Origin of the sequence: Pseudomonas sp. C11, from assembly GCF_034683865.1 — a bacterium.
Classification (GTDB): Bacteria; Pseudomonadota; Gammaproteobacteria; order Pseudomonadales; family Pseudomonadaceae; genus Aquipseudomonas.
The window spans coordinates 1-44371 of sequence record NZ_JAWIIP010000024.1; the positions used below are offsets into that span (position 1 = coordinate 1).

A 44371-nucleotide genomic window follows, 5' to 3' on the forward strand; every position below is an offset into this window, starting at 1 on the left:
CCATCCTCAATGCGATGCTCCGTGATCAGGCTCATTTCAGGCCTCAAGTGACTTGACGCTGGACACGGTTGCTCGCCTGGGAAGGCGAAACCAAAACTTTCAACAAGAACGCGGCGATTCGGAACAGAAACCAGTACAACCAACACACAAACTTGCCAGTCCGGTATCAAGACCATTGGTCGCGGCTAAAGAAAGCGCCTCCCACAACTGTCATGCCGTGGGAGGCGCTAGGCGGCGATTACAGACGCGGGTAGTCGATATAGCCGACCGGGCCCGAGCCATAGAAGGTCTCCGGGTGCGGCTCGTTCAGCGCCGCGTCCTGTTCCAGGCGTGCCGGCAGATCCGGGTTGGCGATGAAGGGGATGCCGAACGCCACGGCATCGGCCTTGCCCTCAGCCAGCCAGGCGTTGGCCTGCTCCTTGGTGAAGCGCTCGTTGGCGATGAACACACCACCAAACTCCTTCTTCAGTTGCGGCGTCAGGCTGTCGTCACCGGCCTTCTCACGGGTGCAGATGAAGGCGATGCCGCGCTTGCCCAGCTCACGGGCGACGTAGCCGAAGGTTTCGGCACGGTTGGCGTCGCCCATGTCGTGGGCATCGGCACGCGGTGCCAGGTGCACGCCAACGCGGCCGGCGCCCCATACGGAGATGGCGGCATCGGTGACTTCCAGCAGCAGGCGGGCGCGGTTCTCGACGCTGCCGCCGTAGCGGTCTGTGCGCTGGTTGGTGCTGCTCTGCAGGAACTGGTCGAGCAGGTAACCGTTGGCGCCGTGGATTTCCACGCCGTCGAAACCGGCCGCCTTGGCGTTCTCGGCACCTTGACGGTAGGCCTCGACGATATCGGCGATCTCCTCGGTTTCCAGGGCGCGCGGGGTGACGAATTCCTTCATCGGGCGCACCAGGCTGACGTGACCGGCCGGCTGAATGGCGCTCGGTGCCACCGGCAGTTCACCGTTGAGGTAGATCGGGTCGGAAATACGCCCGACGTGCCACAGCTGCAGCACGATCTTGCCGCCGTTGGCGTGTACGGCCTGGGTGACGTTGCTCCAGCCACGGATCTGCTCGTCCGACCAGATGCCGGGGGTGTCGGGGTAGCCGACGCCCATCGGCGTGACGGCGGTGGCTTCGCTGATGATCAGGCCGGCCGAGGCGCGCTGCACGTAATACTCGGCCATCAACGCGTTGGGCACGCGGCCTTCGTCGGCGCGGCAGCGGGTCAGCGGCGCCATGATGATGCGGTTGTTCAGTTGCAGATCGCCGATCTGAATAGGGTCGAACAGGGTAGGCATGGTGAATCCTCCGGTTGTAGCTTCAGGTTCAGAGTTGCTGGCCGAGACGCTCGACGAAGGCCTGGATCAAGTCGTCGTTGCGTTTGAAGAAGTGCCACTGGCCAACCTTGCGGCTGGTCACCAGACCGGCGCGCTGCAGGCTGGTGAGGTGGGCGGAAACGGTGGATTGCGACAGCCCGGTGCGCTGATAGATCTTGCCGGCGCACACGCCGATCTCAAGCGGATGATCCTGTTCGGCGAAGTGCCGTTCGGGCGCCTTCAGCCAATCGAGGATGTCGCGGCGAACCGGGTGGACGAGGGCCTTGATGATGGCGTCGAGATCGATATCCATGGTGTGCGGGCCGTGTTTCGTCATGCGGCGAACCTTATATCGTCTCTGAGCGATATACAGATCGTTTGTTCCGATAGTCTCCATCAACCGCTTCGATTGTCCCGCTCGCGGCGGTAAGCTCAGCGGATGAACTACCTGGCCCACCTGCATCTTGGCGGCGACGCCCCGGCACAACTGCTCGGCAGCCTCTATGGCGACTTCGTCAAAGGCCCGCTGGACGGACGCTGGCCGGCGGACATCGAAGCAGCTATCCGCCTGCATCGGCGCATCGATGCCTTCACCGACAGCCATCCGCTGCAGGCGCGCGCACGCTCGCGCTTTCCCGCTGAACGGCGGCGCATGGCCGGCATGCTGCTGGATCTGTTCTTCGACCATTGCCTGGCCCGCGACTGGGCCGACTACGCCGCACAGCCGCTGCAGCATTTCACCGGGCGGGTGTATCGGGTGTTGGCCGCCGAGCCTGAGTTGCCCGGGCGCCTGGCGCTGATGGCACCACGCATGGCCGAGCAGGACTGGCTCGGTAGCTATCGAGAATTCATGGTGTTGGAACAGGTGATCGCCGGCATGCAACGGCGCCTGTCCAAGCCGCAATTGCTCGATGGCAGCCTGGTCGAGCTGGAGCGCCTGTACGAGCCGCTCAGCAAGGACTTCCGCGCCTTCTATCCGGAACTGATGGCCTTTGCCGAGGCCGAGCTGGGTAGGAGCAAACCGTAGCCCGGAGGCAATTCGGGGAGCGCGGCCATAGTCGCCGCTGAAGCGCCTCCCACAGAGCTCCGTGGGAGGGGCTTCAGCCGCGACGCTCAGCGCAGATGCCTTGCACCGTCATATCTTGCTACCCCGCTCACCGAGCATTTTTTGTGCAGTCAATCCGTTCCATGCGTGGTCACTCTCTTTAGAGGGAGCCGCACAGGGATGTCTGTTCCGCACTCGACCTGGCTGCCTCGCAGCGCTTTGTGGCGCCCGGCCTGACCTGCATCAAGGAGTGAACCGGCAGGAGCGGCTTGAATGTGACTCGGTATGAATCCCATGGAGGAAACGAGATGATCAAGATACTGGTGGCGACCGACCTGTCCGAGCGTTCGGCACATGCGGTGCAGCGTGCCGTGCAACTGATCCGTCGCCAGGGTGGCGGCGAGTGGTGCCTGTTGCATGTGATCGATGATGATGCCCCCGGCGAGCTGGTGCAGCGCCAGGTACAGCAGGCCGAAACTCTGTTGCAGGCCCAGGCCGAGCGTCTGCTCGAACAGGCCGGCAGCCGCCCGCGCGTGGTGGTGGCCGTGGGCGAGGTGGCTGAGGTGGTGGTCGAAAGTGCCAAGGGCATGGGCGCCGATCTGCTGGTGGTGGGCGCGCATCGCAAGTCGGCGCTGCGCGACTTCTTCGTCGGCACCACGCTGGAGCGGGTGGTGCGCAGCAGCCATCTGCCGGTGCTGCGGGTCAACGGGCCGGTGACACACGATTATCGCCATGCCTTGCTGGCGGCCGACCTGTCACGTACCTCGATGCAGGCTTGGCACCGTGCGCGCGAACTGGGGCTGATCGAAGAAGGGCAGGTGGAAATTGCCAGCGCGGTGGAACCCCTGGCCGCCGGGGCGATGATGGACGCCGGCATCAGCGCCGAGGTGCTGGAGAACCAGCGCGACCTGATGCGTCAGCAGCTGCTTGAACGCCTCGGTAAAGCCGGCGTCAACGTGGCTGATGCGCACCTGCATGTGCAGATCGGGTCGCCGGAAGGGGTGATCGGCGATGCGCTGCGCAAGTCCGGCGCCGACCTGCTGGTGCTGGGTACTCACGCACGCGAAGGGGCATCGCGTTTCTTCCTGGGTAGCGTGGCCAGCCGTTTGTTGGCGTCGCTCGACGGTGATGCGTTGATCGTGCCGCCGGCCGCTTAGGCGGCTGCGGCCTGTTCCTGCGGCATGTCCGGCTGCAGCACGTTGGCGATCATTGCCTGGCAGTGCCGCGCCAGTTCGTTGCGGCTACGGCTCTCGCTGGACACCGGCGCCAGCAGGCGGATCTCCACCTCGCAGGCCGGGCTGGCCAGCAGGCGCAGCAGGTGCGAAAGCATGTCGTCGTCGCCGATGAAGGGCGCCACCGGGCAGGGCTGGCCAGCGCGCAGGTAACGGATGGCTACCGGCTGCAGGGCGACGCCGCTGTCGATGGCGCTGCTCAGCAGGCGGCCATGGAAGGTGCGCACGCCAAGGCCGTCGGTTGTGGTGCCTTCGGGGAAGATCACCAGCGGGCGCTTCTGCTGCAGGTGGCGCGTGAGCTGCTGGCTGATCTGGCTGCTGTCGCCCGAGCCACGGCGGATGAACAGGGTGCCGGCCTTGTGCGCCAGCCAGCCGGCCACCGGCCAGTCGCGCACCTCCGCCTTGGACAGGAAGGACATCGGCTGCAGGGCGCCGAGCAGCGGGATATCCGTCCACGACACATGATTGGCGACCCACAGCATCGGCTGATCGGGCAGCTCGCCTGCGACCTTCACGCGAAAGGGCAGGGCGCCGCCCAGGCGGGCCAGGAACCAGCGCGTCAGGCGTTGCCGCAGGGGCATCAGATCATGCTGGACGATGCGTTCGCAGAGGCTGACGACGCCCGCCAGCAGCGTGCCGAAGAGGATCACCAGGGCCAGGTGAACGAGGCGCAGGGACAGACGCAGTTTGGCCATCGAGGCCTCCGGTTGAAAGCGGGTGCCGGCATTATCCATAGCTAGGCTCGCTTGGCGAGGCTTGGGAGCATGTGGGCGTGTAGGAGCGAGCTTTGCTCGCGAATGCAGAACACTCCTGTTCGCGAGCAGAGCTCGCTCCTACGGTCAGGCCTCAGACTGCTGCCTTGAAGTGGCGGGCGTAGCGCGGGCACAGCTCGTCGCGCTTGAGCAGGATGAACACGTCGGCCACCTGGAAGTCCTTGTCCCAGCACGGCTCGCCGCAGATCTTCGCGCCCAGGCGCATGTAGGCCTTGAGCAGCGGCGGCATTTCGGCGATGACGTTGCCCGGCAGATCCAGCTGAGGCAGTGGGTGCTTGGGTTCGGCGCGCAGGTGCTCGGTGCACAGGTAGCGCTCGCGCAGGCGCTGCATGATGGCCTGGGCCTGGATGCCTCCGTCCTGCATGGAGATGCTGGCGCAGCCCATCAGGTAGCGGTAGCCGCCTTCGTTGAGCACCTCGGCCAGCTCGCCCCAGAGCACGGCGATGGTGGCACCGTTGCGGTAAGCGGTGTCGACGCAGGTGCGGCCAATCTCCAGCACCGGGCCTTCCAGCTTGGCCAGGCCGTGCAGGGCGAATTCCTCTTCGCTGTAGTAGCGGCCTAGGCCGGCGGCGGCCTGATGGTCGAGCAGACGGGTGGTGGCTACCAGTTGGCCGCTCTCCAGGTCACGTACGCCGATATGGCGGCAGTGAATGTCGTAGTCGTCCATGTCCAGACCCAGTTCTGCGCCGTTGAGCTTGGCGTCGAACTCCGCGCTGAACACGCGGTAGCGCAAGGCCTGGGCTTCTTGCAGGGCGGCGGGGCCTTGCAGGCGTTCGGCCTGCAGTCGGCGAGCGTTTTGAGTCATGCCAGATCCTCCGTGTGCCGGCTGGCTGCTTGCAGCCGGTCGATCTTGTTGGGCAAGCTCAGGCTAGATTCACGTGGTGTCACCACCGTGACGGTTTTTTGATGCTTATGTGACGGCGCCCGCGCGCTGCTGCGAGGAGGTCTGCGATGCCCTGGTCGAGCCTGTTTCAGCCCATCGAACGCCAGTCCGCCGAACAGGGTCTGGAAGACTGGTACGCACGTCTGCTGAACAACCTGGGTGGCCGCCCGCAGCCCTTCGACCTGGCGCTATTGGGCGGCCTGCAGGCGGCGACGCCGGGGCTGGCCTTTCTCGCCGGTTACCAGGCGGCGTTGCGTATGTTGTGGCCGGCGGCGCCATGGACGGCTGGCGCCCTCTGCGTGACGGAGAACCGCAGCACCCGGCCGGCTGACATGAGCACGCGCATCTATGGCCTGTACATCAGCGGGCGCAAGGATTTCGTCACCGCCGCCGAATGCGCCGACTGGCTGCTGGTGGCGGCGCGCGAGGAACAGGCCGAGGAAACGCCGCGGCTGGCCCTGGGCGTGGTACGCCAAGGCGCGCCGGGCGTGCGCATCGAAGCGCTGCCGGCATTGCCGCTGATGCCGGATATCGGCCATGCCCGTCTGCACCTGGATCAGGCCCAGAGCGAACGTCTGGCCGGCGATGGCTGGGATGACTACGTGAAACCCTTCCGCACCCTGGAGGACGTGCACGTGCTCACGGCGGTGAGTGCCTGGCTATTCGGTATCGGTCGTGAAAGCGGCTGGCCGGATGCGTTGCTGCTGCGCCTGCAGGGGCTGCTCGCTGGCTGTGCCGAGGTGGCGCGGCAGGCACCCAATGCGCCCACCACGCATCTGCTGTTGGCCGGGTTGTTCGCCCAGCAGCAGGCCATGGCCGATGAGGTGGAGGCCGCTTTGGCGAGCGGGCCGGCACACTGGGCCGAGTTGTGGCAGCGCGACAAGGGCCTGCTGCGCATTGCCGAGGCGGCGCGCAGCAAACGCCTGGAGAAAGCGCGGCAGATTGTCGCCGCGCGTTGACCCATATCAGTACCGGCTGGCTCGCCTGCGCATAAGGTGATCTCGCGATTCATCAACGAGGTTTCCATGCGCCGCGAGCCCATCGTGCTGTTCGATAACGGCAGCCACCAATGCCTGATGTTCGATGACCTGGTCAGCGGCGAAGGCGTGCAATCCAACCAGTTCCTGATCACCGATAACGAGCAATATCTGCTGCTCGATCCTGGCGGCGACCTGACCTATACGCCTCTGTCTCTGGAGTTGTCCAAGCATATTCCGGTGCAGGATCTGACCTACATCTTCGCTTCGCACCAGGATCCGGACATCATCGCCTCGCTGGACAAGTGGCTGCTCCACACCCGCGCGCGGGTGATCTGCTCCAAGCTGTGGGCGCGCTTCCTGCCGCACCTGACCGCCAACTACCTGGCTTTGAGCCGTGGCATCAACACCTACGACCGCATCATCGCGTTGCCGGATCGTGGTCAGAGCATCCCCTTGGGCAAGAGCATCCTCAAGGCCGTGCCGGCGCACTTCCTGCACTCGGTTGGCAACTTCCAGGTGTACGACCCGGTGAGCAAGATCCTCTTCTCCGGCGACATGGGCGCCTCGATGGTCGACGATGCCACGCCGGTGCGCGACTTCGTCAACCACGTGCCGAACATGGAGGGCTTCCATCGCCGCTACATGGCCGGCAACAAGGCCTGTCGTCTGTGGGCGGCGATGGTGCGTAAGATGGACGTGGCAATGATCGTGCCGCAGCACGGCCGGCCTTTCGTCGGCCCGGAGATGATCAGCGCCTTCCTGCACTGGATCGAGAACCTTGAATGCGGCCTCGACCTGATGGGGCCTGAGGATTACCAACTGCCCAAGTGAATGTAGAGGCCGACGCTTCAAGGCGTCACCGTCGGCATGCTAGGGTGCGCCTCGATTTCTTGTCGAGGCCACCCATGCCCACCTTTTCCCTTCGTCGCCTGAGCCTGGTGCTCGGCTTCAGCTTGCTGAGCGCTGTCGCCCACGCAGAAAACTGGCCGCAACCCGACTGGCATAGCCAGCCCGCACCCGCGTCCGCCGCCATTACCGAGCTGGAGGCCTACGCCTTCGCCCCGCGCGACGATGCCGAGCGCAAGGGCGTTCGCACCGACGCGCTGCTGGTGATCCGCGACGGGCAGATCGTCTACGAACGCTATGCCGAACCGAACACGGCGCAGACGCCACATCTGAGCTGGTCGATGGCCAAGAGCCTGTTCGCCACCGTACTCGGCGTGGCCTATGGCGAAGGGCGCTTCAAGCTCGATGCGCCGGTGGCGCAGTACTACCTGCCGATGGCCGACCACCCGCAGATCAAGATCGGCCACCTGCTCAACTGGGCCTCGGGCCTGGACTGGCAGGAAGACTACGAATACGCCCCGCTGAAATCCTCGGTGGTGGCCATGCTCTACACCCGTGGCCGCGGCGACATGGCCGCGTTCACCGCCGCGCATGAGGCCGGTGCTGCGCCGGGCACGCGCTTTCGCTATTCCAGCGGTGACAGCAACCTGCTGGCGGCCGCGCTGCGTGGCATGGTTGGTGAGCAGGCCTACGCCGACTACCCCTGGACCGCGCTGTTCGAGCCACTGGGCATCACCCATGCGGTATGGGAGCGCGATGCCAGCGGCACCTTCATCGCTTCGTCCTACGCCTACCTGAGTGCGCGCGACCTGGCCCGTGTCGGCCTGCTGATGCAGCGCGGCGGACGCTGGGGCGAACGGCAGTTGCTGCCGGCGGCCTGGGTCGATTTCGTCTCCACGCCGTTCGCCGCCTACCAGCCGCAGGGCTTCGCACCGGGCGATGCGGTGCCGGGCGGGCAGTGGTGGCTCAATGCCGAACTACCCGGCAGCTCGCGCCCCTGGCCGGATGCGCCGGCTGATACCATCGCCGCGCTGGGCCACTGGGGCCAGGGTCTGTACGTGATGCCGAAGGAGAACCTGGTGGTGGTGCGTTACGCCGATGATCGCGATGGCAGCTTCCAGCACAACGAACTGCTCAAGCGCGTACAGGCGGCCTTCGCCACGGAGGTACAGCCATGATCCGCCGTCACCCGATCCTCAGTGCGCTGGTGCTGCTGCTCGTCCTGCTGCTGGCCTGGGCCTGGCCGAACCGCGTCTACCTGCAGGCGTTCCCCGACATTATTGGCGCCTACACGGCCAAGGAGTATTGCTCCTGCCGTTACGTCAGCGGCAACCCGGCAGCCTATTGCGAGGGCTATGTGCAGCAGTACGTGCCAATTAGCAGCCTGCTCGACGACGCGAGTGCCAAGCGCGTGACCGCCAGCGGCCTGGGCCGTACCCACAGCGCCGCCTGGTTGGGCGAGCGCCAGGGTTGCCAGCTGCTGCCGAACGAGTAGGGCGGGTGAAACCCGCCAGATCGCAGTGGCGGGTTGCACCCGCCCTACGATTCACTGATTCGCGGCTGAAGCTGCCTGGCTTGGCCATTCTTGCGCTGGACTTTGCAGGGCAGGCCATGGCGACTATCGTTGCGGCCTGGTCATGCCGTTATTCGAGTTCTCATGCGCCGTTCGCTTGTCGCCCTGCTGCTGGCTGCCGCCTTGCCCGTCCACGCCGACTGGTATCTGGACAACGAGTCCTCGCGGCTGTCGTTCATTTCCACCCACTCCGGCAGCCAGTCGGAGGTGCATCGCTTTCGCACCCTGCATGGGCAGATCGGTGCCAAGGGCAATGCCCGCCTGCGTGTCGATCTCGATTCGCTGAGCACTGGCGTTGCGCTGCGCGACGAACGCCTGCGCGCGATGCTGTTCGATACCAAGCGCCTGCCCGAGGCGCGTATCTCCGCCCAGATCAACCTGGATCAGTTCACCGACCTGGCTCCAGGCGCGCAACTGGAACTGCGCCTGCCGCTGCAACTGACCCTCAACGAGCGTATGCACGAGCTGCAGGCGGAACTGCTGGTCACCCGCCTCGATGACCGACGCTTCCAGGTGGTGACCCTGGCGCCGCTGGTGCTGCACGCCGAGGATTACGGCCTGGCGGGCGGTATCGAAGCACTGCGCAAGCTCGCCGGCCTCAGCGCCATCAGCCTGTCGGTGCCGGTCGGCGCCGTGCTGATCTTCACGGCGCGCTGAATCGTGTCCGTGCGCGGCACCATCTTCCCCTGGCGCGGTGGCAACCGTTTCGAGCTGCTGCTCGATGGGCCGATGTTCTTTCCGCGCATGCTGGCCGCCATCGACGCGGCGCAGCGTCAGGTGGAGCTGGAACTGTACCTGGTCGAGGATGGGCAATGCAGCGAGCAACTGGTCGAGGCCCTGTGCCGGGCGGCGACGCGGGGCGTGAGCGTACGCGGGTTGTTCGATGCCTATGGCGCTGCTGCGCTGGGTGCCGCCTCACGTCAGCGCTTGCTGGCGGCCGGCGTGCAACTGCGCTGGTACAACCCGATCCGCTGGCGCCGTGGCGTGCGCAATTTCCACCGTGATCACCGCAAGCTGTTGTTGGTGGATCAGCGCCTGGCCTATGTCGGTGGCACTGGCGCCACCGATGAATTCTGGACGCCAGACGCGCCACAAAGCGCCTGGCACGAGGCCATGGTCGAGATCGAAGGGCCGCTGGTCGGGGATTGGCAACAACTGTTCGAGCACCAATGGCAGACGCGTTCCGTCTGGCGTCCGCGGCAATCATCCGCGCCGCTGCGCCTGCCCGAGTGCCCGCCGGCAGGCCAGGGCCTGGGCCGTGTCGCCTATGCCGATGCCGCGCAACACCGCGACATCCTGTTGTCGCTGCTGCGTGCCCTGCGTGGGGCAAAGCAGCGCGTCTGGCTGGCCACGCCCTATTTCCTGCCGACCTGGAAGGTGCGCCGCGCCCTGCGCCGTGCTGCTGCCCGAGGTGTCGAAGTGCGCCTGCTGTTGGCCGGGCGCAATACCGATCACCCGCCCGTGCGCTTTGCCGGCCAGCGCTACTACCCGCGTCTGCTCAAGGCTGGAGTGCGCATCTTTGAATACCAGCCGCGCTTCTTGCACCTGAAGATGGTGCTGGTGGACGACTGGGTCAGCGTTGGCTCGTGCAACTTCGACCACTGGAACTTGCGTTTCAACCTCGACGCCAACGTCGAAGCGCTCGACCCCGCGTTCACCCAGGCGGTGGCGAGCAGCTTCATCGAGGACTTCGGCGCCAGCCGCGAGATCACCCTCGACGACTGGCACCAACGCCCCTTGTGGCGCCGTGTGCAGCAAAGGCTTTGGGGTTGGCTGGATCGCCTGGCGGTGAATCTGCTGGATCGCTGGCGCTGATGCAGGCCCGCTCATTCTTGCGAGCGGGCCTGAGGACACTCAGCCGAGGAAGTAGAAAGCGCCGCAGATCGCCACGCCCGAGTACAGCAGCATGATCAGGCAGTAGCCCATGATGTCGCGGGCGCCGAGGCCAACGATGCCGAGCAGCGGCAGCGCCCAGAACGGCTGGATCATGTTGGTCCAGGCGTCGCCCCAGGCAATCGCCATGGCGGTGACGGTCGGCGAAACGCCCAGGGCCTGGGCGGCTGGCAGCATGATCGGGCCCTGCACGGCCCACTGGCCACCACCGGACGGTACGAACACGTTGACCACGCCAGCGCTGAGGAAGGCCAGCAGCGGGAAGGTGTCGGCCGATGACCAGGAAATGAACGCCTCGGTGATCTGCCGGCCGAGGGAGATGCCGTCGGCATTGGCGCCCATCATCATGCCCATGATCCCGGCGTAGAAGGGGAACAGCAGGACGATGCCGCCGATGCCGCGCACGCTCTCGTCCACCGCACGCATGTAGCGCTCCGGGGTGCCGTGCATCAGCAGGCCGCAGAACAGGAAGATGGCGATGACCACATCCAGGCCAAGCACGAAGCCCTTGCTGGCGAAGTGATTGAACAGGTAGATACCGGCCATGGCCACCAGCGCCAGGCCGAGGATGCGGCTGTCATCCAGGCGCTGTGCCGGGGTTTCGCGGGCCGGCAGTTCGGCGCGTGATTCCACCAGTTTGGCGGCATCGGCGACCTTGGCGTTCTGCCGTGGGTGCATGGCGCGGTTGAGCAGCGGCAGGCCGATGAACAGCAGGGCGACGATGGTCAGGTTGAGCGGGCTGAACAGGGTTTCGCTGATGCTCACCGGGTTGGTCAGCACGCCGGCGGTGATGCGTGCCAGATCCGGGCCGCCGGTGGCCATCGACAGCGGAATCGAGCCGGCCAGACCGCCGTGCCAGACCAGAAAGCCCGAGTAGGCCGAGGCCACCAGCAGCGGGTAGTCGACGCCAGCGACCTTGCGCGCCAGTGCTCGGGCGAACACGGCGCCGATCACCAGGCCGAAGCCCCAGTTGACCCAGCAACCGACCAGCGCCACCAGGGTGACCATGATGATCGCCTGACCCGGCGTGCGCGCCAGGCTGGCCAGACGGTCGAGCTGGCGGTTGATGATCGGTGCGCTGGCCAGGGCATGGCCGGTGACGAAGATCAGCGCCATCTGCATGGCGAAGCCGAGCAACGTCCAGAAACCGTTGCTCCAGTGTTGCACCATGGCGGGCAACGACTGGCCGGTGGAGAGGATGCCGGCGAGCAGTACGCCCAGCGTGAGCAAGGCGGAGAAGACGAAGGGTGAGGGCAGGTACTTCTGTACCAGGCTCACGCTCATGCGGGTGAGGGTATTGAACATCGATGACGCCTCTTTCTTATGGTTGTGTAAGGGCTGTTCCAGGCATTCAGGTCGGTTGTGCCTGGCGGGTGGAAATGACAACGCCCGGCCGGAGCCGAGCGGGTGGTTGTGTTGCTCCGTAGGGCGGGTGAAACCCGCCGGTTCCGATAGTGGCGGGTTGCACCCGCCCTACGCGTTGCCGCTTTATTCGCGTTCGATGGCCAGGGCCACGCCCTGGGTGGCCAGGCCTTACTTGGCGTCGCGGCGGATCATTTCGCTAGTTCTGTAGGGCGGGTGAAACCCGCCACCCTGGTAAATGGCGGGTTGCACCCGCCCTACGGTTTCGCGCTTTATTCGCGCTCGATGGCCAGGGCCACGCCTTGGCCGCCGCCGATGCACAGGGTGGCCAGGCCTTTCTTGGCGTCACGGCGGATCATCTCGTGCAGCAGGCTGACCAGCACACGGCAGCCCGAGGCGCCGATGGGGTGGCCGAGGGCGATGGCGCCGCCGTTGACGTTGACCTTGTCGGCATCCCAACCCAGCTCCTGGCCGACCGACAGCGCCTGGGCGGCAAAGGCTTCGTTGGCTTCGATCAGGTCGAGGTCAGCCAGGCTCCAGCCGGCCTTGTCCAGGCAACGACGGGTGGCGGAGACCGGGCCGATGCCCATGATCGCCGGGTCGACGCCGGCATTGGCGTAGCCGGCAATCTTCGCCAGCACCGGCAGGCTCAGCGCTTGGGCCTTGGCCGCGCTCATCAGCAGCACGGCGGCGGCGCCGTCGTTGAGGCTGGAGGCGTTGCCGGCGGTGACGCTGCCGTCCTTCTTGAATGCGGGTTTGAGCTTGGCCAGGGATTCGGCGGTGGTGCCGGCTCGCGGCTGCTCGTCACGAGCGAAGGCGATGGGATCGCCCTTGCGCTGCGGGATCAGCACCGGGGTGATCTCGGCATCGAAGCGACCGGCCTCGATAGCCGCCACGGCTTTCTGTTGCGAGGCAGCGGCGAAGGCGTCCTGGGCTTCACGGCTGATGCCGTATTTCTCCACCAGATTCTCGGCAGTGATGCCCATGTGGTAATCGTTGAAGGCGTCCCAGAGGCCGTCGACGATCATGCTGTCGAGCATCTGCGCGTGGCCCATGCGCAGACCGGTGCGGGCTTTCGGCAGCACGTAGGGCGACAGGCTCATGTTCTCCATGCCGCCGGCGATCACCACCTCGGCATCGCCGCAACGGATGGCCTGGGCCGCCAGGTGCAGGGCCTTGAGGCCCGAGCCGCAGACCTTGTTCAGGGTCATGGCCGGCACGGCATGGGGCAGGCCGGCGCGGATGGCGGCCTGGCGCGCGGGATTCTGGCCGCTGCCGGCGGTGAGCACCTGGCCGAGGATCACCTCATCGACCTGGGCGGCGTCGAGGCTTGTTTGCTCCAGCAGGCGCCTGATGACGATGGCGCCGAGTTCCGGCGCAGGAATATCGGCCAGGCTGCCCTGGAAGCTGCCGATGGCGGTGCGGGTGGCGGCGACGATGACGACGTCTTGCATGGGAAATCCTCTGGGTGCGGTAGGACGGAACGCTTCGCGGATGAATCCGCTCCTACAGGGAGTGCAGCAGATAACACCAAATAAAAACACCCCGCAAAACGCCAGGCGTGGTGGCGTTCTGCAGGGCGGTAGACAACCTAGAACTGCATTTCTGGCACGTGCTCGGGAACGATCAGCTTGCCGGCGGTCTTGGCGACGATTTCCTCGACGCTCACGCCCGGTGCGCGTTCGCGCAGGATGAAGGCGCCGTTTTCGATCTCCAGATAGGCCAGGTCGGTCAGCACCTTACGGATGCAGCCGCAGCCGGTCAGCGGCAGGCTGCAGTGCTCCAGCAGCTTGGATTCGCCGTCTTTCGAGGCGTGGGTCATGGTGACGATGATGTTGTCGGCGCCAGCCACCAGATCCATGGCGCCGCCCATGCCCTTGACCAGCTTGCCGGGGATCATCCAGGAGGCGATGTTGCCGTTAACGTCCACCTCGAAGGCGCCGAGCACGGTCAGATCAACGTGACCACCACGGATCATGGCGAAGGATTGCGACGAGTCGAAGATCGCCGCGCCCTTGATCGCGGTGACGGTCTGCTTGCCGGCGTTGATCATGTCGGCGTCCACTTCCTCTTCGGTGGGGAAGGCGCCCATGCCGAGCAGGCCGTTCTCCGACTGCAGCATCACCTGCATGCCTTCGGGTACGTAGTTGGCCACCAGGGTCGGGATGCCGATGCCGAGGTTGACGTAGAAGCCGTCCTGCAGTTCGCGGGCTACGCGCTGGGCCATTTGTTCACGGGTCAGTGCCATGGTCTTGTCCTCAACTGCGCAGGGTGCGTTTTTCGATGCGTTTCTCGAAGCTGCCGCAGATCAGCCGGTCGACGTAGATGCCCGGGGTGTGAATCTGCGTGGGGTCGAGTTCACCGGGTTCGACGATCTCTTCGACCTCGACCACGGTGATGCGCCCGGCGGTGGCGACCACCGGGTTGAAGTTCTGCGCGGTGTGGCGGTAGACCACGTTGCCGAAATGGTCGGCCTTCCAGCCTTTGACGATGGCGAAGTCGCCGGTGATGGCCGGTTCGAGGATGTAGTGGCGGCCATTGATCTCGCGCGCTTCCTTGCCTTCGGCGACCGGGGTGCCGTAGCCGGTGGCGGTGAAGAAGGCGGGGATGCCGGCACCGCCAGCGCGCAGCTTCTCGGCCAGGGTGCCTTGCGGGGTCAGTTCGACTTCCAGCTCGCCGGAGAGCAGTTGCTGCTCGAACAGGGCGTTCTCGCCGACATAGGAGGCGATCATCTTGCGGATCTGCCGGTCTTCCAGCAGCACGCCGAGGCCGAAACCGTCGACGCCGCAGTTGTTGGACACCACGGTCAGGTCGCGCACGCCGCGACGGCGGATCTCGGCGATCAGGTTCTCGGGGATGCCGCACAGGCCGAAACCGCCGGCCAGCACGGTCATGCCGTCCTGCAGGCCGTTCAGGGCTTCTGCATAGCTACCGACGCGTTTGTCGAGTCCGCTCATTCGAGGCTGCCTCTTTGTTGTTATCAGGAGTGAGGCCAAGCTTCTGCGCTGTGAGCTTATTTGTTAAGTTTGTTTTTCCTCTTGATTGATCAGGTAAATAAATCAATGACCGTCAAGCAGCTACGCGCCTTTCTCGCTGTGGCGCAGAGCCTGAGCTTCGCCCAGGCCTGCGAGCGCCTGCATCTGTCGCAGCCGGCGCTGAGCCTGGCGATCAAGAACCTGGAGCAATCGCTCGGTGGCCAGTTGCTGGTGCGCACCACCCGCAGCGTGGCGCTGACGCCCGAGGGCGAGACGTTGCTGCCGATCGCCGTGCGCCTGCTGGCCGACTGGGACAACGCCGAGGACCTGCTGCGCCAGCATTTCACCCTGCAGATGGGCAAGGTGGCGGTGGCGGCCATGCCGTCGTTCGCCGGCAACCGCCTGCCGGCGGCGCTGCGCGCCTTTCGCGACGCCTATCCACGGGTCAACGTGGCGGTGCATGACGTGATCAACGAACAGGTGATGGAAATGGTGCGCGACGGTCGCGTCGAACTCGGCATCGCCTTCGAGCCGGCGACCCTAGACGGGCTGCAATTCACACCGCTGTACGAGGATCGTTTCGTCGCCGTGGTGCCGGCAGCCAGCCATCTGGCCGACCACGAAGCGCTGACCTGGGCACAGTTGCTGGAGCAACCCTTCATCACCTTGCAACGTCCTTCGGCGGTGCGCCTGCTGCTGGAAGACAGCGTCACCGCCCGCCACGGCAAGCTGCCGGTGGCCTTCGAGAGCCATCAGTTGGTCACGGTTGGGCGCATGGTCGCCGAAGGTCTCGGCGTCAGCGCGGTGCCGCAACTGTGTCGGCAACAGATGGAGGATCTCGGCGCCCGCTGCCTGCCGCTGAGCGAGCCGCAGGTGTCGCGCCGTGTCGGCCTGCTGCACCAGGCCGGGCGCCAGTTATCCAGCGCCGCGCAAGCCTTGAGCGAGGTGCTGTTGCGGCCGGCTCAGTAGAGGCGCAGCCGCCCCTCCAGATAGGCCTCGCACAGCGGCAGGCAGCGGCTGGCCCAGTCCGGCCCCAGCTCCTGCACGGTGCGGGTTTCGGCATGGGTGCCGGTCCAGGCCAGCAGTTGCAGGCGGCGCTGCACGACGAAGGCGGGAATCATCGCCAGCTCGGCGTCGCTCAGGCCGTGCTCGCGGGTGTAGCCCTGCAGCCAGTGACTGACCCAGCGCGGCACGTCTGGATGATCCTCGTGAAAGCTCAGCGCCGAGGCGAGGTCGTGCAGGTACCAGCCGAAGCCGCAGTCGTCGAAGTCGATCACCCGTGTGCGCTCACCCTGCACCAGCAGGTTGGCCAGGCGCAGGTCGGCGTGGATCAGGCCGAAACGTTCGCTGCCCTGGCCATAGGCGGCCAGCTCCTCGGCCAAGCGTCGCAGCGTGGCCTCGATCAGTGGCTGCTGCGCCGCGCTCAGGTTGGGTGCCTGGCGCCAGTCGCCCCAATGGCCATCGGCGCCGAGCATGCTGGCGTGATCCCAGCGCAGGCGCTCGAAGCCTGCTGGCAAAGGCCAGTCGCGCGCCTGGCGATGCAGGCGCGCGTTGATCGCACCCAGGCGCTCGAACGAGGCCAGCAGATTCTGCCGGGGGTCAGGCTCCGTGCCGTCGATCCACTCGAAGATCACGGCATGGCGTTCCTGGCCGGCCAGTTCGAGCTGTTGCAGGCAGTCGCCATCCAGGCCGGGCAGGGCCTTGGGCACCTCCACGCCCGAGGCGCGCAGGGCATCGAGCCAGTGCAGTTCGCTGCGGATCGCCTGGGCGCTGTGGTAGGCCGGGCGATGCAGGCGCAGCACATGGCGTATGCCATCACCGTGCACGGCGTAGGTGGCGTTCTCCGACAGGCAGAGCAACTGCAGGCGGCCACGGCATGACGCGGGATAGCGCGCGAGCATGGCCTGGGCCAGGTGATCGAAGGTAGCGGCCTGAAGCATGGCGAGCACTCCTGAAGGCTGACGATGAGGCCAGCATCGCCATGGCTCGACCAGGCAGCTTGACCGCGCCTGGCGAAAACTTGACCGCTCGGCACAGACAGAGCCCCGCCCTGGGTGGATTTGATCGGCCGCCGCGCAACTTGTGTTCTGCGGTCAAGTGTCCGGCGCGGGGGAGGGCGAGGATGGCGTCATCCATTCGATGAGGAGCCCTCCATGTTCACTTCCCTGCAAGGCAAGCGTGTACTGGTTACCGGCGGCAGTGCCGGCATTGGCCTGGGTATCGTCCGCGGCTTTGCCCGCGAAGGGGCGCGCGTGGCGATCAGCGCCCGTGACGGCGAACGGCTCGCCGCCTGTGTGGCGGCCTTGCGCGAAGAGGGGCTGGACGTGCAGGGCTTCGTCGCCGACGTGGCCAATGCCACGGCGGTGCGTGGCCTGCTCGACGAGGTCGCGCAGGCCTTCGCTGGCCTCGATGTCTTGTGCTGCAATGCCGGGATCTTTCCCTCCGGCAGCCTCGACGAGCTGAGCGAGGCGGACTGGGATCAGGTGCTGGCGACCAATGCCAAGGGCTCTTTCCTTTGCGTGCAGGCGGCGTTGCCCTACCTGCGCCAGGCCGAGTACGGGCGGGTGATCCTCACCTCGTCGATCACCGGGCCGGTCACCGGCTTTCCCGGCTGGGCCCATTACGGCGCAAGCAAGGCGGCGCAACTGGGCTTCATGCGTACGGCGGCGATCGAACTGGCGCGTGATGGCATCACCATCAACGCGGTGCTGCCCGGCAACGTGCTGACCGAAGGACTGCAGGAGATGGGCGCGGACTACGTGGCGAGCATGGCCGCCTCGGTGCCGCTGCGGCGCCTCGGCAGCGTCGATGACATCGCCGCTGGCGCGCTGTTCTTCGCCTCGCGCGAGGCGGGCTACATCACCGGGCAGAGCCTGATCATCGACGGTGGGCAGATCCTGCCCGAGTCGTTGCAGGCGCTGGGCTGAGGCGGAGGCGCAGGATGCTCAAGGTCAATGCATTCGAGAGCGCGCAGCTCGCCAGCCTGGATGCCGCGCGCCAGCAGCAGGTGGAAAGGCGACGGCGTCTGTTGGGGCCGGCTTACCAGCTGTTCTACGACCAGCCGCTGCACCTGGTGCGCGGGCGTGGCGCCGAGGTGTTCGACAGCGCCGGTCGCGCCTACCTGGATCTGTACAACAACGTCCCCTCGGTGGGGCATTGCCACCCGCACGTGGTGGCGGCCATGGCTCGCCAGGCGGGCGAGCTGAACATCCATACCCGCTATCTGCACGATGGCATCCTCGACTATGCCGAGCGCTTGCTGGCGACCCTGCCGGAGATGTCCGCGCACGTGATGTTCACCTGCACCGGCAGCGAGGCCAACGACCTGGCGCTGCGCATCGCTCGTGACCATAGCGGCGGAACGGGTGTGATCGTCACCCGTTATGCCTATCACGGCATCACCACGGCCATTGCCGAGCTGTCGCCCTCGATGGGCGAGTACGTGCCGGTGGCCGGCGACGCGCGCCTGGTCGATGCCCCCCTGCACCGGCCACAGCTGCCTGAACAGGTGGGCGCGCAGTTCGCCGCGCAGGTGCGCGCGGCGCTGGCGGACATGCGCCGGCATGGCATCCGCCCGGCTGCCCTGCTGGTCGATACCCTGTTCACCAGCGACGGCGTATTCGCCGATCCGCCGGGCTTTCTCGCCGAAGCGGTAGCAGCGGTGCGCGCGGCAGGCGGGCTGTTCATCGCTGACGAAGTACAGCCCGGTTTCGGTCGTACCGGCAGCCATTTCTGGGGTTTCCAGCGCCATGGTCTGGCGCCAGATCTGGTGACCCTGGGCAAGCCGATGGGCAACGGCCACCCACTGGCCGGGGTGATCTGCCAGCCGCACCTGGTCGAGCGCTTCGGCCAGTGCGCGGCCTATTTCAATACCTTCGGTGGCAACCCGGTGGCGGCAGCGGTGGGCCTGGCGGTGCTGGAGGTGATCGAGGCGGAAGGCTTGCAGGCCAATGCGGCGCGGGTCGGGGCCTTGCTCCAGACCGGGCTTGGCAGCCTCGCTGTGCGTTATCCGCAACTCGGCGAGGTGCGCGGCGCCGGTCTGTTCATTGGCGTCGACGTGCTCGATGGCGAGGGGCAGGCCGATACCCGTGGCACGCGAAGCCTGGTCAATGCCCTGCGTGACGAGGGCGTGCTGATCGGGGCCTCCGGGCCGGCCAGCAATGTGCTGAAGATCCGCCCACCACTGTGCCTGAGCGCGGCCCAGGGTGAGCGTTTTCTGCAGGTGTTGGAGACCGTCCTGGCCAGAAGCTAGCTGCGTTCAGTGCCCTGGCGCGCCTGCCGCCACTGCCGTGGGCTGAGCCCATGCCAGCGGCGGAAGGCGCGGGAGAAGGCGCTCAGTTCGGAATAGCCGAGCAGGGCGGTGATTTCGGCCAGGGCGACACCCTGTTCCAGGTGCAGGTTGGCCAGCTCGCGGCGGGTCTGGTCGAGCAGGGACGAGAAGCTCAGGCCTTCATCGTTGAGGCGGCGTTGCAGTGTCCAACTAGGCAGGCGCAGGGCGTCGGCCAGTTTCTCCAGGCTGGGTTCGCCGCTTTCCAGCAACAGACGAATCTGCCGCCTGGCCTCGTCCATCAGGCCGTTGCGTGGCGCGCCTTCGCCCGTGCTGCCGGCCAACTGGCGCAGGTTGTCGAACATCAGTGCCAGCAGGCGACCATCGCGCCCTGGCATCGGCTGTTCCAGCACGCTGCGCTGGAACACCAGAGCATTGCTCGGCTGGTCGAAGAATGCCGGCGCGTCGAAGGCCTTGCAGTGCTCGTACCAGGCCTCCGGGCGGGCGTGTTCGAAGTGCACCTGCTCCGGTGCCCAGCGCGTGCCCAGCGCGTGGCGCATCAGGTTGAAGAACATGCCTAGCGACAGCTCGGCATCCTGGCGCTTGTGCCGGATGCCGCCGTGCTGCACCTGATAGTCCAGCTGGCACAGCGGGCCTCGCTCGTCGAGCCGGAGCAGGCTGCCCTGCTGGTGGTAAGGGAAGGCCCGCACCACGTTGCGCAGGGCGTCACCGAGGGTGGCCGAGCTCATGCCGATGTAGCCGAGCAGGCCGAGGGCGTCGGGCTTGAACTGGCGCCCGTAGCGCAGGCCGAAGTGCAGGTTGTGCGTTTGCCGCGCAGCCTCCTCGAACACTGCGCAGTACTGGTGCAGGTCGAGGCTCAGGGTCGGCTGGTCGAGGCATTCGGGGTCGATGCCGGCGCGGCCGAGGATGCTATCCGGGTCGCCGCCGGCCTGTTGGATGAACTCCACCAGCCCGGTGGCCGCCGAGGCCAGAACGCCGACGCGATGAGACCTGTCCGTTGCTGTGCTGGGCACCTTGATTCTCCGCTGGGACAACGCTTGTCGGAGCTATTCAAGAAGCGTTCCACGCCCGTGCCGAGCGGTCTCTGGCCTCGTGCCGGGCGGTCATGAGCCGGTATGCGCTCCGTTTTGGCGCGCGTCGCACAAGCTTGTGCGCGACCTCAGATGCGAAAGCGCGCCACCATGCCATTGAGGTCGTCGGCCAGATTGGCCAGCACGCGGCTGGCGGTGTTGGTTTCCTCCGAGCCGGCCGATGTCTGCAGCGACAGGTCGCGGATGTTGACCAGGTTGCGATCCACTTCGCGGGCGACGTGTGCCTGTTGCTCGGTGGCGGCGGCGATGACCAGGTTGCGATCACGGATGTCGCCGATGGAGTGGATGATCTGCTGCAGGGCCTGACCTGCGCCTTCGGCAATTTCTCGGGTCTGCTTGGCCAGGCCGTTGCTGGCTTCCATGGAGCGTACGGCCTGTTCCGTGTCGCTCTGCACGGTGCTGATCATGGTTTCGATTTCCTGGGTCGACTGCCCCGTCTTGTGGGCCAGTGCGCGCACCTCGTCGGCGACCACCGCGAAACCACGCCCAGCTTCACCGGCACGGGCAGCTTCGATGGCCGCGTTGAGGGCCAGCAGGTTGGTTTGTTCGGCGATGCTGCGGATGACGTCCAGTACCTGGCTGATACCGCGGATCTTGCCGGCGAGCTGGCCGAAGTTGCTCGAGGTTTCATCGACGTTGGTCGCCAGTTTACCGATGGAGGACAGGGTCTGGTTGATCCGTTCGCTGCCCTGTTCGGCGATTCGTCCAGACTCGCTGGAGCTTTCCGAGGCGGCGGCAGCATTGCGCGCGACGTCGTCCACGGCGCTGCTCATCTCGGTTACGGCGGTGGCGGCCTGGTCGATTTCCTGGCTCTGTCGGTGCAGGGCCTGGGTCGTGCTGTCGGTGACGTTGGTCAGCTGCTCGGCCGCCGAGGCAAGTTGGTTGGAGGCATCGGCGATCTGCTCGATGGTACTGCGCAGGTTGCCCTGCATGCCTTTGAGGGCTTGCAGTAGTTTGGCCGGCTCGTCGTTGCCCTGTGCATCGATGATGCGGTTCAGGTCGCCAGCGGCCACCGAGTTGGCAACCTCCACGGCATCTGCCAGTGGGCGCGCGATGCTGCGTGTCAGTAGGGTGGCGAGCACCAGCGTGGCGACGGCGGCCAGCGCCATGACAGCCAGGGTACCGCTGAGTGCCCGGTCATAGATGGCGCTGGACGCCTTCGCAGCCGCGCTGGCGCCATCACGGTTCTGCACGATCAGGTCATTGAGGGCCGTGACCATCTGGTCGGCATGGCTGTTCAGATCGCCTTCGACCAGGGTGCTGGCGGCTTTATGGTCGCCCGCCTGAGCGCGTTCGAGCACCTGGGACTGGGCTTGCAGATAGTCGCTCTCGAGCTGTTTGAAACGCTGGTACTGGCTGCGTTCCTGCTCGGAACTGATGAGCTTTTCATAGACCTGCTGCCGATCCTGCAGGGTGCTGCGCAACTGCTGTGCCTGCGTCACGCTGGTCTGCAGATGGGCGTTGTCCTCGGTCAGTACTGCACGCAGGGTGCTGGCTTGCAGGCGCATGATCGATTGGGTCACGTCGTTGAGTGCATTGAGGCTGGGCACCCAGTTCTCTTCGACCTCGCCGGATCGCTCGTGCATGCTGGCCATCTGCAGCAGTGCGAAGCCTCCGAGGAGGAATACCAGTAGGGCGATCAGGCCGAAACCCAGTGCGGCCCTTGGTGCGATGGAGAGCGAGCGGAGGTTCATAGCGGCAATACTCGTACGTGGAATGGGTTACGGCCATAACTGCGGAAACCGAGTGTGTACGAGGGGAAGTCAGCCTCCTTGCGCGAGGTCGCTGAGATCACGCTGCAACGCTTCGATCTGCTCGTAGAGCCCCTCTGTGATCGCGACCAGCAACGGATCGAAGTGCTTGCCGGCCTGCTCGTGGATGTAGCGCTGCGAGTCTTCGCACGACCACGGTTGTTTGTAGGGGCGTGGCATGCGCAGGGCGTCGTAGACGTCGCAAATGGCGACGATGCGCCCCGACAGTGGAATCTGTTCGCCGCTGAGCCCCTGCGGATAACCGCTGCCGTCCCATTTCTCGTGGTGGTTCAGGGCGATTTCCGCCGCCAGGTTGGTCAGCTCCGAGGGGTGTTCGTCGCTGAGGATGGCGTGGCCGATGGCCGGGTGGGTTTGCATCAGCGTGCGCTCTTCTGCCGTGAGCGGGCCAGGCTTGAGCAGGATGTCGTCGGCAATGCCGATCTTGCCGACATCATGCATCGGCGCGGCCTGGCGGATCAGTTCGACCCAATGATCGTCCATGCCGTAGGCGCGGGCGATCAGGGCTGCTGACTCGCCGATACGGCGGATGTGGTTGCCGGTTTCGTTATCGCGGTAGGCGGCGGCGCGCGACAAGGTGCGCACCACTGAGCCGTAGCTATTGGCGAGCTGCGCGGTCCGTTCGCGGACGCGGTTTTCCAGCAGCACGTTGGACTCCTGCAGGGCCATGCTGGCGTGGCTCAATTGCAGGTTGCTGCGCACCCGCAGGATGACTTCGGGCAGGTCGACCGGTTTGCACAGGTAGTCGTTGGCGCCCAGCTCAAGACCGGTGCGGCGGTTGGCCGTGTCGCCCAGCGCGGTGATGATGATGATCGGGTTGGTGCTGCGATCACGCCCGGCGAGGGCGCGCAGGATGTCGAAGCCGCTGGGCGCCGGCATGTCCAGGTCGAGCAGCAGCAGGTTCCAGCTGTTGTGGCGCAACCAGTCGAGCGCAGCGGCCGAGTCGGAGAAGCTCAGGGTATCGCGCAGGCCAAAGGCCTTGAGGCTCGACTCCAGCAGACGGCTGTTGGCAACAACGTCATCGACGATGACCACGCGTGAGGTGCTGAAGTCTTTAGACAGCATGGGGATTCTCCGGAGGTGCCAGGGCATTGACCAACTGGCGCAGGTCGGCTGGGTCGAGGGGAACGGCGAGCAACGCGCTGGCGCCGAGGGTAACCAGTTCTTGTAGTTGCTCTTCGCGGCTCAGCAGCACCACCGGCAGGTCGGCCAGTTCGGGGGTGCGCTGAATCGCTCGCAGCACTTCACGGCCATCCAGGCCATGCATGTCGACGCTGAGCAACAGCAGATCGGGGCGTTTGTCGCGCAGGGCGTCAAGCAGCGCTGCACCGTCATCGAATTGTTGCAGGTCACGGTCGGCCAGAACCTGGCTGACGATGCTGCGGTTCTGCGCATCGTTGTCACCGTGGTAGATGCTGGCGCGAGGGGCTGCAGCCATCGCCTTGGCCTTACGGGTGTTCGGTCGATGGCGGCTCAGTTCGATCCAGAAGTGGCTGCCCTGGCCCGGCTCGCTGGTCAGGCCGACCTCGGCCTTCATCAGCGCCGCGTACTCCTTGCACAGCGACAGGCCGATACCGGTGCCCTGAATCGAACCATTCTCCTGGCCCAGGCGCTGGAACGGCTCGAACAGCAGTGGCTGGAGCTCACGGGCGATACCCATGCCAGTGTCGATGACGCTCAGGCGCACGCGTTCGCCGTGTTCGCTGCACGCCAGGGTGACGTGCCCGGCTGGTGTGTACTTGATGGCGTTGGACAGCAGGTTGAGCAGCACCTGGCGCAGGCGTCGTGGGTCGGCCACCACTGTCAGCGGCTTGTCGGGCAGATCCAGGTTCAGGGTCAGGCCATGGGCTTCCACCTCCGGCGCGACCATGTCGGCGCATTCGCGCATCAGCGCCACCGCATCGACCGGCTGCATGTCCAGCCGCGGCTGCTCGCTCTGCAGGCTGGACCAGTCGAGGATGTCGCCGACCAACTGATTGAGGTGGCGGCTGGCGAGGAGGATTTCCTCCAGGTAGTCGGGGGCGTTGGCAGCCGGTTTGGCGCCCTGCATGCGCATCAACTGAGCGAAGCCCATGATGGCGTTCAGGGGGGTGCGCAGCTCGTGGCTCATGCTGGATATGAACTGGCTCTTGGCCCGGCTGGCCTCCTGCGCCTCATGGCTGGCGCGCTGCAGTTGCGAGGCACTGAGTTCGAGCTTCTGCCCCATCTGCTCGACATCCTCGACGATGGACGCCAGCTCGCTGATATGGGTTTCGGGGCGCTTGGGTCGCCAGTTGCTCTTGCCGATTTCGCGCAGCATGCCGACGATGCCGCCGATCGGCGCGCGCAGGCGCTCGGTGAGAATGCGGATACGGCTCCACATCACGGCGAAGAACACCAGGTAGAACAGCACCAGCCCGGCGATCAGCAGATAGCCGATGTTGCGGTAGTAGAGCGCCAGGTCGTTGGTCTGGCTGAAGATTGCGTCTTCGTCCACCACTGTCAGCAGGTGCCAGTTGGTCGAAGGGATCAGCGCCCAGGCCACCAGTTTCTGCTGGCCGTCGAACGGCATGGCAACGACGCCACTGGGTTGCGTTTGCATGGTGTTGACCAGGGCGGCGGTGTCGGCGCGTTTGCGCAGGTTGAAGTCTTCAGGCTTGAACTGCTCGGAGCTGATGGCTTCGTCGTAAGAGTGCGTGGTCAGCTCATCCAGGCCGAAGTCGCGTTCGCCAGCCGGTGGCAATGCCATGATGTTCATCTCGTTGCTGACGATCACTGCGTAGCCGCCCCAGGGCACCGCCAGTTGCTCAATATGCTCGAGCAGCTTGTCGACGGTGATGTCCAGGCCGACCACGCCTTCGAGGAAGTCCTCGTGGTATACCGGTGCGATGGCGGACATCATCCAGCCTTGCCCGGCCGGGTCGAGGTAGACATCGGTCCAGACCACCTGGCGATCGGGGTTGTGCTTGGCATCGGCCAGGTAATAGAAGTTGTAGTCCGGTATCACCATGTCGTGCGGGTACTGCGCCGGCGTGTCGAACCAGGGGTAGATGCGGTTGTAGCTGTCCCAACTGTTGAAGTAGATGCTGGCGATCAACGGGTTGTTGCGCACCGTTTCACGCATGAAGGGATCAAGCTCCCTGAGGTGGGCGACCTTGCTCAGATCCTGGCGGTCAAGCGGCGTGGCGTTGGAGTAAAAGGAGGCGGCGCCGCCATCGTCGCGTTGGCTATGGCGTACGCCGCTGGGCGTGATGGACAACTGCGCGGGGGCGACCGTGTTGGTGTCGGTCAGGGCATCCTGGGTTAGCGCGGTGTAGATGCCGGTCAAGCGTGCGATATGGGTCAGCTCGCTTTGCACCAGCGACGCTTCCTGGTTGGCCGCCGCCTGCAGGTCGACCAGGGCGGTCTGACGCAGGTGGTCGACCTGGGTGTCACGGATCGAGGCGTTGGTCAGCAGATACACGGAGATGAGCACCGTTTCCACCAGGAACAACGGGATCAGTGCTGTTTGTACGAAGGCTCTCCATATCCACGTCCGAAGGGTGACTTTCGAGCCCTGTTGCATGGCGCGTGCTCCTACTTCCCGGATAAGGGAGAGAACGGAATGATGGCTATATGATATCCGGAGGCTTCTTAAGTGAATCTTAGCTCAAGGTCGAAAGTTGCGAGTCGACGTAGCTCAGCTTAGTGCTTTGCAGACCATCAGCACGGCAAGAGGCGCGTGATGCCGGGAGGGGCGCTTTCAGCTGCGCATAAAGGGCCAGGCGCCCTGGTTGCCAAGGCTGTCGGCGCAGAAGAGGCCGCGTGGCGAAGAGCGGTTATGCGCGATAGAGCTTGCGCAGCAGGTGCAGCAGTTGTTCGCGCTCCTGGCCGTCGAGCGCGGCGGTGGAGTCGAGGTCGCTCTGCGCGGCCAGTTGCTTGAGTTCCTTCAGGCGCACTTCACCAACTTTGCTGAGGAACAGGCCGTAGGAGCGTTTGTCCGGTTTGCAACGCACACGCATGGCCAGGCCGAGCTTCTCCAGCTTGTTGACCAGCACCACCGCTTGCGGCGGCTCGATGGCCAGGGCACGGGCCAGTTCGGCCTGCATCAGGCCGGGGTGCTGTTCGATGATCATCAGGGCGGTGAACTGTGCGGGGCGCAGGTCGAAGGCTTCCAGATGCGTCGCCAGGTGCTGGAAGACCTTCATCTGCGCGCGGCGCAGCACATAGCCGAGGTAGCTCTCCAGAGCCTGGTCGAGCAGCGCCGGGTTGAGGGTCGTGTCGCTCGGTTCGGGTGTCTTGGCCATGGTCTCTGTATTGATCATCTTTAAGTTAAGCGAGTTAATTATTCTGCTGGCTGCAATCCCAGGATGCCAGCACTAATTCCGCGCGGTTGGCTGCACGCCGTGTTTCTTCAGGCGGTAGGCGAACTGCGCGCGGGTCAGGCCGAGCAGGCGCGCGGCGGCGGCCAGGTTGCCCTCGGCCTTGTTCAATGCGTCATCGAGCAGGCGCCGTTCCAGGCGTTCGATATCCGGCTCGATATGCAGTTGCTGGAGCTGTTCGAGCAGGTTGTCCGGGCCGTTTGCATCGCTGTCCGTGCTGTTGGAGAGGGTGCCGCTCTGGCTCAGCGAGTACAACTGCGGCGGCAGCGGTTCGTTGTGGAACAGATGCAGGATGTCGATGGGGCGGCCTTCGTCGCTGGCGATCAGGCCACGCTCGATCAGGTTCTGCAACTCGCGCACATTGCCGGGGAAGTCGTACAGCAGCAGTGCCTTGAGCGCGCGCATGGTCAGCCCGGCGGGCGTGCGCTGGTATTCACGGCAATAGCGGCCGAGGAAGGCATCGACCAGCAGCGGAATGTCGTCGCGCCGTTCGCGCAGTGGCGGCAGGCTGATGGGGTAGACATTGAGGCGGTAGAACAGGTCTTCGCGAAAGCGTCCGGCCTGCACTTCCTGGCGCAGGTCGACGTTGGTGGCGGCGACCACGCGCACGTCCACGCGGATCGGCTGACCGCCACCGACGCGCTCCACCTCGCGCTCCTGCAGGGCGCGCAGCAGCTTGCCCTGGCCGGGCAGGCTGAGGCTGGCGATCTCGTCGAGGAACAGGGTGCCGCCATGGGCCCGCTCGAAGCGCCCGGGGCGTGAATGGCTGGCGCCGGTGAAGGCGCCGCGCTCGACGCCGAACAGCTCGGCCTCGATCAGGTTTTCCGGGATGGCGGCGCAGTTGAGCGCCACGAATGGCTGTTCGCGCCTGGGGCTGAGGCGGTGCAGCTCACGGGCGAACAGCTCCTTGCCGGCGCCGGATTCGCCGCCGATCAGCACCGTGGCGGGCGTTGGCGCCACCCGTTGCAGGGCATGGCGGGCGGCGGTGAACGCGGCGCTGGCGCCAATCGGGATCAACTCGCCCGGCTCGCTCGGGCTGCTGCGCATCGGCACCGTTGCCTGGCTGTTGGCCGGTGCCGGGGTGGCATTGGCATAGAGCAGGGCGAGGTCGGCGCTGACATCGCCCCACTGCTCGGCGGTCTTGCCGATCACCCGGCAGACCTTGTGGCCCATGGCCCGGCATTCCACCTCGCGGAAGATCACCAGGCGCCCGAACAGGCCGCTGACGTAGCCGGTGGCGTAGCCGATCTCGGTCCAGCAGGCCGAGTCCTGGCCGATGCCGTAGGCGGCGATGTGTTCGTCCGCTTCGCAGGAGTGATGCCAGAGGAACTCACCTTCGTAGAGGCCGACATCGGCGTCGAACTTGAAATGCAGCGGTTCGACCTTGGTCATGCCTTCGAGGGTGTGCAGGCGCGTGCCGGCGAAGAACACCGCAGTGCGGTCGGCCTGCGGCCAGCGCGTGCGGATCAGGTGCGCATCGCGTGCGCCGGACTGGTAGCCGGTGCGGGTGAACAAGCCGCGCGCACGCTCCAGGCCGAGGCCGTCGATGAACTCGCGGCGCAGCGCGCCGAAGGAGGAGCCGTGCATCAGCAGCATGCGCTGATCATTGAGCCAGATGCGCCCGTCACTGGGGGAGAAGAACAGGCACTCGGCCAGTTCCGCCGTGGTCGGTGACTGATCCTGCTGCAACTGCGAGCTGTCGCCACGCAGCGGGCTGGGATCCTTGCCCTGGGCGAAGTCGCTGAACAGGTGTTTGGGCATCTCCATGGTCAACGCCTCGCTTCATCAAATGATCAAAGGATTAATGGTTAATTAGCATAACTTTGATCATTTGCGTAATTCGCAGCGTTGCGTCGACCTCGTAAAAATCCCCCTCGATACCTTGCAAGCCCCGGGTTAGAGCCTCGCGTGAGATGCGCGTAAAGACTGGGCACAGCGCTTGCTCTAGTGCTGGCAGGGCAGGGCTCGTGAGCGACGCAGCGAGTGCCGCCCTCCACAAGTACAAGAACATCGGAGTGCGATATGTCCGCAGTCAAAGAGGCCGGTTTCCTGCGTGAAGCGCAGTGGCGCGAGAAGATTTTCAATGGCGGCTGGATCAGCCCGCTTGGTGGCGTCAACCCGGTGCGCGAACCCGCGACCAACACCCAACTGACCAGCACCGGCCTGGCCAATGCCGAAGACATGCGCATCGCCTGTGCCGCCGCAAGCAAGGCGCAACCGGCCTGGCATGCCCTGGGCCCGCGCGACAAGGCGCTGATCTTCCGCCGCGCGGCCGACCAGGCTGAGGCGCACTTCGCCGAGCTGGCGCTGTTCGTCGCGCGGGAAACCGGCGGTAGCGTGCTCAAGGGCAGCCATGAGGTGCGCGAGGCCATCGTGCTGCTGCACCAGGCTGCGGGGATGCTCTCACAGGGTCATGGCCTGGTGCTGCCTAGCGAGGCTGGGCGCCTGTCCTATGCGCGGCGCGTACCGCATGGCGTGGTCGGGGTGATCTCGCCGTTCAACTTCCCCCTGGTGCTGTCGCTGCGTTCGGTGGCGCCAGCGCTGGCGGCAGGCAATGCCGTGGTGCTCAAGCCCGATCCACAAACGCCGGTCAGTGGCGGTTTTCTGATCGCTCGTCTGTTCGAGGCTGCGGGGTTGCCGCATGGCCTGTTGCAGGTGCTGCCGGGGCAGGCCGAGGCCGGTGTGGCGCTGTGCGAGAACCCGCAGGTGAAGATGATCGCCTTCACCGGTTCCACCGCTGCCGGGCGCAAGGTGGCCGAAACGGCCGGGCGCACGCTGAAGAAGGTGGCTCTGGAACTGGGCGGCAAGAACTCACTGATCGTGCTGGAGGACGCCGATCTGGAGCTGGCCGCCAGCAACGCCGCCTGGGGCGCCTGGCTGCACCAGGGGCAGATCTGTATGGCCAGCGGACGCATCCTCGCGCATGCCTCGATTGCCGACGAACTGACCCGTCTGTTGGTGGAAAAGGCTCGCGCCCTGACGGTGGGCAACGCTGCCCGTGGCGAAGCGCATCTCGGCCCGCTGATCAACGAACGCCAGCATGCGCGGGTCTGCCAGATCGTCGAGGCCAGCGTCGCCGCGGGTGCGCGCCTGGAGGTGGGCGGCCCGCATGAGGGCCTGTTCTACAAGCCCAGCGTGCTCTCTGGCGTGCGCCCGGGCATGCGTGCCTTCGACGAGGAAATCTTCGGCCCGGTGGCCTGCGTGGTGCCGTTCGAGGACGACGACGAGGCGGTCGAGCTGGCCAACGCCACCGAATACGGGCTGTCCGCTGCGGTGATCTCGCCCTCGCTGGGGCGCGCCATGGCCATCGGCGAACGCCTGCACTGCGGCCTGCTGCATATCAACGACCAGACCGTGGCCGACGAGTGCATCAACCCCTTCGGCGGGCGCGGCAACTCCGGCAACGGCGGCAACGTCGGCGGCCCGGCGGACTGGGACGAATACACCCAGTGGCAGTGGGTCACGGTCAAGGACACGCCGCCGCGCTATCCCTTCTGACCGAGCCTTTTAGCGAACACAACAAGAACAAGAGGACGCGAAATATGAACCTGCAAGGCAAGACCCTGGCAGTCACCGGTGTCGCCTCCGGTATCGGCGCCGAGACCGCGCGCCTGCTGCGCTTCCACGGCGCGCGGGTGATCGGCCTGGATCGCAGCGAACCGCACATGAGCCTCGACGGCTTCGTCGAGATCGATCTGGAACACCCGGCCAGCATCGACCAGGCCGTGGCCCAGCTCCCGGCGCAGCTCGACGGCCTGTGCAACATCGCCGGCGTGCCCGGCACGGCCAACCCGCACCTGCTGGCGCGGGTCAACTACCTCGGCCTGCGTCACCTGACCGAGTCCGTACTGCCACGCATCAACGCCGGCGGCAGCATCGTCAACGTCGCCTCGATCCTCGGCGCGCAGTGGCCCGAGCGCCTGGAGCAGCACAAGGCGCTGGCGGCCGTCGAAGGGTTCGCCGCTGGCGAAGCCTGGCTGGCCGCCAACCCGGTGCCACCGCAGACCTGCTACCAGTACTTCAAGGAAGCGCTGATCGTCTGGAGCATCACCCAGGCGCAACCCTGGTTCCTGGCTCATTCGGTGCGCATGAACAGCGTGGCACCAGGGCCGGTGTTCACGCCGATCCTCGGCGATTTCGTGGCCATGCTCGGCAGCCAGCGCACCGAGGCCGATGCCCACCGCATGAAGCGCCCGGCCTATGCCGATGAGGTGGCGGCGGTAATCGCCTTCCTCTGTGCCGAGGAGTCGCGCTGGATCAACGGCGTCAACCTGCCGGTCGATGGCGGCCTGGCTTCTACCTACCTCTGAATCCACGGGAGTGAATACCCGCTGATATCGGCTGCCTGCCCGGCAGCCATTGCGTCCGTACAACAAAAACAATGAGGAACGACATGAAGCACACACAAGCGAATACCAGCGTTCGTTCGCTGGCCCTGGCCGTCAGTCTGGCCAGTAGCGTACCGGCCATGGCTGCACAGATCGATCTGGGTGACAGCGACTGGCAATTGCGCTGGGACAACACCATCAAGTACAGCCAGGCCTGGCGTCTGCAAGGGGCCGATGATCGGCTCACCAATGCGCCCACGGCCAATGGGTTGTTTCCTTCGATCCAGAGTCAGGGCGACCGTAACTTCAGCCGTGGGCTGGTTTCCAACCGCCTTGATGTCCTCTCGGAGATGGATCTGAGCCACCAGAACTACGGTCTACGCGTCAGTGGCGCGGCCTGGTACGACCAGGTTTACAACGACGACACAGACAGCAGCAATCAGCCAGATTTCCTCTCCGATACCCGCGACCTGCATGGGCGTGATGCCGAGCTGCTGGATGCCTTCGTCTACCTGCGCGGCGAACTGGGAGAAAGCTCGCAGGGCGTGCTGCGCCTGGGCCGGCACAGCCTGGTCTATGGCGAGAGCCTGTTCTACGGCGGCAACGGCATCGGCGCCGCACAGGGGCCAACCGATGTGGTCAAGCTGCTCAGCGTGCCGGGCACCCAGTTCAAGGAGATCCTGCGGCCGGTCAACCAGATCTCCGGGCAGTTGCAGATCAACCCGCGGCTGTCGGTGGGCGCTTACTACCAGTTCGAGTGGGAGCGCTCCAACCTGCCGGGCGCCGGTAGTTACCTGAGTGACAGTGATGCAATCGGCGAAGGCTCCGGCGCGCTGACCGATGTGACCGGTGGCTTGATGGTGCATGCCAGTGATATCGAGGCCAAGAACAGTGGCCAGGGCGGCGTGCAACTGCGCTTCAAACCCGAAGACACCGAACTGGAGCTGGGCCTGTATGCCGCGCAGTACCACGACAAGGCACCCAGCGGTCTGTACAGCTACGTCAACACTGCCGGGCCGTCGCCCATACTTTCGTCCTACCGCCAGGTATTCGCCGAGGACATCAAGACCGTCGGTGCCAGCTTCTCCACCGCCTATGGCGACTTCAACTTCGCCGGCGAGGCCTCGCTGCGCTGGAACGCGCCGCTGGTCAGCAACCTGCAGGTGATCGCACCCGGCCAGGCGGCGGACAACGAGGGCGATGCGCGTTACGCCAAGGGCCGCACCGCGCACGTCAACCTGTCGACCATCTACCTGCTGTCGCCGTCGGCGCTGTGGGATGGCGGCTCGATCCTTGCCGAGCTGGCGTGGAACCGCACCTTGAGCGTGACCGACAACCGCGCCGCGCTGGACAGCAACACCACCCGCGACGCCACTGCGCTGCGTGTGCTGGCCGAGCCTGCGTACTTCCAGATCGCCGATGGTTTGGATCTGAGCGTGCCGGTTGGCTTTGGCGTGGTACTCGATGGCCGCTCCTCGGCGGTCAGCAAGTCCGGCTTCGGCAACACCCATGCCGGCGACTGGAGCGTGGGCCTCAAAGCCACCTACCTGCAGCGCTGGGAGATGGGCCTGAACTACGTGAACTTCTTCGGCGCCCCGGAGGCCGGCCTGCGCGAAGACGGCAACTTCAGCTACGCCCAGTCGCTGGCCGACCGCGACTTCGTCTCGCTGTACGTGAAGACCACTTTCTAAGAACAACAACAGGTGTAATGACCATGCCTAACAAGACACTGATTTCCACCCTCTGCAGCCTGGCCCTGCTCACTGGCGGCCTGGCGCAGGCGGCCGTCGCCCCTGATCAGGCCGCGCGCCTGAAGACTGACCTGACCCCCATGGGCGCCGAGCGTGCTGGCAATGCCGATGGCAGCATCCCGGCCTGGGATGGTGGTTACACCCAGGTGCCAGCCGGTTATAAAAGTGGCGACAAACGCGCCGATCCCTTCGCTGGCGAGAAGCCGCTGTACAGCATCACCGCCGCCAATATGGGCCAGTACGCCGAGCAATTGGCCGAAGGCACCAAGGTGCTGCTGAACAAGTACCCCGACTACCGCCTGGATGTGTACCCGACCCATCGCAGCGCCGCCGCGCCGCAGTGGGTGTACGACAACACCTTCGCCAACGCCACCCGTGCCCAGGTTGACGTGCCGACCGAGAAGGTCAGTGGTACCTACGGCGGCATTCCGTTCCCGATTCCGCAGAACGGTACCGAGGTGCTGTGGAACTACCGCCTGTCCTGGCAGGGCGGTGACACCATCAGCGCGCCGTTCGACACCTGGCTGATGACGGCCGGTGGCAAGAAGGTACAGGCCACTCGCGCCAAGTTCAGCTACCAGTTCCCGTACTACTTCAAGGAGGGCAACCTGGAGAGCTTCGGCGGCAAGTACCAGTGGGGCAAGCTGTACACCGAATTGCCGTCGTCCAAAGCCGGTGAGGGCCTGATGACCCACTGGGACGTCGACCCCTCCGCCCGTGCTGCCTGGCAATACCTGGTCGGCCAGCGCCGCGTGCGCCGCGCGCCGAACATCGCCTACGACACTCCGGACTTCGTCACCTCCGGTGTCGGTCTGTTCGACGAGGCCTTCATGATCTTCGGCCCCACCGACCGCTACGACCTCAAGCTGGTGGGCAAGAAAGAACTGCTGGTGCCTTACAACAACAATCGCGCCGGCCTGGCCAAGAGTGATGATCTGGTACAGCCGCGCTTCCTCAACCCGGATCTGGTGCGCTGGGAGAAACACCGCGTCTGGGTGGTCGAGGCCACGCTCAAGGCCGGCAAGCGCCACGTCGTACCACGCCGCACCTACTATGTGGACGAGGACTCCTGGCAGGTGCTGCTGGTCGACGGCTACGACGCACAAGGTCGCCTGGGCCGGCAGATGTACAGCCTGACCCTGCTGGCACCGGACATGCCGGCCCTGACTGCGCAGGTGATGTGGGGCAGCTACAACCTCGACACCGGGGCTTACTTCCTCAACTCCTCGAGCAACGATCTGAACGAGCAGTATCACGCGATCGATCGGCCTTCTGCCACGTTCTTCACCCCTGATGCCATGGCCAACTCCAGCATCCGTTGAGTCGAGCGACCGGGGCGGCAGTATCGCCCCGGCCTTCGAGGAGGTTTCGATGAAAGTCTTAGCGAAAGGGCTAGGCGGGTTCGTCCTGCTGCTGGCCGGTGTTTTCGCCCAGGCCGTGCAAGCGGCCCCTGCCGTGCTGGAGCGCCCGGCCCTGCACAGTGCCAAGGCCGAGCGCAGTGTGATGCTGGGCCTGGCTCGTGCCGGGCAGCGCCTGGTGGCAGTCGGCGAGCGCGGCATCATCCTGCTGTCGGACGACGATGGCGCCAGTTGGCGCCAGGCTAACGTGCCGGTCAGCGTCAACCTCACCGCCGTGCAATTCGTCGATGCCCGGCAGGGCTGGGCGGTCGGCCATCTCGGCGTGGTGTTGCATAGCAGCGATGGCGGGGAAACCTGGAGCAAGCAGCTCGATGGCATCCAGGCGGCCAATCGGGTGCTGCAGGCAGCGCAGGCCTCGGGCGATGCGGATGCCATCGCACAGGCCGAGGCGATGGTTGCCGATGGCCCGGACAAACCCTTTCTCGACCTGTATTTCCTGAATGAGCGCGTCGGCTATCTGGTCGGTGCCTACAACCTGATCCTGCGTACCGATGATGGTGGCCAGAGCTGGCAGAGCTGGATGCAGCACCTGGACAACCCGCAAGCACTCAACCTTTACGCCATACGTGCCTGGCGCGGCGATCTCTACATCGCCGGCGAGCGTGGCCTGCTGCTGCGCTCGCGCGATGGCGGTGAGCATTTCGCCGCCTTGCCATCGCCCTACGAGGGCAGCTTCTTCGGCCTGCTCGCCGCCCGTGATGGGCTGCTGGCCTATGGGCTGCGCGGCAACGCCTGGTGGTCGGCCGATGGTGGCGAAACCTGGCAGGCGCTGGATACCGGCGTGGAGTCGGCCCTTGCCGCCGCGCTGGAACTGGCTGACGGCCGTTTGCTGCTGGCCGGGCAGGGCGGTGAGCTGCTGGTCGCACAGCCTGGCAGTGCCCGCGCGCAGAGCGTGCCGCTGCGCCTGGCGCCGGGCCTGGCCAGCGTCGTCCAGGCCGCTGATGGCAGCCTCGCCAGTGGCGGCCTGAGTGGTATCGCCGCGCGGCAAATCCCTGAACAGTCGGCCCAGCGCTGAGTGATCCCGTTTCGGCGTGGCATTTGCCGCGCCTGAGGAGTGCGTAGTGAAATTCGAGAATCCTGCCGATGCCGTGCCGAGCGTGGCCACGCATCTGGATGCTTTCGATCCGCGTTCGGGCAATGTCGTCGAGCGTGCGATCTTCAATCACCGTCTGCTGGTGATCCTGCTGTGCCTGGCGCTGACCCTGCTGCTTGGCTGGCAGGCGCGCGGCATCGGCATCAACGCCAGCTTCGAGAAAACCATCCCGACCCAGCATCCCTACATCGCCAACTTCCTCGCCGAGCGCAGCGAACTGAGCGGCGTCGGCAATGTGCTGCGCATCGCCGTGGCCACTCAGGAGGGCGACATCTTCAACGCCGCCTACCTCGACACCCTGGCGCGCCTGAACGACGAGCTGTACCTGCTGCCGGGCGTCGACCGGCCCTACATGAAATCGCTGTGGACGCCGACCACGCGCTGGACGGCAGTGACCGAAGAAGGCCTCGATGGCGGCACGGTGATCCCCGATGGTTACGACGGCTCGCCCGCCAGCCTTGACGAGGTACGCGCCAACGTCGCCCGCTCCGGCGAGATCGGCCAACTGGTGGCCGGTGACATGCGCTCCAGCGTGATCTTCCTGCCGCTGCTCGACCGTAACCCGCAGACCGGCGAAGCGCTGGACTACGCGGCGCTGTCGCAACAACTGGAAGCGCTGCGCGCCAAGTACCAGGCAGAAGGCGTGAGCATCCATATCACCGGCTTCTCGAAGATCGTCGGCGACCTGCTGGAAGGGCTGGGCCAGGTGGCGCTGTTTTTCGTCATTGCCGTGCTGGTCAGCGTGGCCATGCTGCTGGCCTACACCCGTTGCCTGCGCAGCACCTTCGCCGTGGTCGCCTGCTCGCTGGTGGGCGTGCTCTGGCAGGTGGGGTTGCTGGCGTCGTTGGGCTACGCGCTCGATCCCTATTCGATCCTGGTGCCGTTCCTGGTGTTCGCCATCGGCATGAGCCACGGCTCGCAGAAGATGAACGGCATCATGCAGGACATCGGTCGCGGCCTGTCGAACCTGGCTGCGGCACGCATGACCTTTCGTCGCCTGTTCCTCGCCGGGCTGACCGCGCTGATCAGCGATGCGGTGGGCTTTGCCGTGCTCTGGGTGATCGACATTCAGGTCATCCGCGACCTGGCCATCACCGCCAGCATCGGCGTGGCCGTGCTGGTGCTGACCAACCTGGTGCTGCTGCCGGTACTGCTCAGCTACACCGGCGTCAGCGCCAAGGCGGCGCAGCGCAGCCTGCGTGACCAGCAGGCCGGGCACGAGCGCCATCCGCTGTGGACTGGCCTGTCGCGCTTCGCCACGCCGCGCCGGGCGGTGGCTGCGCTGTTGGTCGGCGCCGTGCTGGCAATAGGCGGCAAGCTGGTTGGCAGCCATCTGCAGATCGGCGACCTTGACCCCGGCGCGCCAGAGTTGCGCGCTGACTCGCGCTACAACCGCGATGCGGCCTTCATGAACGCGCACTACGCCGCCAGCTCGGACATCTTCGTGATCATGGTGCGCACCCCCGAGGATCAATGTACGCGCTACAACACGCTGGCCGCAGTGGATGAGCTGGCCTGGCGCCTGGAGCAACTGCCGGGCGTGGAGGCGACCAACTCCATGGCCAGCCTGAGCAAGATGGCCAGCGCCGGCTACAACGAGGGCAACCTCAAGTGGTACGAGCTGGTGCCCAACGAAGGCGCCCTGGGCACCGTGCAGACGCGCGCCCCGCGCGAGCTGTTCAACCAGGGTTGCTCGCTGCTGTCGCTTTACGTCTACCTGGCCGACCACAAGGCCGCGACCCTTTCGCGGGTGGTGGCCGAGAGCGAGGCGTTCATCGCCCAGCAGTCGCTGCCGGAGGTGAAGTTCATGCTCGCCGCCGGCAGCGCCGGTATCGAAGCGGCCACCAATATCGTGGTCGAGAAGGCCATGCACGAGATGCTCTATTGGGTCTACGGCGCGGTCATCCTGCTGTGCTGGATCACCTTCCGCAACTGGCGCGCGGTGCTCGCCGCGATCCTGCCGCTGATGCTCACCTCGGTGCTGGCCGAGGCGCTGATGGTCGGCCTCGGCATGGGCGTGAAAGTGGCCACGCTGCCAGTGATCGCCCTCGGTGTGGGCATCGGCATCGACTACGCGCTGTATGTGCTCAGCGTGCTGCTGGCGCGCATGAAGGAGGGCGACAGTCTGGTCGAGGCCTACTACGGCGCGCTGCTGGCCACCGGCAAGGTGGTGCTGCTGACCGGTCTGACCCTGGCCATCGCCGTGGCCACCTGGGTGTTCTCGCCGATCAAGTTCCAGGCCGACATGGGCATCCTGCTGGCCTTCATGTTCCTGGTGAACATGCTCGGCGCGTTGATCCTGCTGCCGGCGCTGGCCTGGTTGCTGCTGCCGCGTGGTTCTCGCAAGGCCGCTGACTGAAACCGCGCAGGCCGACGGGCATCCGTCGGCCTGCTGCCCCCAATCGTTCGTCCATGCCATGAGAACTCTGCGATGAAACTCGTGCAAACCCTTGCCGCCAAATTGCTCCGCGCGTTCGCCAAACGGATGAAGTCGAGCTTCGTGTATGCCCGTGCCGACTATCCGCTGCAGGCGCGCCAGACCCGCTATATCGACACCCCGCAGGGGCGCGCTCGCGCGCTGTTCTATTGGCCGCTGGCCGGAAGTCAGCAACCGCGGCCGGTCTACCTGAATCTGCACGGCGGCGGCTTCGTTGCTGGCGTGCCGGAGCACGATGACAGCTACTGCCAGCGCCTGGCGCACAACCTGGGCTGCCTGGTGGTCAACCTCGACTATGTGCTGGCGCCTGAGCATCCCTTTCCGGCGGGGCTTAACCAGTGTTTCGCGGTGCTGGAGTGGCTGGCGGACAACGCCACCGAGCTGGGCATCGACCCCTGGCGCATGGCTGTTGGCGGGCACAGTGCCGGCGGCAACCTGACCGCCGGCGTTGCCGCCCTGGCGCGCAATCATCAGCGTCTGCGCGTGGTGCATCAGGTGATCGACTACGCCGCGCTGGATCTCGCCGCGCCTGCCGAGGGCAAGACCTCGGCGCTGGCAAAACCGCTGCTGCGCCCTGGCCTAATGGGCTTCTTCAACCGTTGTTACTTACGCGACCCGGCGCAGGCGTTAGATCCGCTGGCCTCACCCGCGTTGGCTGCGGTCGAGCAATTGCGCGGACTGCCGCCTGCCACGTTGATTACCGCCGAGTACGACGTCTTGCGGGCGGAAGGCCAAGCCTATGCCGCCAAGCTGCGCGAGGCCGGTGTTGCCGTGCAGGAGCGGATGTTTGTCGGCTGTGACCATATGTTCACCCACCTGGGCCCGGACGACAGCGCCGAGCAGGCCTGGCAACTGATCGAAGACAGCCTGCGCGGCGCCTTCACCGAGTCGCGGCCTGCCATGGCAGAGGCGTGATCGCCAGGCAAGTGCGGCCTGTGCGCTCATTGGGATGCTGAGGACAAACGGGATGTTGAGGCAAATCGGTCGGCGCTTCGTCGACTGCTCGGTAGGGCAAAAACTCGTAGTTGGCTTCGGCCTGGTTTCCCTGCTTGCGGTACTGGCCATCGCCCAGGGGCTGCAAGCCACGGCGTCACTGCTGAAGCAGAGCGGTGAAGTTGGCGAGCAGGTGGCGCTCGATCAACTGGTGTTGCACATGCATGCCGCGCAGCAGGCTTATGCGCTGCAGCCCGAGCCTGCGCGCTTAGCCGAGGTCGAGCGCCTGATACAGGCCGTGCAGGCGCGCTTGTTTGCCCATTCGGGCGAGCCGGCGTCGCCGCTCGATGAGCTGTCGCGGCAACTGCGCGCGGCGCTTGACGGCTATCGCGCGCAGTTTGAGGGCTTCATCAGCAGCCGGCGCGAGGCACGCGAGGCGCAGGCACAGATGGAGCAACAGGCTGACGAGGCGCGCCTGCAGTTCGAGGCCGTACAGATGGACATGCTCGATCAGGTACGCGGCGCACTGGATGGCGGCGTGCTGCTCGACGCCGACCCGCTGAGCCTGGCCGAGCAGGCCTCGACCCTGCTGCGTGAGCTGCTGGTGGCGCGCAGCCTGGAATTTGCTTACGTACAGAACGGTGAGGCGGCTGTGCAGGCACGCTGGCACGAGCGGGTGCAAGGCATGGATACGGCGCTGGAGCTGCTCCACGGGCGCGTCGACCCGAACTCGGCGCAGAGCCTGGCGGCGGCGTCGCAGGCCTTGCAAGCCTATCGCCAGGCCTTCGAGCGCTACCTGCAGAGTCGCGACCTGAGCCGGCAGGCTGGCGAGCACATGGAGCAGCAGGCGCAGGCGCTGATGCAGCCGGTCGAGCAGGCCGTCGTCGAAGGGCGTGCGCGTATGCAGGCACACGGCGATGCGGTGGTGCTGGAGCAATTGAGCGGCGCAGCGGTGATCGTGCTGCTGGCGCTGGTGGCATCGCTGACCATTCGTGGGCTGATCCTGACGCCTCTGCGCAGCACCCTGCAGCTTGCCCGGCGCATTGCCGAAGGCGACCTTGGCGCTGTCGACCTGGCCGCTACCCGCAAGGATGAATTGGGCCAGTTGATGAGCACCATGCAGGCCATGGCCGCAACGTTGCGGCAACTGGTCATGGGCATGGGCGCTGGCGTTGCCGGCCTGGGGCAAGCCAGCGGCACCTTGGCCGCACTCAGCACACAGAGCAATGCCATCGCCCAACGGCAGAGGCAGGAAACCGAACAAGCGGCCACCGCCATGCATGAGATGGCCGCCACCGTGCAACACGTGGCGCACAATGCTGCGCAGGCATCGCAGGCCGCTACCCAGGCGCAACAGTGCGCGCACAACGGCGCCCAGGTGAGCCAGCAAGCGAGCCAACAGGTGCAGCACCTGGCCAAGCAGATGGGCCAGTGCGCGGCCGCGATGGATGACCTGCAACAGCAGATCGGGCGTATCGATGGCGTGCTGGACGTGATCAGTGCCATTGCCGAGCAAACCAATCTGCTGGCGCTCAACGCCGCCATCGAAGCCGCCAGGGCCGGGCAGCAGGGACGTGGCTTCGCCGTGGTCGCTGATGAGGTACGGGCCTTGGCCTCACGCACCCAGGCCTCGACACGCGAGATCGCTGCACTGATCCACGCTTTGCAGCAGGGCTCCCGGCACAGTCAGGCGCAGATGCATGATTGCCGTGACTTGAGTGAACAGGCCGCCGCATGGGCTCAGCAGGCGGGTATTGCCTTGGCCGATATCACCGCAGCGGTGGCGCTCAGCGAACAGATGAACCAGCAAATCGCCGCCAGTGCCGAGCAGCAGAGCTGCGTGGCCGATGAGGTGAGCCGCAATGTCAGCCAGATTCGCCATGATGCCGAGCGCGCCGCGCAGGCTAATCAGCAGACGCTGAGTGCCAGCCAGGCACTGGCCACACTGGAGCAGCAACTGCGCCAGGCCATCGCCGGCTTGCGCACCTGAGGTCGTTGCGTTGGCGAGAGGGGGCAGTCTGGAGTGTATCCAGATACCGATATGACGGCGCCGCATGTTGGGCGCCGTCTCTGCGTTTACAGATCCACCACCAGGCAGGCGCTGCGCGAGCGTGAGCAGCAGGGGGTGAACTGGTCGTTGCGGGCCTTTTCCTCATCGCTGAGAAACAGGTCGCGATGCTCCGGCTGGCCGTCCACCACGCGAGTCAGGCAGGTGCCGCAGATGCCCTGGCCGCACGATACCGGAATGTCGAAACCAGCATCCTCCAGTACCTCCAGCGCGGTGCGATCCTCCGGCACCTGCAGCTCCAGGCCTGAGCTGGCGATGCGCAGGGTGAAGGCGCCACCGCCGCTTTCGGCTTCCGGCGCGGCGAAGTATTCGCGGTGCAGGCGATCTTCCGCCCAGTCTAGGGCGCGGGCGCTGTCCAGCACGTACTCCATGAAGCCATTGGGGCCGCACACATAAAGCTGGCTGCCGGCCGGTTCGGCGGCGAGCAGGGCAGGCAAATCGAGCTTCTGCTCGGCGCTGCCATCGTCGCAGTGCAGATGCGTGCGTGCGGCGAAGGGCGCGCTGGCCAGGCGTTCAGCGAATGCAGCGAGCTTGGTCGAGCGCACGCACTGGTGCAGCGCGAAGTCGGCGCCGATGGCATGCAGACGCCAGGCCATCGACAGCAGCGGGGTGATGCCGATGCCGCCGGCCAGCAGCAGGCTGCGCGGCGCCTGCTCATTGAGAGCGAACAGGTTGCGCGGCGCGCTGATGCTCAGGCGCTGGCCGATACGCAGCAATTCGTGCACCGCCTGCGAGCCGCCTCGCGAGGCGGCGTCACGCAATACGGCGATGCGGTAGCGATGGCGTTCGCGCGGGTCGTTGCACAGCGAATACTGACGGATCAGCCCGTTGGGCAGGTGCAGGTCGATATGCGCACCTGCCTCGAAGGGCGGAAGCGGCGCGCCATCGGCCGCCACCAGTTCCAGGCCGAGGACGCCCTCGGCCTCCAGACGCATGGCGCGGATGATGACCTCGATCATGATGCGCTCCTGGCCAGAATCTGCCCGTCGCCCTGAGCCTGTTCGGCCTTGAGCAGACGCTCGATGATGCGCCGCGCCTGCACGCCGCCGGCGTCGATATTGAGCTTGAGCAGGTTGCGTTCCGGGTAGCGCAACAGGTTGCGTTGCTGGCGTTCGAGCATCTCCAGGTCTTCGCTGAAAATCTTGCCCTGGCCTTCGCGGATACGGTCGGTGAGTTCGGCGTCATCCACCTTGAAGCGCCGCGCCATGCCCCAGAAGTACCAGATCGAGGTGTCGTTCTCCGGGGTGATGAAGTCGACCACGATGCTGCTGGCCTTGTACTGCTCTGGCGCTTCATAACCACCATGCCCGGCAATGGCCACGCCGACCTCGATCAGCACATGGCTCGGCGGGGTGAAGCGGCAGATCTGCCAGCGATCCACCAACGCATCTTCGTCCAGACCATTGGCGCGCAACGCCGCACGCCAGAAGGGCGGGGCGGAGATGTTCTCCATGAAGCGGCTGGTGATCACCTCGCTGCCATCGACACGGGTGTTGACCGGCGCCTCGTCGATCTCCTTCTGGCCGATGCTGCTGGCGTGCACATAGGTCTCGTGGGTCAGATCCATCAGGTTGTCGACCATCAGCCGGTAATCGCAGGCGATGTGATACAGGCCGCCACCGTAGGCCCACTCGGGGCTTTCGGCCCACTGCAGATGCGGCAGTTGCGCCGGGTCGGCCAGCGCCTCGTCACCGGGCCAGACCCAGATGAAGCCGTAGCGCTCGATCACCGCGAAGCGGCGGATACAGGGGAAATGCTGCACACGCTGGTTGGGCATGGCGGCGGTCTTGCCGTCGCAGCCCATGGCCAGGCCGTGGTAACCGCAGACCAGCAGGCCATCCTCAACGTAACCCAACGACAGCGGCGCGCCACGGTGCGGGCAGAAGTCTTCCAGGGCCACGGCGCGGTTTTCCGGACCACGGTAGAACACCATCGACTCGCCGCAGATGGTGCGGCCCAATGGCTTGTTATCAATCTCGTCCGGCGTGCAGGCAACGTACCAGGCATTCTTCGGGAACATGACAACCTCCTCGAGGCTATTGTTGTTATTGGATCCAATAGTCTGCCTATAAGGGCTAAATGAACAGTCATAACCCGATTTATGGATCCATAAATGGGCGTTAATCGCACAAAAAGCCGAATTGACCTGGCCATTGGCTGCCGTAGACTGGTGCCATTGGATCCAATAAGGAGAGGTCATGAGTGGACCGGGACAACGGGTACTGGCACTGCTGCGGCAGATGATCGCCGAAGGCAGCCTGGCGGCGGGTGAGCGCATCGCCGAGATTCCTACGGCCGAGCGCCTGGGCGTATCGCGCATGCCGGTGCGCATGGCGTTTCGCGTGCTGGAGCAGGAAGGCCTGCTGATCCGCCATGGCGCGCGCGGCTACGCGGTGCGGCAACTGGGCGAAGAGGAACTGGCCGGCGCCGTGGAAGTGCGCGGCGTGCTCGAAGGCCTGGCCGCGCGTCAGGCAGCTGAACGCGGCGTCTCCGAGGCCGTGCGTGCAGTGCTGCTGGAATGCCTGGCGCAGGGCGACCAGCTATTCGACAAGGGCTATCTGAGCGAAGAAGACCTGGCCCGCTACCACGACATCAACCTGCGCTTTCATCAGGCGCTGGTGGAAGCCAGCGGCAACCCCGCCATCGCCACGGCCCTGGCGCGCAACGACCACCTGCCATTCGCCTCGGTCAGCGCCCTGGCCGTGGATCGCGCCCACCTCGATCGCGAATACCGCCGCTTCAACTTCGCCCACCTGCAACACCACGCCGCCGTCGACGCCGTACTCGCCGGCCAGGGCGCCCGCGCCGAAGGCATCATGCGCGAACACGCCAACGCCACCTTGCGCTACGCACGGTTGTTCGGCACGGAAGAGGGTGCAAGCAGTGGGCGGGCGGTGATACAGCGGGGCGGTAAGAACCTGGGCGAATAGATGCTCTTTTGCAGAGGTGGGCTTTAGCCGCGCTGATCCACGTAGCACGGATGCAATCCGGGAGCGTCACGATCAACCCGTTCACCCCAGCGAGGTGCCTCTAAAAACGTAGGCGAGGTAGCCAACGCAATACCGATAGCGGCCCGTAAAAACAGGCGAAAAACGCTCGGAGTCGCGTTCGACTTTACGCGCTGTAAATGAGCATTTTGATGGGGGCGCCTAGCTCGGACTCGCGCGCGAGCCTGTTTTTAACGCAGTGATGGCAACGCAGGTAGTTTTTAGAGGTGTTCTACGGTGCCAAGCTCCATTGGATGGCGCAATTTATGGCAACGGATGAAATAGCGAATCCAGTACCAGTAGGATTGCTCCGTACGGATGCTGTAGTGATGCACGCGCATCAGCGCCCGGAACTGCTCTTGCAAGCGAGGTTTGCTGGAAGTTTCCATAGCCGACTCCCTGGCTGTGTTTTTGTACAGTGGTAATGGTGGAGCAAAAAGAGGAAGTCAAGCGAATACGTTGGTTGGTCAGTGGTGGTGCGATAAGGTATTGATTTAAATAGATTTGTTTTGTGGTGAGAATGGCGATGGTGCGGAGTTAGATGGAAGGCTCTACTATCGGATTAGTACCGCCTTCCATCTAATCACTGTTATGCACTAAAGCCATGCACACATACCTAGCACAGCAAAATAAGCTCCAATTTAGGCAGAAAATCGCATTTCTATTTCTTGCAGCAGGAGCAGCTATAGGCTTTATTTTTCCACCGGCTATAGTTATCTCCATATTTGGGATAATCTCCTGCTGGCATAACACTTGGAAAATCCACACAGCCAAATGCCCGTCATGTAGCCACAATGTAGGTCTGGTTCGTCCCTACTCAAATGAAAAATGCCGTCAATGCGGTGAAGTTTTCATCCAGCCGGCCAAGACTAAAAGCCAAAGCGGGCAAGACCAATGGCTAAAGTGAAGCGCATAACAACTGGTATATGGACTCTCCCCACAAGTAGTGAGTAAAGCTTTGCCTTTGCACCTGTCGTCAGCGCGGTTGCATTCGTATATC

General features: G+C 65.2%; 38 protein-coding genes and 2 pseudogenes. 21 read left to right on the forward strand and 19 right to left on the reverse strand.

Features of this window, described 5'->3' with window-relative positions:
- Positions 1 to 238: 238 nt before the first annotated feature.
- Positions 239 to 1288, reverse strand: coding sequence for an alkene reductase (locus tag VC352_RS24340; protein WP_322982079.1), 1050 nt, complete (start codon positions 1286 to 1288; stop codon positions 239 to 241).
- 28 nt (positions 1289 to 1316) lie between these two features.
- Complete coding sequence (locus VC352_RS24345) at positions 1317 to 1619, reverse strand: helix-turn-helix transcriptional regulator (protein ID WP_322982115.1); 303 nt, start codon at positions 1617 to 1619, stop codon at positions 1317 to 1319.
- Between the two features lie 126 nt (positions 1620 to 1745).
- Between VC352_RS24345 and VC352_RS24350 the strand changes: the two genes are divergently transcribed.
- Positions 1746 to 2333: an ACP phosphodiesterase gene (locus tag VC352_RS24350; RefSeq protein WP_322982080.1), complete on the forward strand. Its 588-nt coding sequence runs from the start codon at positions 1746 to 1748 to the stop codon at positions 2331 to 2333.
- A 326-nt stretch (positions 2334 to 2659) separates the two neighbouring features.
- On the forward strand, positions 2660 to 3508 hold the full coding sequence (locus tag VC352_RS24355; protein WP_322982081.1) for a universal stress protein: 849 nt from the start codon (positions 2660 to 2662) through the stop codon (positions 3506 to 3508).
- On the opposite strand, the gene VC352_RS24360 is transcribed toward VC352_RS24355, so the two are convergent.
- Together VC352_RS24360 and olsB are read right to left on the reverse strand one after the other, a co-directional pair.
- Complete coding sequence (locus VC352_RS24360; protein ID WP_322982082.1) at positions 3505 to 4278, reverse strand: lysophospholipid acyltransferase family protein; 774 nt, start codon at positions 4276 to 4278, stop codon at positions 3505 to 3507. The two genes, VC352_RS24355 and VC352_RS24360, sit on opposite strands and share 4 nt — an antisense overlap.
- A gap of 151 nt (positions 4279 to 4429) precedes the next feature.
- Positions 4430 to 5161: an L-ornithine N(alpha)-acyltransferase gene (gene olsB, locus VC352_RS24365; protein WP_322982083.1), complete on the reverse strand. Its 732-nt coding sequence runs from the start codon at positions 5159 to 5161 to the stop codon at positions 4430 to 4432.
- A 146-nt stretch (positions 5162 to 5307) separates the two neighbouring features.
- Between olsB and VC352_RS24370 the strand changes: the two genes are divergently transcribed.
- The 6 genes from VC352_RS24370 (at position 5308) to VC352_RS24395 (ending at position 10453) form a co-directional block, all read left to right on the forward strand.
- The gene (locus VC352_RS24370; protein WP_322982084.1) at positions 5308 to 6198 is read left to right on the forward strand and encodes an acyl-CoA dehydrogenase family protein; all 891 of its coding nucleotides are present in this window, start codon (positions 5308 to 5310) and stop codon (positions 6196 to 6198) included.
- 66 nt (positions 6199 to 6264) lie between these two features.
- Positions 6265 to 7050 carry an MBL fold metallo-hydrolase gene (locus VC352_RS24375; protein ID WP_322982085.1) on the forward strand — a complete coding sequence of 262 codons (786 nt, stop codon included), beginning with the start codon at positions 6265 to 6267 and terminating at the stop codon, positions 7048 to 7050.
- Positions 7051 to 7124: 74 nt separating this feature from the next.
- A complete protein-coding gene (locus VC352_RS24380) occupies positions 7125 to 8243 on the forward strand; it encodes a serine hydrolase (RefSeq protein ID WP_322982086.1) in 1119 nt (372 codons plus the stop codon).
- Positions 8240 to 8560, forward strand: coding sequence for an amidase (locus VC352_RS24385; RefSeq protein WP_322982087.1), 321 nt, complete (start codon positions 8240 to 8242; stop codon positions 8558 to 8560). The genes VC352_RS24380 and VC352_RS24385 overlap by 4 nt, the downstream gene beginning before the upstream one ends.
- Before the next feature lie 162 nt (positions 8561 to 8722).
- Positions 8723 to 9295: a YceI family protein gene (locus VC352_RS24390; RefSeq protein ID WP_322982088.1), complete on the forward strand. Its 573-nt coding sequence runs from the start codon at positions 8723 to 8725 to the stop codon at positions 9293 to 9295.
- Positions 9296 to 9304: 9 nt separating this feature from the next.
- Complete coding sequence (locus VC352_RS24395) at positions 9305 to 10453, forward strand: phosphatidylserine/phosphatidylglycerophosphate/cardiolipin synthase family protein (RefSeq protein ID WP_322982116.1); 1149 nt, start codon at positions 9305 to 9307, stop codon at positions 10451 to 10453.
- Positions 10454 to 10492: 39 nt separating this feature from the next.
- On the opposite strand, the gene VC352_RS24400 is transcribed toward VC352_RS24395, so the two are convergent.
- From VC352_RS24400 to VC352_RS24415, 4 genes are all read right to left on the reverse strand, one after another.
- Positions 10493 to 11836, reverse strand: a complete 1344-nt coding sequence (locus VC352_RS24400; protein WP_322982089.1) for a short-chain fatty acid transporter — start codon at positions 11834 to 11836, stop codon at positions 10493 to 10495.
- 329 nt (positions 11837 to 12165) lie between these two features.
- Positions 12166 to 13347 carry an acetyl-CoA C-acetyltransferase gene (locus VC352_RS24405; RefSeq protein WP_322982090.1) on the reverse strand — a complete coding sequence of 394 codons (1182 nt, stop codon included), beginning with the start codon at positions 13345 to 13347 and terminating at the stop codon, positions 12166 to 12168.
- 137 nt (positions 13348 to 13484) lie between these two features.
- Positions 13485 to 14141, reverse strand: a complete 657-nt coding sequence (locus tag VC352_RS24410) for a CoA transferase subunit B (RefSeq protein WP_322982091.1) — start codon at positions 14139 to 14141, stop codon at positions 13485 to 13487.
- Positions 14142 to 14151: 10 nt separating this feature from the next.
- Complete coding sequence (locus VC352_RS24415) at positions 14152 to 14850, reverse strand: CoA transferase subunit A (protein WP_322982092.1); 699 nt, start codon at positions 14848 to 14850, stop codon at positions 14152 to 14154.
- A gap of 105 nt (positions 14851 to 14955) precedes the next feature.
- Between VC352_RS24415 and VC352_RS24420 the strand changes: the two genes are divergently transcribed.
- Positions 14956 to 15837 (forward strand): LysR family transcriptional regulator, encoded by an 882-nt coding sequence (locus tag VC352_RS24420; RefSeq protein WP_322982093.1) that lies wholly within the window; start codon positions 14956 to 14958, stop codon positions 15835 to 15837.
- On the opposite strand, the gene VC352_RS24425 is transcribed toward VC352_RS24420, so the two are convergent.
- Positions 15831 to 16808 carry a phosphotransferase enzyme family protein gene (locus tag VC352_RS24425; protein WP_322982094.1) on the reverse strand — a complete coding sequence of 326 codons (978 nt, stop codon included), beginning with the start codon at positions 16806 to 16808 and terminating at the stop codon, positions 15831 to 15833. The genes VC352_RS24420 and VC352_RS24425 overlap by 7 nt on opposite strands.
- A 213-nt stretch (positions 16809 to 17021) precedes the next feature.
- Between VC352_RS24425 and fabG the strand changes: the two genes are divergently transcribed.
- Positions 17022 to 17795, forward strand: a complete 774-nt coding sequence (fabG, locus tag VC352_RS24430) for a 3-oxoacyl-ACP reductase FabG (protein WP_322982095.1) — start codon at positions 17022 to 17024, stop codon at positions 17793 to 17795.
- 14 nt (positions 17796 to 17809) lie between these two features.
- Positions 17810 to 19120 (forward strand): aspartate aminotransferase family protein, encoded by a 1311-nt coding sequence (locus VC352_RS24435; RefSeq protein WP_322982096.1) that lies wholly within the window; start codon positions 17810 to 17812, stop codon positions 19118 to 19120.
- On the opposite strand, the gene VC352_RS24440 is transcribed toward VC352_RS24435, so the two are convergent.
- The 7 genes and pseudogenes from VC352_RS24440 to VC352_RS24465 all read right to left on the reverse strand — a co-directional run bounded on the left by VC352_RS24440 (position 19117) and on the right by VC352_RS24465 (position 28123).
- Positions 19117 to 20169, reverse strand: a complete 1053-nt coding sequence (locus tag VC352_RS24440) for an AraC family transcriptional regulator (RefSeq protein WP_322982097.1) — start codon at positions 20167 to 20169, stop codon at positions 19117 to 19119. The two genes, VC352_RS24435 and VC352_RS24440, sit on opposite strands and share 4 nt — an antisense overlap.
- Positions 20170 to 20315: 146 nt before the next feature.
- Positions 20316 to 21179 (reverse strand): methyl-accepting chemotaxis protein, encoded by an 864-nt coding sequence (locus VC352_RS25645; RefSeq protein WP_416340236.1) that lies wholly within the window; start codon positions 21177 to 21179, stop codon positions 20316 to 20318.
- Positions 21174 to 21941, reverse strand: a pseudogene (locus VC352_RS25650) (MCP four helix bundle domain-containing protein); the annotation flags it as partial. The gene VC352_RS25645 and the pseudogene VC352_RS25650, both read right to left, overlap by 6 nt.
- A 69-nt stretch (positions 21942 to 22010) precedes the next feature.
- Positions 22011 to 23081 (reverse strand): HD domain-containing phosphohydrolase, encoded by a 1071-nt coding sequence (locus tag VC352_RS24450; RefSeq protein ID WP_322982099.1) that lies wholly within the window; start codon positions 23079 to 23081, stop codon positions 22011 to 22013.
- Positions 23071 to 25560 carry an ATP-binding protein gene (locus VC352_RS24455; protein WP_322982100.1) on the reverse strand — a complete coding sequence of 830 codons (2490 nt, stop codon included), beginning with the start codon at positions 25558 to 25560 and terminating at the stop codon, positions 23071 to 23073. The genes VC352_RS24450 and VC352_RS24455 overlap by 11 nt, the downstream gene beginning before the upstream one ends.
- Before the next feature lie 253 nt (positions 25561 to 25813).
- Positions 25814 to 26281, reverse strand: a complete 468-nt coding sequence (locus tag VC352_RS24460) for a MarR family winged helix-turn-helix transcriptional regulator (RefSeq protein WP_322982101.1) — start codon at positions 26279 to 26281, stop codon at positions 25814 to 25816.
- A gap of 72 nt (positions 26282 to 26353) precedes the next feature.
- Complete coding sequence (locus VC352_RS24465; protein ID WP_322982102.1) at positions 26354 to 28123, reverse strand: sigma 54-interacting transcriptional regulator; 1770 nt, start codon at positions 28121 to 28123, stop codon at positions 26354 to 26356.
- 255 nt (positions 28124 to 28378) lie between these two features.
- Between VC352_RS24465 and VC352_RS24470 the strand changes: the two genes are divergently transcribed.
- The 9 genes and pseudogenes from VC352_RS24470 to VC352_RS25660 all read left to right on the forward strand — a co-directional run bounded on the left by VC352_RS24470 (position 28379) and on the right by VC352_RS25660 (position 40306).
- The gene (locus VC352_RS24470) at positions 28379 to 29854 is read left to right on the forward strand and encodes a benzaldehyde dehydrogenase (protein WP_322982103.1); all 1476 of its coding nucleotides are present in this window, start codon (positions 28379 to 28381) and stop codon (positions 29852 to 29854) included.
- Between the two features lie 44 nt (positions 29855 to 29898).
- Complete coding sequence (locus VC352_RS24475; protein ID WP_322982104.1) at positions 29899 to 30666, forward strand: coniferyl-alcohol dehydrogenase; 768 nt, start codon at positions 29899 to 29901, stop codon at positions 30664 to 30666.
- An 83-nt stretch (positions 30667 to 30749) separates the two neighbouring features.
- Positions 30750 to 32375, forward strand: coding sequence for a DUF1302 domain-containing protein (locus tag VC352_RS24480; protein ID WP_322982105.1), 1626 nt, complete (start codon positions 30750 to 30752; stop codon positions 32373 to 32375).
- 17 nt (positions 32376 to 32392) lie between these two features.
- A complete protein-coding gene (locus tag VC352_RS24485) occupies positions 32393 to 33757 on the forward strand; it encodes a DUF1329 domain-containing protein (protein WP_416340235.1) in 1365 nt (454 codons plus the stop codon).
- Positions 33758 to 33806: 49 nt separating this feature from the next.
- Positions 33807 to 34868: a WD40/YVTN/BNR-like repeat-containing protein gene (locus VC352_RS24490; RefSeq protein WP_322982107.1), complete on the forward strand. Its 1062-nt coding sequence runs from the start codon at positions 33807 to 33809 to the stop codon at positions 34866 to 34868.
- A 46-nt stretch (positions 34869 to 34914) separates the two neighbouring features.
- Complete coding sequence (locus VC352_RS24495) at positions 34915 to 37305, forward strand: efflux RND transporter permease subunit (protein ID WP_322982108.1); 2391 nt, start codon at positions 34915 to 34917, stop codon at positions 37303 to 37305.
- Positions 37306 to 37377: 72 nt separating this feature from the next.
- Positions 37378 to 38298 (forward strand): alpha/beta hydrolase, encoded by a 921-nt coding sequence (locus VC352_RS24500; RefSeq protein ID WP_322982109.1) that lies wholly within the window; start codon positions 37378 to 37380, stop codon positions 38296 to 38298.
- Between the two features lie 919 nt (positions 38299 to 39217).
- Positions 39218 to 39451: pseudogene (locus VC352_RS25655) on the forward strand (HAMP domain-containing protein); the annotation flags it as partial.
- Between the two features lie 24 nt (positions 39452 to 39475).
- Positions 39476 to 40306, forward strand: coding sequence for a methyl-accepting chemotaxis protein (locus VC352_RS25660; RefSeq protein ID WP_416340237.1), 831 nt, complete (start codon positions 39476 to 39478; stop codon positions 40304 to 40306).
- 86 nt (positions 40307 to 40392) lie between these two features.
- On the opposite strand, the gene VC352_RS24510 is transcribed toward VC352_RS25660, so the two are convergent.
- Positions 40393 to 41343, reverse strand: coding sequence for a PDR/VanB family oxidoreductase (locus VC352_RS24510; RefSeq protein ID WP_322982111.1), 951 nt, complete (start codon positions 41341 to 41343; stop codon positions 40393 to 40395).
- Positions 41340 to 42404 (reverse strand): aromatic ring-hydroxylating dioxygenase subunit alpha, encoded by a 1065-nt coding sequence (locus tag VC352_RS24515; protein ID WP_322982112.1) that lies wholly within the window; start codon positions 42402 to 42404, stop codon positions 41340 to 41342. Before VC352_RS24515 ends, VC352_RS24510 begins: the two co-directional genes overlap by 4 nt.
- 178 nt (positions 42405 to 42582) lie before the next feature.
- On the opposite strand from VC352_RS24515, the gene VC352_RS24520 reads away from it, so the two are divergent.
- Entirely contained in the window at positions 42583 to 43314 is a 732-nt protein-coding gene (locus VC352_RS24520; RefSeq protein ID WP_322982113.1) for a GntR family transcriptional regulator, read from the forward strand.
- A 278-nt stretch (positions 43315 to 43592) separates the two neighbouring features.
- Here the strand turns inward: VC352_RS24520 and VC352_RS24525 are convergent, their stop codons facing one another.
- Positions 43593 to 43760, reverse strand: coding sequence for a phage integrase N-terminal SAM-like domain-containing protein (locus tag VC352_RS24525; protein WP_322982114.1), 168 nt, complete (start codon positions 43758 to 43760; stop codon positions 43593 to 43595).
- Between the last annotated feature and the right edge of the window lie 611 nt (positions 43761 to 44371).

Coding starts and splice junctions, on each gene's coding strand:
- VC352_RS24340 (WP_322982079.1), bottom strand. CDS start 1,288: ATGCCTACCCTGTTCGACCCTATTCAGATCGGCGATCTGCAACTGAAC.
- VC352_RS24345 (WP_322982115.1), bottom strand. CDS start 1,619: ATGGATATCGATCTCGACGCCATCATCAAGGCCCTCGTCCACCCGGTT.
- VC352_RS24350 (WP_322982080.1), top strand. CDS start 1,746: ATGAACTACCTGGCCCACCTGCATCTTGGCGGCGACGCCCCGGCACAA.
- VC352_RS24355 (WP_322982081.1), top strand. CDS start 2,660: ATGATCAAGATACTGGTGGCGACCGACCTGTCCGAGCGTTCGGCACAT.
- VC352_RS24360 (WP_322982082.1), bottom strand. CDS start 4,278: ATGGCCAAACTGCGTCTGTCCCTGCGCCTCGTTCACCTGGCCCTGGTG.
- olsB (WP_322982083.1), bottom strand. CDS start 5,161: ATGACTCAAAACGCTCGCCGACTGCAGGCCGAACGCCTGCAAGGCCCC.
- VC352_RS24370 (WP_322982084.1), top strand. CDS start 5,308: ATGCCCTGGTCGAGCCTGTTTCAGCCCATCGAACGCCAGTCCGCCGAA.
- VC352_RS24375 (WP_322982085.1), top strand. CDS start 6,265: ATGCGCCGCGAGCCCATCGTGCTGTTCGATAACGGCAGCCACCAATGC.
- VC352_RS24380 (WP_322982086.1), top strand. CDS start 7,125: ATGCCCACCTTTTCCCTTCGTCGCCTGAGCCTGGTGCTCGGCTTCAGC.
- VC352_RS24385 (WP_322982087.1), top strand. CDS start 8,240: ATGATCCGCCGTCACCCGATCCTCAGTGCGCTGGTGCTGCTGCTCGTC.
- VC352_RS24390 (WP_322982088.1), top strand. CDS start 8,723: ATGCGCCGTTCGCTTGTCGCCCTGCTGCTGGCTGCCGCCTTGCCCGTC.
- VC352_RS24400 (WP_322982089.1), bottom strand. CDS start 11,836: ATGTTCAATACCCTCACCCGCATGAGCGTGAGCCTGGTACAGAAGTAC.
- VC352_RS24405 (WP_322982090.1), bottom strand. CDS start 13,347: ATGCAAGACGTCGTCATCGTCGCCGCCACCCGCACCGCCATCGGCAGC.
- VC352_RS24410 (WP_322982091.1), bottom strand. CDS start 14,141: ATGGCACTGACCCGTGAACAAATGGCCCAGCGCGTAGCCCGCGAACTG.
- VC352_RS24415 (WP_322982092.1), bottom strand. CDS start 14,850: ATGAGCGGACTCGACAAACGCGTCGGTAGCTATGCAGAAGCCCTGAAC.
- VC352_RS24420 (WP_322982093.1), top strand. CDS start 14,956: ATGACCGTCAAGCAGCTACGCGCCTTTCTCGCTGTGGCGCAGAGCCTG.
- VC352_RS24425 (WP_322982094.1), bottom strand. CDS start 16,808: ATGCTTCAGGCCGCTACCTTCGATCACCTGGCCCAGGCCATGCTCGCG.
- fabG (WP_322982095.1), top strand. CDS start 17,022: ATGTTCACTTCCCTGCAAGGCAAGCGTGTACTGGTTACCGGCGGCAGT.
- VC352_RS24435 (WP_322982096.1), top strand. CDS start 17,810: ATGCTCAAGGTCAATGCATTCGAGAGCGCGCAGCTCGCCAGCCTGGAT.
- VC352_RS25645 (WP_416340236.1), bottom strand. CDS start 21,179: ATGCAGGGCAACCTGCGCAGTACCATCGAGCAGATCGCCGATGCCTCC.
- VC352_RS24450 (WP_322982099.1), bottom strand. CDS start 23,081: ATGCTGTCTAAAGACTTCAGCACCTCACGCGTGGTCATCGTCGATGAC.
- VC352_RS24455 (WP_322982100.1), bottom strand. CDS start 25,560: ATGCAACAGGGCTCGAAAGTCACCCTTCGGACGTGGATATGGAGAGCC.
- VC352_RS24460 (WP_322982101.1), bottom strand. CDS start 26,281: ATGGCCAAGACACCCGAACCGAGCGACACGACCCTCAACCCGGCGCTG.
- VC352_RS24465 (WP_322982102.1), bottom strand. CDS start 28,123: ATGGAGATGCCCAAACACCTGTTCAGCGACTTCGCCCAGGGCAAGGAT.
- VC352_RS24470 (WP_322982103.1), top strand. CDS start 28,379: ATGTCCGCAGTCAAAGAGGCCGGTTTCCTGCGTGAAGCGCAGTGGCGC.
- VC352_RS24475 (WP_322982104.1), top strand. CDS start 29,899: ATGAACCTGCAAGGCAAGACCCTGGCAGTCACCGGTGTCGCCTCCGGT.
- VC352_RS24480 (WP_322982105.1), top strand. CDS start 30,750: ATGAAGCACACACAAGCGAATACCAGCGTTCGTTCGCTGGCCCTGGCC.
- VC352_RS24485 (WP_416340235.1), top strand. CDS start 32,393: ATGACCATGCCTAACAAGACACTGATTTCCACCCTCTGCAGCCTGGCC.
- VC352_RS24490 (WP_322982107.1), top strand. CDS start 33,807: ATGAAAGTCTTAGCGAAAGGGCTAGGCGGGTTCGTCCTGCTGCTGGCC.
- VC352_RS24500 (WP_322982109.1), top strand. CDS start 37,378: ATGAAACTCGTGCAAACCCTTGCCGCCAAATTGCTCCGCGCGTTCGCC.
- VC352_RS25660 (WP_416340237.1), top strand. CDS start 39,476: ATGGGCGCTGGCGTTGCCGGCCTGGGGCAAGCCAGCGGCACCTTGGCC.
- VC352_RS24510 (WP_322982111.1), bottom strand. CDS start 41,343: ATGATCGAGGTCATCATCCGCGCCATGCGTCTGGAGGCCGAGGGCGTC.
- VC352_RS24515 (WP_322982112.1), bottom strand. CDS start 42,404: ATGTTCCCGAAGAATGCCTGGTACGTTGCCTGCACGCCGGACGAGATT.
- VC352_RS24520 (WP_322982113.1), top strand. CDS start 42,583: ATGAGTGGACCGGGACAACGGGTACTGGCACTGCTGCGGCAGATGATC.
- VC352_RS24525 (WP_322982114.1), bottom strand. CDS start 43,760: ATGGAAACTTCCAGCAAACCTCGCTTGCAAGAGCAGTTCCGGGCGCTG.